General features: G+C 70.5%; 51 protein-coding genes (2 of these 51 only partly in view). 23 read left to right on the top strand and 28 right to left on the bottom strand.

Features of this window, described 5'->3' with window-relative positions:
- Positions 1–1529 carry the 5' end (the start) of an NAD-glutamate dehydrogenase gene (locus tag EOD42_RS05885; RefSeq protein ID WP_127786504.1) on the bottom strand. Its footprint begins 2980 nt before the window's first position, so the window shows 1529 of its 4509 coding nt (coding positions 1–1529); the start codon lies at positions 1527–1529; its stop codon lies off the left edge, out of view.
- Positions 1530–1872: 343 nt separating this feature from the next.
- Between EOD42_RS05885 and EOD42_RS05880 the strand changes: the two genes are divergently transcribed.
- The 5 genes from EOD42_RS05880 (at position 1873) to EOD42_RS05860 (ending at position 5718) form a co-directional block, all read left to right on the top strand.
- Entirely contained in the window at positions 1873–2205 is a 333-nt protein-coding gene (locus tag EOD42_RS05880) for a hypothetical protein (RefSeq protein ID WP_127786503.1), read from the top strand.
- 18 nt (positions 2206–2223) lie between these two features.
- On the top strand, positions 2224–3438 hold the full coding sequence (locus EOD42_RS05875) for a cupin domain-containing protein (protein ID WP_127786502.1): 1215 nt from the start codon (positions 2224–2226) through the stop codon (positions 3436–3438).
- Positions 3435–3854 carry an OmpA family protein gene (locus tag EOD42_RS05870; protein WP_127786501.1) on the top strand — a complete coding sequence of 140 codons (420 nt, stop codon included), beginning with the start codon at positions 3435–3437 and terminating at the stop codon, positions 3852–3854. Before EOD42_RS05875 ends, EOD42_RS05870 begins: the two co-directional genes overlap by 4 nt.
- Positions 3855–3949: 95 nt before the next feature.
- A complete protein-coding gene (locus EOD42_RS05865; protein WP_127786500.1) occupies positions 3950–5116 on the top strand; it encodes a hypothetical protein in 1167 nt (388 codons plus the stop codon).
- The gene (locus EOD42_RS05860) at positions 5113–5718 is read left to right on the top strand and encodes a TetR family transcriptional regulator (protein WP_127786499.1); all 606 of its coding nucleotides are present in this window, start codon (positions 5113–5115) and stop codon (positions 5716–5718) included. The genes EOD42_RS05865 and EOD42_RS05860 overlap by 4 nt, the downstream gene beginning before the upstream one ends.
- Before the next feature lie 125 nt (positions 5719–5843).
- On the opposite strand, the gene EOD42_RS05855 is transcribed toward EOD42_RS05860, so the two are convergent.
- Positions 5844–10946 carry an alpha-2-macroglobulin family protein gene (locus tag EOD42_RS05855; RefSeq protein WP_164867801.1) on the bottom strand — a complete coding sequence of 1701 codons (5103 nt, stop codon included), beginning with the start codon at positions 10944–10946 and terminating at the stop codon, positions 5844–5846.
- Positions 10947–11229: 283 nt separating this feature from the next.
- On the opposite strand from EOD42_RS05855, the gene EOD42_RS05850 reads away from it, so the two are divergent.
- Positions 11230–12306, top strand: a complete 1077-nt coding sequence (locus tag EOD42_RS05850) for an efflux RND transporter periplasmic adaptor subunit (RefSeq protein WP_164867800.1) — start codon at positions 11230–11232, stop codon at positions 12304–12306.
- A gap of 4 nt (positions 12307–12310) precedes the next feature.
- Entirely contained in the window at positions 12311–15442 is a 3132-nt protein-coding gene (locus tag EOD42_RS05845) for an efflux RND transporter permease subunit (protein ID WP_127786496.1), read from the top strand.
- Positions 15443–15678: 236 nt separating this feature from the next.
- Here the strand turns inward: EOD42_RS05845 and EOD42_RS05840 are convergent, their stop codons facing one another.
- Genes EOD42_RS05840 through EOD42_RS05825 form a run of 4 tightly spaced genes read right to left on the bottom strand, consistent with a single transcriptional unit; the run spans position 15679 to position 18395 of the window.
- A complete protein-coding gene (locus tag EOD42_RS05840; RefSeq protein WP_240654914.1) occupies positions 15679–16143 on the bottom strand; it encodes a 23S rRNA (pseudouridine(1915)-N(3))-methyltransferase RlmH in 465 nt (154 codons plus the stop codon).
- Complete coding sequence (rsfS, locus tag EOD42_RS05835; protein ID WP_127786494.1) at positions 16140–16916, bottom strand: ribosome silencing factor; 777 nt, start codon at positions 16914–16916, stop codon at positions 16140–16142. The genes EOD42_RS05840 and rsfS overlap by 4 nt, the downstream gene beginning before the upstream one ends.
- A 10-nt stretch (positions 16917–16926) precedes the next feature.
- The gene (locus EOD42_RS05830) at positions 16927–17547 is read right to left on the bottom strand and encodes a nicotinate-nucleotide adenylyltransferase (RefSeq protein ID WP_127786493.1); all 621 of its coding nucleotides are present in this window, start codon (positions 17545–17547) and stop codon (positions 16927–16929) included.
- Positions 17544–18395, bottom strand: a complete 852-nt coding sequence (locus EOD42_RS05825) for a 2-keto-4-pentenoate hydratase (RefSeq protein WP_127786492.1) — start codon at positions 18393–18395, stop codon at positions 17544–17546. The genes EOD42_RS05830 and EOD42_RS05825 overlap by 4 nt, the downstream gene beginning before the upstream one ends.
- A gap of 274 nt (positions 18396–18669) precedes the next feature.
- Between EOD42_RS05825 and EOD42_RS05820 the strand changes: the two genes are divergently transcribed.
- Positions 18670–19086: a hypothetical protein gene (locus tag EOD42_RS05820; protein ID WP_127786491.1), complete on the top strand. Its 417-nt coding sequence runs from the start codon at positions 18670–18672 to the stop codon at positions 19084–19086.
- Between the two features lie 16 nt (positions 19087–19102).
- On the opposite strand, the gene EOD42_RS05815 is transcribed toward EOD42_RS05820, so the two are convergent.
- The 3 genes from EOD42_RS05815 to EOD42_RS05805 are packed head-to-tail and all read right to left on the bottom strand — an operon-like array spanning position 19103 to position 21392.
- Complete coding sequence (locus tag EOD42_RS05815; protein ID WP_127786490.1) at positions 19103–20368, bottom strand: glutamate-5-semialdehyde dehydrogenase; 1266 nt, start codon at positions 20366–20368, stop codon at positions 19103–19105.
- A gap of 51 nt (positions 20369–20419) precedes the next feature.
- Entirely contained in the window at positions 20420–21184 is a 765-nt protein-coding gene (gene map / locus EOD42_RS05810) for a type I methionyl aminopeptidase (protein ID WP_127786489.1), read from the bottom strand.
- A 1-nt stretch (position 21185) separates the two neighbouring features.
- Positions 21186–21392, bottom strand: a complete 207-nt coding sequence (locus EOD42_RS05805; RefSeq protein WP_127786488.1) for a ParD-like family protein — start codon at positions 21390–21392, stop codon at positions 21186–21188.
- Between the two features lie 160 nt (positions 21393–21552).
- Between EOD42_RS05805 and aroQ the strand changes: the two genes are divergently transcribed.
- From aroQ to accC, 3 genes are read left to right on the top strand one after another with little or no spacing between them, the layout of a single operon-like run.
- Positions 21553–22008 carry a type II 3-dehydroquinate dehydratase gene (aroQ, locus tag EOD42_RS05800; protein WP_127786487.1) on the top strand — a complete coding sequence of 152 codons (456 nt, stop codon included), beginning with the start codon at positions 21553–21555 and terminating at the stop codon, positions 22006–22008.
- A complete protein-coding gene (gene accB, locus EOD42_RS05795; RefSeq protein ID WP_127786486.1) occupies positions 22005–22514 on the top strand; it encodes an acetyl-CoA carboxylase biotin carboxyl carrier protein in 510 nt (169 codons plus the stop codon). Before aroQ ends, accB begins: the two co-directional genes overlap by 4 nt.
- A 3-nt stretch (positions 22515–22517) precedes the next feature.
- Positions 22518–23867, top strand: a complete 1350-nt coding sequence (accC, locus tag EOD42_RS05790) for an acetyl-CoA carboxylase biotin carboxylase subunit (RefSeq protein ID WP_127786485.1) — start codon at positions 22518–22520, stop codon at positions 23865–23867.
- A 123-nt stretch (positions 23868–23990) separates the two neighbouring features.
- Here accC and EOD42_RS05785 read toward each other — a convergent pair whose 3' ends face one another.
- On the bottom strand, positions 23991–25919 hold the full coding sequence (locus EOD42_RS05785; protein ID WP_127786484.1) for an alpha/beta hydrolase domain-containing protein: 1929 nt from the start codon (positions 25917–25919) through the stop codon (positions 23991–23993).
- A 178-nt stretch (positions 25920–26097) separates the two neighbouring features.
- On the opposite strand from EOD42_RS05785, the gene EOD42_RS05780 reads away from it, so the two are divergent.
- The gene (locus EOD42_RS05780; RefSeq protein WP_127786483.1) at positions 26098–26934 is read left to right on the top strand and encodes a lipid-binding SYLF domain-containing protein; all 837 of its coding nucleotides are present in this window, start codon (positions 26098–26100) and stop codon (positions 26932–26934) included.
- 5 nt (positions 26935–26939) lie between these two features.
- The gene (locus EOD42_RS05775; RefSeq protein ID WP_127786482.1) at positions 26940–28130 is read left to right on the top strand and encodes an amidohydrolase; all 1191 of its coding nucleotides are present in this window, start codon (positions 26940–26942) and stop codon (positions 28128–28130) included.
- 9 nt (positions 28131–28139) lie between these two features.
- Here the strand turns inward: EOD42_RS05775 and EOD42_RS05770 are convergent, their stop codons facing one another.
- Positions 28140–28652 carry an SspB family protein gene (locus EOD42_RS05770; RefSeq protein WP_127786481.1) on the bottom strand — a complete coding sequence of 171 codons (513 nt, stop codon included), beginning with the start codon at positions 28650–28652 and terminating at the stop codon, positions 28140–28142.
- Between the two features lie 128 nt (positions 28653–28780).
- Between EOD42_RS05770 and EOD42_RS05765 the strand changes: the two genes are divergently transcribed.
- The 4 genes from EOD42_RS05765 to EOD42_RS26140 all read left to right on the top strand — a co-directional run bounded on the left by EOD42_RS05765 (position 28781) and on the right by EOD42_RS26140 (position 33486).
- Positions 28781–29260: a hypothetical protein gene (locus EOD42_RS05765; protein WP_127786480.1), complete on the top strand. Its 480-nt coding sequence runs from the start codon at positions 28781–28783 to the stop codon at positions 29258–29260.
- Positions 29257–30591: a glutamate--tRNA ligase gene (gene gltX / locus EOD42_RS05760; protein ID WP_127786479.1), complete on the top strand. Its 1335-nt coding sequence runs from the start codon at positions 29257–29259 to the stop codon at positions 30589–30591. The genes EOD42_RS05765 and gltX overlap by 4 nt, the downstream gene beginning before the upstream one ends.
- 120 nt (positions 30592–30711) lie before the next feature.
- Positions 30712–32130: a cysteine--tRNA ligase gene (gene cysS / locus EOD42_RS05755; protein WP_127786478.1), complete on the top strand. Its 1419-nt coding sequence runs from the start codon at positions 30712–30714 to the stop codon at positions 32128–32130.
- Positions 32131–32205: 75 nt separating this feature from the next.
- A complete protein-coding gene (locus EOD42_RS26140) occupies positions 32206–33486 on the top strand; it encodes a DUF429 domain-containing protein (protein ID WP_206020248.1) in 1281 nt (426 codons plus the stop codon).
- On the opposite strand, the gene mutS is transcribed toward EOD42_RS26140, so the two are convergent.
- Genes mutS through EOD42_RS05730 form a run of 3 tightly spaced genes read right to left on the bottom strand, consistent with a single transcriptional unit; the run spans position 33476 to position 39969 of the window.
- The gene (gene mutS / locus EOD42_RS05740) at positions 33476–36052 is read right to left on the bottom strand and encodes a DNA mismatch repair protein MutS (RefSeq protein WP_127786477.1); all 2577 of its coding nucleotides are present in this window, start codon (positions 36050–36052) and stop codon (positions 33476–33478) included. The genes EOD42_RS26140 and mutS overlap by 11 nt on opposite strands.
- Positions 36053–36084: 32 nt before the next feature.
- A complete protein-coding gene (ypfJ, locus tag EOD42_RS05735; protein WP_127786476.1) occupies positions 36085–36939 on the bottom strand; it encodes a KPN_02809 family neutral zinc metallopeptidase in 855 nt (284 codons plus the stop codon).
- A gap of 60 nt (positions 36940–36999) precedes the next feature.
- Positions 37000–39969 (bottom strand): helicase-related protein, encoded by a 2970-nt coding sequence (locus tag EOD42_RS05730; RefSeq protein ID WP_127786475.1) that lies wholly within the window; start codon positions 39967–39969, stop codon positions 37000–37002.
- Between the two features lie 108 nt (positions 39970–40077).
- On the opposite strand from EOD42_RS05730, the gene EOD42_RS05725 reads away from it, so the two are divergent.
- Both EOD42_RS05725 and EOD42_RS05720 read left to right on the top strand, forming a co-directional pair.
- The gene (locus EOD42_RS05725) at positions 40078–40632 is read left to right on the top strand and encodes a GNAT family N-acetyltransferase (protein ID WP_127786474.1); all 555 of its coding nucleotides are present in this window, start codon (positions 40078–40080) and stop codon (positions 40630–40632) included.
- A complete protein-coding gene (locus EOD42_RS05720; protein ID WP_164867799.1) occupies positions 40605–41717 on the top strand; it encodes an MFS transporter in 1113 nt (370 codons plus the stop codon). Before EOD42_RS05725 ends, EOD42_RS05720 begins: the two co-directional genes overlap by 28 nt.
- Here the strand turns inward: EOD42_RS05720 and EOD42_RS05715 are convergent.
- Entirely contained in the window at positions 41714–42631 is a 918-nt protein-coding gene (locus EOD42_RS05715; protein ID WP_127786472.1) for a LysR family transcriptional regulator, read from the bottom strand. The genes EOD42_RS05720 and EOD42_RS05715 overlap by 4 nt on opposite strands.
- Before the next feature lie 101 nt (positions 42632–42732).
- Here EOD42_RS05715 and EOD42_RS05710 point away from each other — a divergent pair, with 101 nt between their 5' ends.
- Positions 42733–43188 carry a cupin domain-containing protein gene (locus EOD42_RS05710; RefSeq protein WP_206020247.1) on the top strand — a complete coding sequence of 152 codons (456 nt, stop codon included), beginning with the start codon at positions 42733–42735 and terminating at the stop codon, positions 43186–43188.
- Between the two features lie 9 nt (positions 43189–43197).
- Here EOD42_RS05710 and EOD42_RS05705 read toward each other — a convergent pair whose 3' ends face one another.
- The 10 genes from EOD42_RS05705 to EOD42_RS05665 form a co-directional block, all read right to left on the bottom strand.
- Positions 43198–43614 carry a hypothetical protein gene (locus EOD42_RS05705; protein ID WP_127786471.1) on the bottom strand — a complete coding sequence of 139 codons (417 nt, stop codon included), beginning with the start codon at positions 43612–43614 and terminating at the stop codon, positions 43198–43200.
- The gene (locus EOD42_RS05700; protein WP_127786470.1) at positions 43611–44129 is read right to left on the bottom strand and encodes a hypothetical protein; all 519 of its coding nucleotides are present in this window, start codon (positions 44127–44129) and stop codon (positions 43611–43613) included. The genes EOD42_RS05705 and EOD42_RS05700 overlap by 4 nt, the downstream gene beginning before the upstream one ends.
- 38 nt (positions 44130–44167) lie before the next feature.
- Complete coding sequence (locus tag EOD42_RS05695) at positions 44168–44551, bottom strand: hypothetical protein (protein WP_127786469.1); 384 nt, start codon at positions 44549–44551, stop codon at positions 44168–44170.
- Complete coding sequence (locus tag EOD42_RS05690; protein ID WP_127786468.1) at positions 44548–45057, bottom strand: hypothetical protein; 510 nt, start codon at positions 45055–45057, stop codon at positions 44548–44550. Before EOD42_RS05690 ends, EOD42_RS05695 begins: the two co-directional genes overlap by 4 nt.
- On the bottom strand, positions 45054–45599 hold the full coding sequence (locus EOD42_RS05685) for a hypothetical protein (protein ID WP_127786467.1): 546 nt from the start codon (positions 45597–45599) through the stop codon (positions 45054–45056). The genes EOD42_RS05690 and EOD42_RS05685 overlap by 4 nt, the downstream gene beginning before the upstream one ends.
- Positions 45600–45741: 142 nt before the next feature.
- Complete coding sequence (locus tag EOD42_RS05680; RefSeq protein WP_127786466.1) at positions 45742–47973, bottom strand: FAD-dependent oxidoreductase; 2232 nt, start codon at positions 47971–47973, stop codon at positions 45742–45744.
- 7 nt (positions 47974–47980) lie between these two features.
- Positions 47981–48172: a hypothetical protein gene (locus tag EOD42_RS05675; RefSeq protein WP_127786465.1), complete on the bottom strand. Its 192-nt coding sequence runs from the start codon at positions 48170–48172 to the stop codon at positions 47981–47983.
- Positions 48172–48324, bottom strand: coding sequence for a hypothetical protein (locus EOD42_RS25825; protein ID WP_164867798.1), 153 nt, complete (start codon positions 48322–48324; stop codon positions 48172–48174). The genes EOD42_RS05675 and EOD42_RS25825 overlap by 1 nt, the downstream gene beginning before the upstream one ends.
- 27 nt (positions 48325–48351) lie before the next feature.
- The gene (locus tag EOD42_RS05670; protein WP_127786464.1) at positions 48352–48945 is read right to left on the bottom strand and encodes a cysteine peptidase family C39 domain-containing protein; all 594 of its coding nucleotides are present in this window, start codon (positions 48943–48945) and stop codon (positions 48352–48354) included.
- Positions 48942–49397 (bottom strand): GNAT family N-acetyltransferase, encoded by a 456-nt coding sequence (locus EOD42_RS05665; RefSeq protein WP_127786463.1) that lies wholly within the window; start codon positions 49395–49397, stop codon positions 48942–48944. The genes EOD42_RS05670 and EOD42_RS05665 overlap by 4 nt, the downstream gene beginning before the upstream one ends.
- Before the next feature lie 100 nt (positions 49398–49497).
- Between EOD42_RS05665 and EOD42_RS05660 the strand changes: the two genes are divergently transcribed.
- Together EOD42_RS05660 and EOD42_RS05655 are read left to right on the top strand one after the other, a co-directional pair.
- Positions 49498–50163 carry an orotate phosphoribosyltransferase gene (locus EOD42_RS05660; RefSeq protein ID WP_127786462.1) on the top strand — a complete coding sequence of 222 codons (666 nt, stop codon included), beginning with the start codon at positions 49498–49500 and terminating at the stop codon, positions 50161–50163.
- On the top strand, positions 50160–51422 hold the full coding sequence (locus tag EOD42_RS05655) for a hydantoinase/carbamoylase family amidase (RefSeq protein WP_127786461.1): 1263 nt from the start codon (positions 50160–50162) through the stop codon (positions 51420–51422). Before EOD42_RS05660 ends, EOD42_RS05655 begins: the two co-directional genes overlap by 4 nt.
- Here the strand turns inward: EOD42_RS05655 and EOD42_RS05650 are convergent.
- Entirely contained in the window at positions 51391–52011 is a 621-nt protein-coding gene (locus tag EOD42_RS05650) for an isochorismatase family protein (RefSeq protein WP_127786460.1), read from the bottom strand. The two genes, EOD42_RS05655 and EOD42_RS05650, sit on opposite strands and share 32 nt — an antisense overlap.
- A 45-nt stretch (positions 52012–52056) precedes the next feature.
- Between EOD42_RS05650 and EOD42_RS05645 the strand changes: the two genes are divergently transcribed.
- A complete protein-coding gene (locus tag EOD42_RS05645; protein WP_206020246.1) occupies positions 52057–53478 on the top strand; it encodes a M20 family metallopeptidase in 1422 nt (473 codons plus the stop codon).
- Between the two features lie 18 nt (positions 53479–53496).
- On the opposite strand, the gene EOD42_RS05640 is transcribed toward EOD42_RS05645, so the two are convergent.
- Together EOD42_RS05640 and EOD42_RS05635 are read right to left on the bottom strand one after the other, a co-directional pair.
- The gene (locus EOD42_RS05640) at positions 53497–53997 is read right to left on the bottom strand and encodes a hypothetical protein (RefSeq protein ID WP_127786458.1); all 501 of its coding nucleotides are present in this window, start codon (positions 53995–53997) and stop codon (positions 53497–53499) included.
- A gap of 20 nt (positions 53998–54017) precedes the next feature.
- Positions 54018–55596, bottom strand: partial view of a M48 family metalloprotease gene (locus EOD42_RS05635; protein ID WP_206020245.1) — the 3' portion only. Its footprint extends 554 nt past the window's final position; 1579 of the gene's 2133 nt are visible here — the last part of the coding sequence; the start codon falls outside the window, past its right edge — the gene reads right to left on this strand; the stop codon is at positions 54018–54020.

Here is a 55596-nt window from a genome sequence, read left to right as displayed (position 1 = left end):
GCCGCCGTCAGCGCGGTTTCCGTGTCGTCATAGGCGGGCGGGAAGGCGCGGCCCCAGCGGGCTAGCAGAGGTGTGGCCTGGGCCTCACCGTGCGTCGCGACCAGCGCGTCGGCCACCTTCTCATGGAAGCCGCGCGCCATCTCGGCGATCACCTTCTCCAGCGCCGCCGGGTCCGGATGGACGGGCTGCGCGGGGTCGGTGCCGATGATGTAGTGGACGCGCGCCAGCGGGCTGTCGCCCAGCGCGATGTAGAACACGGACAGCCGCCCGCCATGCGCGCGGGCCAGCATCTCACCCACGCGGCTGCGCAGCGTGGTGTCGAAATTCTCGCGCGGGAGCCAGACGATGGCCGAGACATAGCGGCCGAACGGGTCGGGGCGCAGCACCAGGGCGGGGCCCGGCGTCAATGTCAGGGACAGCGCGCGGCGCGCGGCGGACAGGATCTCGGCCTCGCTGGCCTGGAACAGCTCGTCGCGCGGCCAGGTGTCCAGGATGTTGCGCAGGGCGCGCTCGTCATGGCTGCCCGCGGTGGCGCCGGCGGCGGCGACGATGCGGGCCACCTTGCTGGACAGCAGGGGAATGCTGCGCGGGTTGCGGTTGTAGGCGGCCGCCGCGAACAGGCCCAGGAACAGCCGCACGCCCCCGCCCGGCAGCGGGGTGGCGATGACGTCCGCATGCTGGGGCCGGTGCACGGTGCTGCGCATGTTGGCCTTCAGCACCACCACCGGCTGGGGCGCGTGCAGGATGGCCGCGATGCCGGGCGGCACGGCGTTCAGGTCCGCCAGCACGTCGAAGACGGGGCGCGCGGTGTCGGCCAGCAGGCCCAGATTGGCCTCGGCGCGGAAGCCCTGCCCCTGGCTGACCAGGCGGCGATGGCCCAGCAGCACGAAGTTCTCGTCGGCTAGCCAGCGCAGGAACTCGGCGGCCTCGCCCTCGGCCTGGGCTTCGGCCAGGCGCAGCTCGGCCAGCATGGCCGGGAAGTCCTCGACCGTGCGGCGCACATCCGACAGCGTGGCCGCGATCATGGCCTCCGTGGCGGCGGGATTGGGCTCGCCGCCGGCCAGGGCGATGCGCATCACGCTCTCACGCAGGGGGCCGTCGCCGATCGCGGCCAGCGTGCCGTCCTGGTCGCGCGTGACGCCCAGGATGGGGTGCAGCACCTGGCGCACCACCCGGCCACCCCCTGCTCCCCCTGGACGTGTCAGCGCGCCCAGCACGCTGTCCACCAGGAAGGGCATGTCGTCGGTCACGACCTCCACCACCGGGGTGTGGAAGCGGCCGGCGGGCAGCACGCGGATGCGCGCCTGGCCGGGCAGGCGGCGTTCCATCAGCTGGAACAGGCTGGCGGCGGCGCCGGCGAGCGATCCGGGCGGGATGGCCGCGAGGTCGCCGGCGGCCAGCCCCTCGGTCAGCGCCGGCAGCAGCGCGGCCGCCATGGGCGGCAGGCCGGGCGGCAGCGCCTCCTCGGCAAGGCGCAGCACCTCCCGCCTCACGGTATCGGCGGAAGCCTGTGGCTGGATGTCGGGCATCTTCGGCCCTCCCTGCATTTCCTGATCCTCACTTTGGCAGGGTGACGGTGAAGAACAAGAAAAGGCTGGATGATTCATCGGGGATTCACCCTCGGCGGGCAGAGTGTGCCCAGCGGCGCAGGAAGCCCGCCCAGCCCGAGCAGGAACCGGGGCAATACGCCACCGCTTGCCGGAGATGGAGCGAGGCAAGCGTGCGGCGCACAGGACAACCAAGGCGCGCGGTCACACAACCGTGTCGTGCATTGTCGCGTCCGTCATGGGCAAATCCAGACGATTCTGGCTTTGAAACATGACCATGACCGGCTCAATAAATCCGACCACCGAGATGATGCGAGGTGGTCAGATGTTCGAACGGATGCAGCGGCGGCCGAATGGCGAGCGGTGGCGTTTCGTGCCCGGCCGCAATTTCCCGCCCGTGCGCCCCCATGGCGGCGCCCGCGCGGTGGAGGCCGAGCCCGAGCCCGGCATTCCGCTGGACCACGACGTGCTGGGCGCCCTGCTGGCGGAGGACGCGCGCAACACCCGCCGCGAATGGCGCCTGGGGCTGATCGCCGCCAGCTGCTGGATCGCGGCGCTGGTGACGGGCGTGGCCATCCCGGCCCTGGCCGCCGCCTTCGCCTTCGCCCCCGTGGTCGCGCTGGTGATGGAGCTGCTGGCGCGCGACGAGACGATGTGACGCTGCTATAAGCGCGGCATGGACCTTGCCGCGCTTCTCGCCCCGGTCACGCCGGAGCAGTTCTTCGCCGAATACTACGACAAGCAGCCCCTGCACGTGAAAGGCGGGGCGGCGAAATTCGCCTCCGTCCTGTCCTGGCGGCAGATCAACCGGCTGCTGGACATGACCCATATGTGGTCGTCCCATTCGCTGAAGATGTATGAGGACGGGGTGGCCGTGCCGCCCGAGCAGTACTGCGTCGGCGCGACATCGCGCGACAATGCCTCCGTCATGCAGCCCGTCGCCTCCAAGGTGGCGGAATGGATGAAGAAGGGCGCGAGCCTCGTGCTCAACGACATCGACAGCCTGACGCCGGGGCTCAACTCCGTCTCTCGCGCGCTGGAGGGTGCGGGGCTGGGGAAGGCGCAGGGCAATGCGTATATCTCCTGGCAGTCGCACAAGGCCTTCCCCTCCCATTACGACACCCATGACGTGTGGGCCGTGCAGGTGGAGGGCGAGAAGACCTGGAACGTGTGGGAAGGCCGGGCCGAATGGCCGATCAGCCACCCCATCTTCCGGGGCGAGGGCCAGGCGCACCACGACCAGGCCAAGGGCCGGCTGCGGGAAAAGGTGCTGCTGAAGGCGGGCGACCTGCTGTACCTGCCGCGCGGCTGGTATCACGACGCGCTGGCCGAGGCGCCGTCATCCGTCCACATCGCCTATGGCGTGCATGCGGCGCTCGGCATGGATGTGATGAACATCCTGCTGGAGCGCGTGCTGTATGAGCCGGTGTTCCGCCAGCCCCTGCCCCGGCAGGACGGCACGGCGGCCGCCAAATTCGCGCTGACCCAGCGCGTGGGCCAGCTCGGCGCCCGCCTGGCGGAGCTGGTGAAGGACCCGGGCGTGATCAACGTCATCGAGGGCTACGTCCACAACCACCGCTTCAACCGCGGCGACAACGACCTGCTGGGCTGGCGCGGGCTGGCCGCACCCGCCGCGGCCGGCGGTGCCGAGGAAGGGGCGAGCTTCCGCCCCGTGGCCGCCGGCGCCAAGCCCGTGCGGCGCGGTGCCGAATGGGTGCTGAAGGGGGCCGGCGCCCCCCTGCCCCTGACCCCGCCCGAGGCCGATGCCGCCGGATGGCTGCTGGGCCGGCCCGACGTGACCGAGGCAGAGCTGCGCGGCGCGCATCCGGGCGTGGATGCCGCTGACCTGCTGCAACGCTTGGCCGATGGGGGCATTCTGGTCAGGACATGATCGCGCTTCTCGCCCTGCCGCTGCTGCTGCTCGCGGCCACCCCCGTCGCGGCCCAGCCGCGTGACTTCAACTGCGTCGGCGCCGAGCAGCTGGACGACGACACCTATGCCGTCACCTTCCCCAGCCGCGCGGACCGGCTGGGCGAGGAAGCGCGCAGCGCGATCGCCGCCGCGGTGGAGCTGGCCAAGCGCGAGGAACGGCGCAACATCTGCGTGCTGGGCCACGCGCTGGCGACCGAGGGCGGCGCCCAGACCGGCCAGCGCCTGGCCGCGCGGCGGGCGCGGGCGGTGGCGGATGCGCTGTCCTCCGCGGGCATCGAGCGCGACCGCGTGCGGGCCGAGGCGCGCGTAGCGGGCTTCACCCGCAGCACGGCGGCACGGCGCGCGCGCGGGGCGACCATCATCATCCTGCCGTGAGATTTGCGGGGCTGATACACTCCGCGGCTTGCGCCCCGGCCCCCTGGCGCCCATCCTCCCGTGTAACGGAAAGCCAGAAGGAAAGCCGCGTAAGGATGCTGAAATCCCTCTCTCTGTCCGCCCTGATCACGGCCGGGCTGATCACCGGCGCCATGGCGCAAAGCGTCAAGCCGCCCAGCAATGGCGGCATGCGGGCACCCCAGCAGCAGCAGCGCGGCCTGACCGTGGTGAACCGCAGCGACACGGTGCTGTACCGGCTGTTCGTGTTCCGCCAGGGCGGCGCCGAGGGCCCCGACCGGCTGGGCCAGAACGTGGTGCCCTCGGGCCGCAGCTTCCAGCTGCAGCTGGGCCGCGTGCAGGATTGCCGGGTGATGGTGCGCTCCGTCTTCCAGGATGAGAGCGAGGAAACCCGTGCCGTCGACATCTGCGCCGAGCAGCAGCTGGTACTGACCGATGAAGGCCGGCGCGACGTCCAGCTGGACAATGCGACCGACGCGACCCTGATGCAGGTGTTCCTGATCCCGCGCGGGGAAAGCGACCCGGGGCCGGACCGGCTGGGCAGTTCCATGGTGGCGCCGGGCGAGCATTTCCGCATCCGCCTGCGCAATTTCGCCGCCTGCGACGTGACGGTGCGTGCCTCCTTCGCGGGGCTGCCGGCGGAGACGCGGGAGGTGAACATCTGCAACCAGCCGCAGGTGGCCTTCGGCGACCCGTCCATCCCGCTGCGGGAGGTTCCGATCGTCAACCGCAGCTCCATCGTGCTGTATGAGCTGTACGCCATCCCGATGGCCGAGGGCGCGGCACCGCAGCAGAACCCCAACTGGGGCCCGGACCGGCTGGGCGCCAACGTGATCGGCGCGGGGCGCGACTTCTCCATGCGGATCCGCAGCGGGGAATGCCGCGCGCGGGTGCGGGCCGTGTTCCAGAACCGGCGCGAGGAAATCCGCGACAACGTGAACATCTGCCAGCCGCAGCCGGTGGTGTTCCAGGGCGCGCGGCGCCTGGCGATCGGCAACCTGTATGAGCGCCCGATCACCGGCATGTACCTGTCGCCGGTCGAGGAGCGCGACTGGGGCAGCAACCAGATCAATGAGCCGCTGCGCCAGAACGGCACGGCGGAGCTGGGCACCGACGGCGGCTGCCGCGCGGACCTGCGCATCGTGTTCGACAATGAGTCGGCCGAGGAACTGCGCAACTTCGACATGTGCCGCAACGCCGCCATCACCCTGCGTCCGGGCTGGGTGACGGAGGCGCGGCAGTGACGGAGAAGCTGCCGGAGGCGCTGACCGGGCTGTGGGCCGCCGTGGCGGAACATGGCTGGCACGGCGCCACCCTGTCGCGCATCGCGCAGGCAGGCGGCGTCACGCTGGGTGAGCTGCGCAAGCTCGGGCGCGGGCCGCTCGACCTGCTGGCCCTGCACGGCGCGGCGGTGGACCAGGCGGTGCTGGACGGCACCGTGCCCACCGAGGGCGAAAGCACCCGCGACCGGCTGTTCGACGTGCTGATGCGCCGGCTGGACGCCATGCAGCCGCACCGCGAGGGCGTGCTGCGCCTGCTGAAGGACCTGCCGCTGAACCCGCCCCTGGCGCTGTGGCTGGGCTGCGAGGTGCAGCGGAGCATGGGCTGGATGCTGGAGGCGGCGGGCGTCGATTCGCGCGGCGCCTTCGGGCGGCTGCGGGCCAAGGCGCTGGCGGGCGTCTGGGCCTATACCGTGCGCGCCTGGGCCAAGGACGAGAGCGCCGACATGAGCGCAACCATGGCCGCGCTGGACAAGGCGCTGGACAAGCTGGAACAGGCGGCGAAAAGCCTGGATCCGTTCGCGAGGAAGAAGGCAGCGCCTGCCGAGGCTTCAGAAGCAGAGTAATCTTCTTTTTCTGTAGAAAAAGAAGCAAAAAGACTTTCGACAGTTAAGGGCGCGCACCTGGACGGTGCGCGCCCTTATTTAAGCAGAAGTTTTTTGGTTCTTTTTTCCAAAAAAGAACTTTCACCTTACTCCGCCACCGTCACCCTTCCGGCATTCTGCCGCGCGAAGAACTCCGGCCGGTACATGTCGCTGACATCCGCCCCCGGCAGTTCGTAGCGCCCCGGGGTGGTGCTGCGCACGCGCCATGCCATCCGCACCAGGCTCTCGCCCTGGCTGAAGGAAATGGCGGCGGCCAGCCGGTCATCCAGCGCGGGCGTCGCCACCGGCTCAGACAAGGTGCCCAGGAAGGCCATGCCCGGCGTGTCGCCGGCCGGATAGCGCGTGACCACTTCCCAGCCTGCCGGCAGGCCCTGCTGCAGCATGGCCTCATGCGCCTGGCCGGTCTCCGCGCGGGCTTCGATCTGGATGATGAAGTCCGTGCCGGACCGCAGCGTGTCCAGGTTCAGCGCGGAGCCGTCCATGGCGAAGAACCGGCGAGCGATGCGCATGCCGTTCCGCGCCGCGGGCTGCGCCGTGGCCGGGATGCCGGTGATGGACACCGCCGCCCACACCGGGGCGCTGGCCGTGTTGCGCGCCGTGGCGGCAGCCGTCATCGGCAGGGTCAGGATCGGGCCCGTGGCCGTCTGCGCCGCGCCGTTCAGGGTGATGGCGGGCGGCAGGCCGCCGCGCCCCAGCACCTGCGCAGTCAGCAGCGCCCAGCCGCGTTCCTGGGTGCTGGTCATGTCGGGGCGGAACTCAGCACCCGGCAGGCGGCTGCGCGCTTCGCTCAGGCGGGCGGGCAGCACGCCGCTTTCGGCCAGCAGCACCGTCACGGCCATCGCATCGCGCGCGGCCGTGCCGTAATCGGCCAGCCAGAAGCGGCGGGCCGGGGCGGCGAGCGCCGCGTTGAACGCCGTCTCGGCGCGGCCGACATCGCCGCCGCGCGCGAAGGTGGCGGCCAGCTGGGCCTTGGCCAGCGGGGTGGGCAGATCGTCCAGCCGCTCCAGCAGGCGCCGCGCCGCACCCAGCCGCACGCGCCCGCCCATGGCCAGGGCGTGCAGACGGTATGCCTGGGTGGCGAGGCCCTCCGGGTTGCTCTCGAAGGCGTCCTCCAGCCCTTCCTCCAGGTTCTGGAGCACGGCGTTCAGTGCGGCCTCGGGCACCGCGGCACCCGCCGTGCGGGCACGCAGCAGGGCTTCGGTGGCATAGGCGGTCAGCCAGCCCTTGCCGTCGCCCTGGGCGGACCACAGGGCGAAGGAACCGTCATAGCGCTGGCGGTTCAGGATGCTGTTCACAGCCGTCTGCAGCCGCGCGGCGCGGTCATCGCCGCCCCATTCGCCCACGGCCGCCAGGCCGAGCGCGCGGGAACTGGCCTGTTCCGTGCAGTCGAGCGGGAAGGCCTCCAGCGCGCGCAGCATGCCGGGCACGTCATAGCGCACGGGCCCGCCGAAGCGGACGGAGGCACGCCAGCCCGCCAGGTAGCGTTCCGCCGGCAGGGCCAGCGCGCGTTCCTGCCCGGCCGGGATCTCCTGCCCCGCCACCTCGGTCAGGATGGGGCGGGAGGAGCGGACGATGATCCGGGATTCCCGCGTGACGGAGAAACCCTGCGGCCCGGTCACGGCCAGGCGCAGCACGCCTTCGCCGGGTGCCGTGGCGCGCAGCGTGGCGGCGCCGCGATGGCGTGCCCCGTTGGCCAGGTTGGCCGAGACGCGCGTCTCGCCCGCCAGGGCGATGGCGCCCTCTGCGGTCAGGGTCGCGGTCACCTCGCCGGCCGGCAGGTCCAGATTGTGCAGCAGCACGGGCAGCCGCGCCTCGTCGCCCGGCGCCAGGAAGCGCGGCAGCACCGCCTCGGCCACCACCGGGTCGCGCACCGTCAGCGCGCGGCCGGCGGCACCCACCTTGTTGCCCGCCCAGGCGACCGCCATCAGCCGCAGCTCACCGGCGAAATCCGGCACGTCGAGCGTGACCTGCGCCACGCCGTTCGCATCGGTGGCCACCACCCCGCTGAACAGCACGACATTGCGCTGGGGAATGGGGATGGCGCCGATGTCGCCCATGTCGTCACCGCCCTGGCGGAGCGTGGCGAGGCCACCCTCCGGCGGCGGGATCAGCCGGCCGTAATCGTCGCGGATGTCCACGCCCAGCGCGCGGCGGCCGGTGTAGTGCGTCAGCGGGTCGGGCGTCGCGAAGCGCGTCAGGCGCAGGATGCCTTCGTCCACGGCGGCCAGCGTCAGATGCGCCACGCCGCCCGCGCCGCCCACCCGCACCGGGATGGTGACGCGCTGGCGGGGCGTGATGCGCTCGGGCCCTTCGATCGCCACCTGCAACGCGCGGCTGGCGGGGTCGATCTGCAACCACGCGAGGCCGAGGGCACGGGCCGGCTGGCCCTCCCGCGTCTCACCGGGGCGGAAGACGGTGACGGCGACATGCGCGCCGGCACCCCAGGCGGCATCCACCGGCACCGAGACCTGCGCGCCGCCGGCCGGCACCGCCACTTCCTGGATGGACAGCAGCCGGTCGGTCAGCACGGCCACGCTGGCCACGCCGGGGAAGGGAGAGGTGATGCGAAGCCGCGCGGTATCGCCGGGCGCATAGCCCTGGCGGTCGGACGCGACATCCACCTTGTCCGGTGCCTCGCCGGCATCGACGGAAATCGCCCAGCCGCTGCGGAAGCGGATGGAGGAAATGCCGAGGCCGCCGGGCTCCTGCACCTCAAGCCTGTAGCGGCCGAAGGGCAGGCTGCGCGCGAGGCGCACGGGCTGGGCGGCGGACTGGATCTGGCCGTTCTCGACCGGTTCGCTGCGCCAGAAGATGGCGTAGCGGGGCGTGCCGCCGCTGCTGGTCAGGCGCCATTCCGGGCGCTCACGCACCAGGCGCCAGGTCAGCGGCGTGGCGGTGGGTGCCAGGTCCGGGCTCAGTGCCAGGATCTCGAAGGCGGCTTCCGTGTTGGCATCGACCGCGTACTGGAACAGCGGCTTGATGCCGATCAGCCGCCCGCGCGGGCGCACCGGCACCGTGATGGATTGCCGCGAGGCACGGCCGCCCGGTTCCTCCAGCGCCACGTCGATGCGCGCGGTCAGCGGGCGGGTGGTGTCGGGCTGGCGGGCGAGGCTGACCTCCAGCGTGGTGCGGCCCTGGGCATCGGTGGGCGGCACCTGGAGCGAGTTCAAAGGCGGCTCGAAGATCTCATCCACCAGGCCGAACTCGAAGCCCGGCCATTGGGTGAAGGGGGAGCGCTGGGCGGTGAAGGTCACCTCCGCGCTGCCGCCCAGCCCCTCGGCCGGGGCGCCGTACAGGAAGCGCGCCGTGATGGGCACGTTCAGCGGCTGGTCCAGGCGCAGCATGCCGGGGTCGGGGATGTTCACCTCCAGCCGCTCCGGCACGAAGGCATCCACCCGCAGGTCCAGGCTGGCCAGGGCCGGCAGGTCGGGGTCGGTGATGGCCTCCAGCTTCCACAGCCCGGCGGGGGCGCCGGTGGGCAGCGGGGCGGACCACTGGATGGCGCCGCCCGGCTCACGCGCGGGCACGGCCTCGGCCGCCACCTGGCCGTTGGGGCGGCGCAGGCGCAGGCGCACCGGAATGTCCTGCGGCGCGCCCGAGGCATCGCGCAGAAGCGCCGTAGCCTGGATGGTCTCGCCGGGGCGGTAGATGCCGCGCTCGGTATAGAGGAAGACGTCGAGCGGGCCGGGATGGGCGATGCCGCTGGCGCCGCGATCGGTCAGGTCGAAGGCGGCCGCATCCAGCGACAGCGCCATCAGGTCGTCACCCAGCAGGGCATGGACGGCCACGGGGGCGGCCGCGCCCTCGCCGCGCAGCAGGGGGGCGGCGAAGCGCACCACGCCATCGGCGTCGCTTTCGGCCTCGGCCAATATGTCGTTGTTGCGGGCCAGCAGCGACAGCTTCACCCCCGCCAGCGGCCGGCCGGTCTGCAACCCGCGCGCCTGCACGGCCAGGCCCTGGGTGCTGCGCCAGGCGGTCAGGCCCAGGTCGGTCACGAAGATGGGCAGCCCGGCCGAGACCTCGCGGCCCGAGCCGTCGCCCGGACGGGCGCGCAGCAGGTACAGGCCGGGGCCGGCGCTACGCAGCGCCTCCGGCAGGGGCAGCACGACGCGCTGGCTGGTGTTGGGCACCAGGGCGGGCAGCTCCGCGCGGCCTTCCCAGATGGTGCGGCCATAGCTCTCGGCCATGGATTCGACCTCATAGCCGTCGAGGTCGGCCAGGCCGTTCTGATAGCGCTGGGCGGGCACCAGTGCGCGCTCACCCACGCGGATCAGCGTCAGGCTCAGGGCGGAAAGGTTGACCGTGCCGAGGCCCACCCGCGCCTGCTGGCCGCGCGGCAGGATGAAGCGGGAGCCGTCGAAGGCGATGCGCGCCGCGCGGTTCGGCATGGAGACCGGCACGGGCGTATCGCGCGACAGCCGCAGGTCCTGCGCGCCCGGCAGGCCGGACCGCAGGATGACGCGCGTCGTCTCGCCATGCGGCAGGCCGGCGATGCACAGCTGCTGCCCCTCTCGCGTCACGGCGATGTCGGGGCGGGCGGGCTCGGTGCGCACCCAGTCGGCGGGCTGCCAGTCCGTGCGCTCGGAAAGGGGGGCGGTGAAGCGGATGCAGGCGCTGGGCGGCTCGGCCTCGGCGTTCATGGTCACGCTGCGCACCAGCAGGCCGGCGGCGCGCACGGCATCGGCCAGCATGGTGCGGTACCGCTGCTCACGCGGGGCGCGCTGCACCACGGCGTTCAGCACGCGCAGCTGTTCGGGGATGCGGTCCAGCCGGCGCAGGGCATCGGCCATCAGCAGCAGGGACGGGATCTCGGGCGGGCCCGCGGGCACCATCATGAAGGCGAGCCAGGCGGCCTGCAGCGCGCGGGTGTTCTCGGGCGGCGTGCGGGCCAGCTGCGCGCGCGCCAGGGCCAGGGCCTGCTCGGGGCGATAGTCGCCCATGCCCAGGCGTTCCTCCCAGGCGGCGGCGGCGTTGGGCCAGTTGTTCGCGCGCTCGGCCGCGGCGGCGCGGTTCTCGGCGGCGGTGCGCTGCTGGGGGGTGCCGCCGGCGGGAAAGCGGCGGGACAGCTCGTTCTGGTATCGCTCCGCATCGTTGGACAGGCCCGGAAGCTCCGGGGCCTCCTGGGCGAAGACATGGGCGCCGGACAGCATGAAGCCGGCCAGCAGGATAGCCATGACGAAGCGCCGCATTTGCGCCCTCCCGTATCAGTCGGGCGGACTCTATCGGACGCGCCGGGGCTGCGCATCCCAAGAAAGGACGAAAGAGCCTGCGCGAGGGCGCGGCAGATTTCACCGCATATTGCGTCGCGGTGGTGCAATTCCGCTGCACTGCTGCGTGACGAAAGGAAACAGGGAAAGATTCGCCCTGTTCCCGGTTCCATGGCACGATACCGTGAGCTGTCAGACAATATGGGGCGTCTGGATGTTCCGTAAGCGACTCTTTCTTGGTGCCGCGGTTCCATTTCTGCTTGCCATGACGCCGCAGGGCGCGCTGGCCCAGGCGGCCGGGGGCGGCCAGGGAACACCCGTGACGACGGATGTCGTCACCCAGGGCGACGTGCCCATCAATGTCACGTCCAACGGCGTGGTGCAGAGCGAGAGCGTGGTCACGATCCGCACCCGCGTCGACGGCCAGATCACCCAGGTGCACGTGCAGGAAGGCCAGTTCGTCCGGCGCGGCCAGCCGCTGTTCACCCTGGATGCCCGGCTGACCCAGGCGCAGCTGGCCCAGCAGGAGGCACAGCTGCTGCGCGACCAGGCCGCTGCCGTGCGCACCCGCGCCGATGCCGTGCGCTATCAGTCGCTGCGCGGCGAGAGCTTCGCCAGCCAGCAGCGCTTCGAGCAGGCACAGGCCGATGCCGCCGGCGCCGCCGCCACCGTGCAGGCCACCCAGGCGCTGATCCAGCAGACGCGCCTCAGCATCGAATTCGCCCAGATCGTGGCCGAGGTGGACGGCCAGCTCGGCGCCCTGCCCCTGCGCGTCGGCAACTTCGTCCGCCAGGCGGAGAACGTGTCCCTCGGCACCATTACCCAGGTGAACCCCATCCTGGTGCAGTTCAACGTGCCGGAACGCTGGCTGCCCACCATCCGCGCCACCCAGGCCGCGGGCCGCGCCCCCACCGTGCGCGTGCAGGCCGAGGGCGACACCAACCCGCCCGTGGAGGGCGAGGTGGTGTTCGTGGACAGCCAGGTGGACACCAACACCGGCACGATCGGCCTGAAGGGCCGCTTCGACAACACGAACGGCCGGCTGTGGCCGGGTGCCTATGTTCAGGTGACGATGGCCGCCGGCACCGACCGCAACGCCATCTCCGTGCCCGTCGCCGCCATGCAGACCGGCCAGCAGGGCCGCTTCCTGTTCATCGCCGATGCCGGCACCGCCCGCCGCCGCGCGGTGGAGCTGGTGCGCGTGGCCGGCGACCGCGCCATCGTGACCGGCGAGCTGCGCCCGGGTGAGCGCGTGATCGTGGACGGCGCCCAGCGCGTGACCGACGGCGGCCGCATCAACGACCGCACCCCGCAACGGGTGTCCATGGTCATGGAGCGCTAGCCGCATGCATATCAGCGAGCTCTGCATCAAGCGGCCGGTGATGACCTGGCTGTTGTCCATCGCGGCCGTCATCGCGGGCATCGTGGCCTATACCCGCCTGCCCGTGGCCGCCGTGCCGCGTGTGGATTTCCCCGTCATCTCGGTCTTCGCGACCTTCCCCGGCGCCTCGCCCGAGACGATGGCGACATCGGTGGCCCTGCCGCTGGAGCGCGAGTTCTCGACCATCGCGGGGCTGGACAGCATGTCCAGCGTGTCCGGCCAGGACACGCTGAACCTGACGCTGCAGTTCCAGCTGGGCCGCAACATCGACAGCGCGGCGCAGGATGTGCAGGCCGCACTGACCCGCGCCCAGCGCCGCCTGCCGATCGAGATGACCACCCCGCCGAGCTACCGCAAGGTGAACCCGGCGGATGCGCCCGTGCTGCTGCTGACGCTGTCGGGCGGGGACACGCCGCTGTACCGCCTGCAGGACGTGGCCAGCACCATCATCGCCCCCGCGCTGTCGCGCGTGCAGGGCGTGGCGCAGGTGCAGACCTTCGGCGAGCAGATCTATTCCGTGCGCGTGCGGCTGGACCCGGACCGCATCGCGGCCATGGGGCTTGCCTTCGACACGGTGGGCCAGGCGATCAGCGCCGCCAACTCCAACGCGCCCGTCGGCCTGCTGACCGGCGCGCGCCAGCAGCTGACGCTGCGCGCCAACGACCAGCCGCAGAACGCCGAGGAATTCGGCAACCTGATCGTGGCCGGCCGCGCCAATGCGCCCGTGCGCCTGCGTGACATCGCGAATGTCGTGGACGGCGTGCAGAACGAACGCGTGGCCAGTTGGCGGGACGGCCGCAGGGCCCTGGTGCTGGCCGTGATGCGCCAGCCGGACGCAAACACGGTGGATGTGGTGGATGGCGTGCGCGCCAACCTGCCCGCCCTTCAGGCCGCCCTGCCGCCCGGCGCCGAGATCGGCGTGATGCTGGACCGCAGCCTGTCCATCCGCTCTGCCGTGCATGACGTGCAGGAAAGCCTGATCATCGCCATCGGGCTGGTGGTGCTGGTGTGCTTCCTGTTCCTGCGGCGGCTGTCGGCCACGCTGATCCCGACCATCGCGGTGCCCATCAGCCTCTGCATGACCTTCGGGCTGATGTACGCGCTGGGCTACGGCATCGACAACGTGACGCTGCTGGGCCTGACCATCGCCGTGGGCCTCGTGGTGGATGACGCGATCGTCGTGCTCGAAGCCATCATGCGCCATATCGAGGAAGGCATGGCACCCATGGCCGCCGCCGTGCGCGGCGCGAAGGAGGTGGGCTTCACCGTCGTCTCCATCACGCTGTCGCTCATTGCCGTCTTCATGCCCATCCTGCTGATGGGCGGCGTGGTGGGGCGCGTGTTCAATGCCTTCGCGGCCACGGTGGCGCTGTCCGTCATCGCCTCCTGCGTCGTTTCCCTCACGCTCACACCGCTGATGTCCAGCCGCATCAAGGCGCATCACGGCCCGCCAGGCATGGTGGACCGCGTGCTGGAAGGCGGCTTCGTCGCCATCGAGAAAGCCTATGCCTGGCTGCTCGACATCGCGCTGCGGTTCCGGCTGGCGGTGTGGGCGCTGTTCTTCGCCTCCCTCATCGCGGCGGGCTGGTTCGCCTATGTCATCCCGAAGGGCTTCTTCCCGATCGAGGATACCGGCCTGCTGCAGGTGAACACCGAAGGGCCGCGCGGCACCTCCATCGCCGCCATGGGCGAGATGCAGGGCCGCATCGCGGAGATCCTGGGCCGCAGCCCCTATGTGAACACCGTCGTGTCCAACCTCGGCGCCACGGGCGGCAGCATCTCGATCAACCAGGGCCGCATGTTCGTGGAGCTGAAGCCCACCGGCCAGCGCCCGCCCATCCAGCAGGTAATCCAGGAGCTGCGCCGCCAGACCGCGGGCGTGCCGGGCATGCGTGTGTTCATGCAGCCCATCCAGAACATCAATTTCGGCGCGCGCCAGTCGCGCACCCTCTATCTCTACACCCTCCAGGGCCTGCGGCTGGATGAGCTGTACGACTGGGCACCCCGGCTGGAGCAGGCGCTGTCCCGCGTGCCGGAACTGCAGGACGTGAACACCGACCTGCAGCTGGACAGCCCGGTGGTGGTGGTGAACGTCAACCGCGACCGCGCGACGGCGGCCGGCGTGTCGATCGACCAGGTGCGCCAGTCGCTCTACTACGCCTTCGGCGCGCGGCAGATCTCCACCATCTACGGCCAGGCCAACGCCTATCCGGTGATCCTGGAGGCCCTGCCCGAGGACCAGCGCGACGAGACGGGGCTGGCCAAGCTGTACCTGCGCGCGGCCAACACGCCGGGCAGCACCAGCATCGCGCCCGGCACGACGCGGCTGGTGCCGCTGTCCTCGCTGGCCAGCATCGAGCGTCGGTCGGGCCCGCTGTCGGTCGCGCACCAGGGGCAGCTGCCGGCGGTGACCATCGGCTTCAACACGCCGCCCGGCGTCGCGCTGGGTGACGCGGTGAACGCCATCCGCCGCGTGGAGCGCGAGATCGGGCTGCCGCCCACCATCGTCACGGGCTTCACGGGTTCGGCCCAGGTGTTCCAGCAGGCACTGGCCGGCCAGGGCACGCTGGTGATCGCGGCCGTGCTGATCATGTATGTGGTCCTGGGCGTGCTGTACGAGAGCCTGGTGCACCCGCTGACCATCCTGTCGGGCCTGCCGGCCGCAGGCCTCGGTGCCTTTGCCACGCTGTGGCTGTTCGGCATGGACCTGTCCGTCATCGCGGTGATCGGCACGCTGCTGCTGGTGGGCTTGGTGAAAAAGAACGCCATCATGATCGTGGACGTGGCGCTGCATCAGCAACGCGAGGGACACACGCCGCTCGACGCCGTGCGCCATGCCTGCATCGTGCGCTTCCGCCCCATCCTGATGACCACGCTGGCGGCCGCCGCCGGCGCCGTGCCCATCGCGGCCGGCTGGGGTGCGGCCGCCGAACTGCGCCAGCCGCTGGGCCTGGCGGTGGTGGGCGGCCTGGCGGTTTCCCAGGTGCTGACCCTGTTCGTGACGCCGGTGCTGTTCCTGGGCTTCGAAGGGCTGGCGCGCCGCTTCAGCCGCGGGCGCGGGGCCGTGCCGCATGCACCGACGGCGCCGGCGGAGTGAGAGGGCGCTGCGGGGGGTTCACCCCCGGGCCCCAGCCAGGGGCTTTGCCCCCGGCACCCCCACCAAAGGCCGAAAGGCCTTTGGAAACCGGGAGCTGAAAAAGCCGGAAGGGGACAGCGTCCCCTTCCGGCTTTTTCAGTTAACTCATGGGTTCGAAGGGTCGTTACGACCCTTCGCGGGTGTCCAGAGGGCGGAGCCCTTGGTCGGGGTCCGGGGCGAAGCCCCGCAACGCACCCTCACCCCGGCCGCCATGCCCGGTGGTACGGATGGTTCTCGCGGATGCACTGTGCCCGGAACAGCTGTTCGGCCAGCATGCCGCGCACCAGCATATGCGGCCAGGTCAGTGGGCCGAGGGAGAGCAGGTGCCCGGCGCGGGTCAGCACGGTTTCGTCCAGCCCCTCCGCGCCGCCGATCAGGAAGGCGATGGGGCGCGCGGCTTCCATCCAGCGCTGGGTCAGGGTGGAGAGTGCCTCTGAGGTCGGGGCCTTGCCGCCCAGGTCCATGGCCACCAGCAGGGTGTTGGGCGCCATGGCGGCCAGGATGGCGGTGGCCTCGCGCCGCCTGATCTCGGCGGCGGAGCCCTGGCCCTCCGGCAGTTCCTGCAGTTCCAGCGGCGGGCGCAGCCGCGCGTTGTAGTGGCGGAACAGCTCCGCCTCCGGCCCCGCCTTGGCGCGGCCGACGGCGATCAGCCTGGCCTTCACCCCGCAGAGGCAGGGCTGTCCTCGCCCCACATCTTCTCGAGGTTGAAGGTCTCGCGCGCTTCGGGCTTGAACAGATGGATGACGATGTCGCCGGCGTCGATCAGCACCCATTCGTCGCTGGTCTCGAAGGCGGACTTCTTCAGCTTCAGCCCGTTCTTGAACAGCGCTTCCTCGACATGCAGCGCCATCGCCTGGATCTGGCGGTCGGCCAGGCCGGTGGCAATGATCATGCGGTCGGTGAAGGTGGAGCGGGTGGAGACGTCGAGCACCACGACGTTCTCGGCCTTGTCGTCCTCCAGGCTCGCCTTCGCGGCCGCGACCAGCAGTTCCAGCCGGTCCGGGGAGAGCTTGGGCGGGCGCTTGCGGGCGCGGGGGGCCTTGGCGGGGGCTTCCTTGGCGGCGGGGGCCTTCTTGGCCGGGGCCGCCTTGGCGGTCGTCTTCTTCGCGGCCGCAGGCTTGGCGGCGGCGGTCTTGGTCGCGCTGGCCTTGGCGGGCGCCTTCGGCGCAGCGGCCTTGGGGGTGGCGGCCTTCGCAGGCGCGGCCTTCGCGGGCGCGGGCTTGGCGGCCGCCGTCTTCGCCGGCGCCTTCTTCGGCGCGGCGGCCTTGGGGGCCGCGGCCTTCACCGGCTTCTCGGCAGGCTTCGGCGCGGCCTTGCGCGCGGGCTTTTCAGCCACGGCTGCTGCCGCCTTGGGGGCCGGCTTGGCCGCGCGCTTGGTGGCGGGCTTCTTCGCGCTCTCGGTCGGCGCGGCATCGGAAACAGGCTTGCGGGCCATGGTCAGTCCTTCAACTCGCGGCGTTGCTGCCAGAAACCAACGCGGAATGCCACCGCGCGCTGCGAATGGCTGTTGCCGAAGCGGCGTGCAGCCGGGCGGGAACGAAGGCCCAGGGCTTGTGCGCGGGCCTGCCGGCCCACATCGCGCCCGGGGCCCGGCGGTGCCGGCGCAGCACGCTGGCGGCCCGCCCATGCAGGGCCGCGCGGGTGTAGCCGGGGCGCGGCAGCACCGCCAGCCGCGTGCCCGAGGCGATCTCTCGCCAGCGGTTCCAGCGCGGCAGCTGGGTCAGGTTGTCCGCGCCCACGATCAGCACGAATTCGGCGCGCGGGTATCGTCGGCGCAGCAGTTTCAATGTCTTCCAGGTCAGGCGAGTGCCCAGCCTCGCCTCGGCGTCGCTGGCCAGGATGCGCGGCGGCGCCGCCACCGCGCGCGCACTGGCCAGGCGCTCGGCGAAGGGCGCCATGCCGCGCGCGGGCTTGAGCGGGTTTCCGGGCGACACCATCAGCCACACCTGATCGAGCCTGAGGGCCGCCAGCGCCACGCGCGCCACATGGGCGTGCCCCGCATGCGCCGGATTGAAACTGCCGCCCAGAAGCCCGATCCGGACATGTCGCCCATCGCCTGCAATCACCTGGTCTGTACGCTCACCTCAACCGGGGCGGCCATCAGCCCCTCGTACCGGACGGTGTAGCGCCTGCCGGCCTCCGTGGGCAGGGCCGGCGAGAAGCCGCCGAGGCTGACGAGGTCCCCCGCGCGCAGGCGGGTGCCGCGGCTGGCCAAGTCCTGCACCAGCCAGGGCAGCACGTTCAGCGGGTGGCCCAGCAGGGCGGTGCCGGGCGCGCGGGCCAGCTCGCGCTGGTCGTTCACCATCACCACCGTCATGGAACCCAGCCGCGCCGCGAAATCCTCCGTCGCCTGCACGGGGATGGCGTCGCCCATCACGCCCAGCCGGGCGCCGACATTGATGGCCAGCAGGTTGGGGCCATCCATGCCCTGGGCCAGCACCAGGTCCGGCATCTCGATGAAGGGGATCACGGCATCCAGGTGCTGCAGGATCTCGACATGGCTGCGCGCGGTGTTGATGCCTTCGTCGCGCACGCGCACGATCAGGTCGGCCTCCACATTCGGCATCGCGCCGAAGCGGGCCTCCACCTCGCCGCCCGACATCAGCCGCACGGTGTTCTCGAAGATGATGCCGGTGACGGGGTGCGGCACGCCGAAACGCTGCTGGGCGGTGGCGTTGGTCAGCCCCACCTTGTAGCCCACGGGCCTGCCCCATTGCGCGGCCATCAGCGGCACCAGCCGGCCCTGGGCGCAGAGCCCGTCTGCCAGGCTGGTCATGCCGGCGACGGGCTGCTGGGGCTGGTTGGCCAGAATCCCGCGCGACAGCGCGGCCATCGTCGCCTCATCCGGGCAGGCGGCGCCGGCAGCCAACGGCAGGGCGGCCAGCACGGCCGCCAAGATCGTGGAACGCTTCATCTGATCCTCCCTGTGCGCCTGCGGCCTGCTTTGGGCCTGGGCGCTGCTTGATCGGCGATTTCACCACCGGCCGGGGTGCCGATCAATCTGTCCGTCAATCGTGATGAGTGTTTCGCTCGAAACTGTGTATGGTGTCGCGGTGGCTGAGACGCCGCACCGGGGGGGTACCCACTGAAGTGGGGATGAACACGCCGACTCTTCGATTGGCGCCGAGGGACCCGAAACCTTCGAGGACGCAGCCATAACGGCAACGCCTTCGATGATGGAGGCCGCGATGCGCGACAACCACAGCCACTACCGAAGTCTCAATATCATCGTCACCAACCCGTGTGCCGAGCGCACCCAGGCCTCCGCGCGGCAGATGGAGGTCAGCACCGACGACTATGTCGCGGCCCTGCTGCGCACGGGCGAATTCGGCCAGTCCGCGATGGCGCGCCCCGAAGTCCCGATGTCCGAAATGCAGCTGCTGCTGCCGAGCTATCTGATCACGGGCAACGCGATCGCCGGGCTGCCGGCGCACACGGCCACCAGCGTGGCCCATGTGCTGGAGGAAGCGCCGGACCTGACCGCGGGCGGGCCGGCGAAGGAAAGCACGAGGTCCGACTGGAAGACCTCGATCAGGCTGATGCTGGCCGTCATCGAGCGCGAGATGTCGCTGCGCGCGGCCTATGACGGCGCGAAGACCGCCTAGAGCTGCGGATCCTGCCTCAGGGCCGCAGCTGCCCCGTCCCGATCACCTGGTAGCGATAGGTGCACAGCTGCTCCAGGCCCACCGGGCCGCGGGCATGCATGCGGCCGGTGGCGATGCCGATCTCGGCGCCGAAGCCGAATTCGAAGCCGTCGCAGAACTGGGTGGAGGTGTTCCACATGCCCACCGCCGAACCCAGCAGGTTCAGGAACTCCGTCGCTGCCGCCGCATCCTCGGTGATGATCGCCTCGGTGTGCTCGGTGCCGTAGCGGCGGATATGGGCGAGCGCCGAGCCCACGCCGTCCACCACCGCCACGTTCAGCGTGGCGCCCAGCCATTCGGTGTGGAAATCCTCATCCGTGCCGGCGTCCAGCTCGGGGCAGATGGCGCGCGCGCGGGCATCGGCGCGGAAGCCGCAGCCCAGCGCCCGCAGGTCCTCCACCAGCAGCGGCAGCAGGCTGTCAGCGATGGCGGCGTCGATCAGCAGCGTCTCGGTGGAGCCGCAGATGCCGGTGCGGCGCATCTTCGCATTGGCCAGGATGGCGCGCGCCATCTCCGGGTTCGCGGCCGCGTGGATGTAGGTGTGGCAGAGCCCCTCGGCATGGGCCAGCACGGGCACACGGCTTTCGTCCTGCACGCGGTTCACCAGGGACTTGCCGCCGCGCGGCACGATCAGGTCGATCTGGCCCGAGGCCTTCAGCATGGCGCCGACGAAGGCGCGGTCGGCGTTGGGCGGGATCTGGATGCAGGCCTGGGGCAGGCCGGCCTCGGAAAGGCCCTCCATCAGGGCCGCATGGATGGCGGCCACCGAGTTCACGCTTTCCTTGCCGCCGCGCAGGATCACGGGGCTGCCCGCCTTCAGGCACAGCGCGCCGGCATCGGCCAGCACATTGGGGCGGCTTTCGAAGATCATGCCGATCACGCCGATGGGCTGCGCCACGCGGCGGATGAGCAGGCCGTTGGGGCGCGTCCATTCGGACAGCACGCGGCCCACGGGGTCCGGCAGGGCGGCCACTTCCTCCACGCCCTGGGCCATCGCCTCGATGCGGGCGGGGGTCAGCGTCAGGCGGTCCTTGAAGGAGGGGATGAGGTCGTCGGCCCCCATCAGGTCCTGCACATTGGCGGCCAGGATGCGCGGGGCATGCGCGCGGATGGCGCGCGCGGCGGCCAGCAGGGCGCGGTCCTTCACGTCACGCGGGGCCGGGGCCAGCGTCACGGCGGCTTCGCGCGCGGCGGTGGCCGCGGCGTGCAGGGCTTGGACGGAGGCTTCGGCGATGGCGTTCATGCGGGGAATATAGCGAGGACGCGACGCCGCGAAAGCGGCGCCTGCGGCATGTCAGAGCGGCGATTCATCCCGGCGCAACGTCAGCACCTCCACCCCCGTGGCCGTCACCGCCACCGTGTGCTCGAACTGGGCCGACAGCTTCCGGTCGCGGGTGATGACGGTCCAGCCGTCCTCGGCGGTCAGGGTGCGGCGGGTGCCCTGGTTCACCATGGGCTCGATGGTGAAGACCATGCCCTCTCGCAGCCGCATGCCGCCGCCGGGGCGGCCGGTGTTCAGCACCTGCGGTTCCTCGTGCATGTCCCGCCCGATGCCGTGGCCGCAATAGTCGCGGACCACGGAATAGCCGTTCAGCCGGGCGTGGCGCTCGATGGCGAAGCCGATATCGCCCAGATGGGCGCCGGGGCGCACCTGGGCGATGCCCTTCCACATCGCCTCCTGCGCCACGCGCACCAGGCGGCGCGCGGCGGGGGGCGCGTCGCCTACCATGTAGGTCTTGCTGGAATCGGCGATGAAGCCGTCCTTCTCCAGCGTGATGTCGAGGTTCACGATGTCCCCGTCGCGCAGGATTTCCGTGGCGCTGGGCACGCCGTGGCAGACGACGTGGTTGATCGAGCAGTTCAGCACGAAGCCGTAGCCGTACTGGCCCTTGCTGGCGGGGCGGGCGGCGAGGTCCTGGGTGATGAAGCGTTCCACCAGGTCGTTCACGGCCAGGGTGGACATGCCGGCCAGGGGCTGTTCGTCCAGCATCTCGAACACACGGGCCAGCAGGCGGCCGGACCGGCGCATCAGGGCCAGCTCGTCGGGCGACTTCACCATGTCAGGGCAGCGCCGGTTCCGGCACGCGCAGCTGGGCGGCGGCCAGCTGGCGGCGCACCAGCTCATTGAAGGAGAGCGTCGGATGGGCCTCGGCCAGCATGCCGATCTTCATCCAGAACTCGGCCTGGGCATTGATGGAGCGGCACATGACGGTGCTGGCCTTGCGCACTTCCTCATGCAGCGCGTCGTCGATCTTCACGATGCCCATGGCAGCCCCCGGCGGCGGTTCATATGCGAAGCGTATATGTTTCGTATATGCTCCGGTCAACCGGCCTGCTTGCCGCCCGCTGACCCCCGTGTTACCGCCATTGCTTCCCGCAATCGGCTGGGCGCGCCCACGCGCGCCCACGGCACATCCTGACCAGGCCATGAAGCTCATTACGGTCCTCAACGGGCCCAACCTGAACATGCTGGGCCTCCGGCAACCGGAGATCTACGGCGCAGCCACCCTGGACGACGTGGAGGCGCTGTGCGCCGAAACCGCCGACCGGCTGAACCTCGCCATCGATTTCCGCCAGTCCAACATCGAGGGTGAGCTGGTTTCCTGGATCCAGGAAGCACGCGGCCGGTCGCACGGCATCATCATCAACCCGGCGGGATACACCACCACCTCCATCGCCATCCTGGACGCCCTGCTGATCGCGGAGCAGCCGGTGATCGAGGTGCACATCACGAACATCCACCGCCGAGAAGAATTCCGCCAGCACAGCTATGTGTCCAAGGTGGCCACCGGCGTGATCTGCGGCCTTGGGGTCACGGGTTACGCGCTGGCGATCAGGGCAATGGCTGGCCTGCTGGCCGATCAACAGGACGAGGACGCATGAGCCACGGCATTACCTTCGACCCGGCCACCATCCGGGAACTGGCCAAGATCCTGCGCGAGACCGATCTGACCGAGATCGAGCTGGTCGAGAAGGAAAGCCGCATCCGCGTGGTGCGTGAGATCCCGGCCGCCCCCGCGCCCATCGTGCAGAGCTATGCCGCCGCCCTGCCGCCGATGCCGGTGGCCGCCGCCGCGCCCGCGCCGATGGCAGCCCCCGCCGCCATCGCGGCCGCCCCGGCGCCCGCCGCCCAGGCCGAGTTCGACCCGAAGAACCCCGGCGCCGTGACCAGCCCGATGGTGGGCGTGGCCTATCTCTCGCCCGAGCCCGGCTCCGCGCCCTTCGTCAATGTCGGCACCCAGGTGCAGGCCGGCCAGACGCTGCTGCTGATCGAGGCGATGAAGACCTTCAACCAGATCAAGGCGCCGAAGGCCGGCACCGTGACCCGCATCCTGGTGGAAAGCGGCATGCCGGTGGAATACGGCGAGCCCCTGATGCTGGTGGAGTAACCAGTGGCTCAGTTCAAGAAGGTCCTCATCGCGAACCGGGGCGAGATCGCGCTGCGCGTGCATCGCGCCTGCCAGGAGATGGGGATCCGCACGGTGGCGGTGCATTCCACCGCCGATGCCTCGGCCATGCATGTCCGCCTGGCGGATGAGAGCGTGTGCATCGGCCCGCCCGCCGCGCGCGACAGCTATCTGAACATGGCCGCGATCCTGTCCGCCGCCCACATCACGGGCGCCGAGGCGATCCATCCGGGCTATGGCTTCCTCTCCGAGAACGCGGATTTCGCCGAGATGGTGGAAGCGCACGGCCTGGCCTTCATCGGCCCCCGCGCGCCCCACATCCGCATGATGGGCGACAAGATCTCCGCCAAGGATGCCATGCGGCGCCTGGGCGTGCCCCTGGTGCCCGGCAGCCCCGGCGCGCTGGAGAGCCTGGAGGAAGCCCGCGAGGTCGCGGACCGCATCATGTACCCCGTGCTGATCAAGGCCGCCGCCGGCGGCGGTGGTCGCGGCATGAAGGTGGCCCACACGGCCGATGAGCTGGAGGAAGCCTGGCGCGTCGCCCGCACCGAGGCCAAGGCCGCCTTCGGCAATGACGCCGTGTACATGGAAAAGTACCTGGACCGGCCGCGCCATATCGAGCTGCAGGTCCTGGCCGACAGCTACGGCAACGTGGTGCATTTCGGTGAGCGCGACTGCTCCCTGCAGCGCCGCCACCAGAAGCTGGTCGAGGAAGCCGGCAGCCCCATCCTGTCCGCCGCCGAGCGTGACGCGCTGGGTGAGACGGTGACGACCGCGCTGAAGGAGCTGGGCTACCGCAACGCCGGAACGCTCGAGTTCCTGTGGCAGGACGGCCAGTTCGCCTTCATCGAGATGAACACCCGCCTGCAGGTGGAACATCCGGTGACGGAGATGGTGTCCAGCGTGGACCTGGTGCGCGAGCAGATCCGCATCGCGGCCGGCGAGGAGCTGGGCTACGACCAGTCCGCCGTCACCTTCACGGGTCATGCGATCGAATGCCGCATCACCGCCGAGGACCCCGAGACCTTCGCCCCCAGCCCCGGCCGCGTGAACACCTTCCATGCCCCGGGTGGCCTGGGCGTGCGCGTCGATAGCGCGCTGTATTCGGGCTACTCCGTGCCGCCGCATTACGACAGCCTGGTGGCCAAGCTGGTGGTGCACGGGGCCGACCGGCCGCAGGCCATCGCCCGCATGGCGCGCGCGCTGAACGAGATGGTGGTGGACGGTATCCGCACGACCATCCCGCTGCATCAGCGCATCATGGCCGATCCGGAATTCCAGTCGGGTGAGTATACCATCCACTGGCTGGAGCGGTTTGTGGGGATGACGAAGTAGACGTTCTTTTTTGTAAAAAAAACCAAAAAACTTCTATCTATATAAGGGCGCCCTGGGAAACCTCGGCGCCCTTAATCTTGTAAAAGTCTTTTTGCTTCTTTTTCTACAGAAAAAGAAGATGCTTCACTGAAGCCTCGCCAAACTCCCCGCCCGCGCTTCCTCCACCATTTCCGCCGCATCTTCCCGCAGCAGCAGCCGGTCGGCCACCAGCGCCTCCGCCGCCGCGCGCACGGCCGCGACATAGGCTTCGGCGGTCGGGTAGCGTTCCTCGATCGACCGGCGCGGGTCGTTGTTGGCCAGGCGTTCGGCGCGGGTGGCGGCGAAGGGGATGGCGCTGCCGATCTGGGTGCACAGTTCCTGCCCGTCCGGGCGCAGGTTCCAGCCGGTGTAGGTGGCGCGGGCGGCCTCGACGATCGGCAGGCGGATGCCGCCCAGCGCGTTGCCGTCACCATCGCCGCGCGGCAGGAACAGCGGGTATTGGCCCAGGATGCGGGGCTGGGCGTCCACATAGTCCAGCCGGTCGGCAGGCACGTATTGGCCGGCGTAGCGCAGGCCGGGGATGGCGGGGTACAGCGCCTCGGGGCCCGCCAGCGTGGCGGAGGCCCGGGTGGGGTATCGGCTGGCGGGCGGCTCGGTGCCGTCCGTGATCCAGCGGTCCAGCGCCACCATCAGCGCGCGCACGGGGGCGGCGGCACTGACGGGGCTGGTGGGCATCTGGCATGCCGGGCCCAGGCGCGAGGGCGCGCGCGGGTCAGCGAAATGCGGCGCGCCGGAGATCATGTAGCCGCGCACATCGGGGGGCAGGTCCAGGTGCCGCCCCTCCGCATCCGTCACCAGCAGGCTGCCGTGGGAGGCCCAGAGCTCGAACTCGGAATCCACCTGCATGATGCGCGGGCAGGTTCCGTTCAGGCGGCAACGCTGCATCAGCCCGTCGCGCCGGCCGGTCGCGGGGTCGGTGGTGGTGGCGTAGGTGAAGGGGAACTGGTCGATCGGATAGCCGCGGTCCTCGCTGGGGCCGGGGTTGCGGCCGGGCTGGCCGAAGCGGGTGTTGGTGAAGGAACGGCGGGCGCCCGGGATCTCGGCCAGCATGCCGTCGAACACCATCCGGCCGGCCTCATCCTCATTGAAGCCTAGGTAGAGGAAATCCCGCAGCACGCGGCCGGATTGGGAAATGCCGAAGCCGATGGCGCGGTCGGTGCCGCTGCGGCCGTTGGCGGCCAGCGGGTTGGCGGGCGAGGTGTCGCGCCGCAGGAAGGCCCCCACATCGCGCAGCGCCGCGAAGGCCATGCCCATCACGGCGGGGTCGCGGGCGGTATAGGTCAGCTCATAGATCGGGCGCGGGCCCTGGGGGGCGGCGGGGCGGGTGATCTCGATGGTGCTGTCGTCGATCAGCCGCACGGCCAGGCCATCGGGCGTGGCGCGGGGCGCCTCGGGGCGGCCGCGCACGGTCAGGCGCAGGCTGGCCGGGTCCGCCACCGGATAGGCCAGGCGCTGCCGCACCGGGCCGCTGCCGTCAGGGATGATCCATTCATCGCGTGAGGGGCCGGTGATGCCGGGCACGACCGGCACGCGCAGGCCAAGGCCCTGGGCCGGCGTCACATCGCCCTGCCAGCCCACCCAGACCAGCGTGTAGCCCTGGGAGAGCAGGAAGCCCCGCCCCATGTCGGCGGCCTGCTGCACGCGGGCGCTCTGCTCGGCCGAGGTTTCCTCCAGCAGGGTCAGGATCAGGCGGCGGCCGCGGTTCGGGATTTCCAGCACCAGCGTGCCGTTCGGGCGCTCGGGGCGCAGGATGGTGACGTCGGCCACCGCCTCCACCCTTCCCTGGGCGTTGCGCGGCGCGCGGTCGATATCGGCGATGATGGCGTTGCGCGGGTCCGCCGGGTCCACCGCCACGGTGGCGCGGGCGTCGATGCGTCGCGCGGTGCCGCGCGTGCCGAAGCTGCGGCCCTCCAGCGCGGTGGGGGTATCGGCCTGGATGTCGAAGCGCGTGACCTCGGCCCGTGCGGCGGGTGCCAGGGCGAGCAGCGCCGCCAGGGCGCAGATAGGGCGCATGGTGAACCTCCCGTGGATTTTTTTTCAGCCTGCCCCGGCCGCAATGCCGCCGTCAAACCGCCATGGGGCTTCGCGCATTGTTACCGGTGGGGGAGGCCCCGCCTGATCATCCTTGCTTCAATCCGAGGCCGGGATGGTTTAGAATCGCGGTGCCTCAAGTATTTGGCAGGGGGAACTCATGCGCCGTCTCATCATTCTGGGCCTCATGGCCTCGTCGCTCGCGGCCTGCGGCAACGGGCCGCCCGCAACCGGAGAGGCGCAGTCCCTGGTCGACCGCTCCACGCTGTCGGTGCAGGAATTGCTGGGCAACGACCATGACATTCTCAACGCGAGCAATCTGCTGCGCAACGCACGCGCGGTGATGGTCTGCCCGCAGCTGTTCCGCGCCGCCTTCTTCGGCGGCGGTGAGGGCGGCGGCTGCGTGCTGGTGGGCCGTGACGGCGCCGGCGGCTGGTCCTCGCCCGCCTTCTACACGATGGGGTCGGCCAATATCGGCTTCCAGTTCGGCGTGCAGGATGCGCAGACCCTGCTCATCATCCGCAGCGAGCGCGCGCTGAACGCCGTGCTGAACGGGCAGTTCAAGTTCGGCGCCGACGCGTCGATCGCGGTGGCCACGGTGGGCGGGACGGTCGAAGGGGCGACCACCAGCAACCTGGGCGCGGACATCGTGGCGGTCTCGCGCTCTCGCGGCCTGTTCGCGGGCATCGCGCTGGAAGGGTCCGTGCTGAACGCGCGTTCCGAATGGAACAGCAGCTATTACGGGCAGGAAATCGGGCCGCGCCAGATCGTGGTGAACATGCAGGCGCATAACCCGGGCGCCGACCCGCTGCGCGCGGTGCTCGGCCGTTATGGCAGCGGCAGCGCCGCCGCCGCCCCGCCGCCGCCGATGGCCAGCAGCGCGCCGGTGCAGGACACGGCGTCTCGCGCGCGTTCCGCCGGCAGCAGCGCCTATGGCCGGGCGACGACCGTGCCCGGCAGCGTGCAGCGGCAGACGCTGCAGGCACCGGGCCGGTAAGGCCGATGCAGGGCCTGCTGCTCCGGAACCTTCGCCTGGCGGATGGAGGGCCGGAGGGGCGGCGCCTGCTGATCCGCGACGGGCGCATCGCGGCCATCCTGGCCCCGGACGCGCCCGATCCGGACTGCCCCGCCATGGAGCTGGACGGGGAGCTGCTGCTGCCCGGCCTGGTCGAGGGGCACACGCATCTGGACAAGTCGCTGTTCGGCCTGCCTTGGATGCCGCACCGGGCAGAGCCCAACCGCATGAGCCGCATCGAGAATGACGAGCGCATGCTGCCCGGCCTGCCGCTGGACACGGCCGGGCGCGCGGGCGCGCTGCTACGGGAATGCGTGGTGCACGGCACCGCCCATATCCGCACCCATGCCGACATCACGCCGGCCTTCGGGCTTTCCGCGCTGGAGGGCACGCTGGCGGCGGCGCAGGCCCACGCCCATGCCGCCACGGTTCAGGTCGTGGCCTTTCCGCAGGCGGGCGTGATGCGCGCGGGCGGCAAGCCCGTGCTGGACCTGCTGGACGCCGCCATCGGCGCCGGCGCCGAGGTAGTGGGCGGCATCGACCCCTGCGAGGTGGACCGCGACCCGCGCGGGCAGCTGGACGGCATCTTCGCCATCGCCGACAGGCGCGGCGTGGGGGTGGACATCCATCTGCATGAGCCCGGCGAGATGGGCCTGTTCAGCCTGCAGGAGATCTGCGCGCGCACCCAGGCGCTGGGCATGGGCGGCACGGTGGTGGTCAGCCACGGCTTCTGCCTGGGCAGCATTTCCGAGAGCAAGCAGAAGGCCGCCGTGGCGATGATGGCCGAGGCCGGGGTGGCGCTGGCCACCCATGGCGCGGGCAGCGCGACCATTCCGCCCATCATGCAGCTGCGCAATGCCGGGGTGCGCGTGCATTTCGGCAACGACAACACCCGCGACAGCTGGGGCCCCTATGGCAACGCGGACATGCTGGAACGCGCGGCCATCATCGGCTGGCGGTCCGACATGCGGCATGACGAGCTGCTGGCCGAGGCCTTCGCCATGGCGTCCTCGGGCGACTGGCTGGGCATCGACAACACCATCGCCGAGGGCAATCCGGCCAATTTCTTCACCATCGCGGCGGAGAATGTGCAGGACGCGGTGGGGCGGCACCCGAAGCGGGGGCGGGTGTTCTTCCAGGGGCGGGTGGTGGCGCGGGGTGGGGAATGGGTGGGCTGAACGCCCGCCTCAATCCCGCTTCCGCCGGAACGCATCCAGGCTGACCACCTGGGCCGGGGCCTCCGGCGCGGGGGCGGGTTCTTCCTTGGCCGTCTCCGGTTCCGGCGCGGGCTCCGGGGCGGCGGGTTCTTCTTCCACCACCTCGCCCTCCTCCGGCTCGAACCGCAGGCCGAAGCGCACATGCGGGTCGTGGAAGGCTGTCAGCGCGTTCAGCGGCACCACCAGCTGCGCTGGAATGCCGCCGAAGCTGAGGCCGACGGAAAAGCCCGGCTTTTCCCGGTCCACCTTCAGGTCCCAGAAGCGGTGCTGCAGCACGATCGTGATCTCGTGCGGGTACTTCGCCTTCAGGTGCGGCGGGATCGACACGCCGGGCAGGTCGGTGCGGAAGCTCAGGTAGTAATGGTGCTCGCCCGGCAGCCCGTGTTCGGCCGCATAGTCCAGCGCGTCCAGCACGACGGCGCGCAGGGCGTTCTCGGTCCACCGCTCATAGGGCAGCAGGCTGTCGGGGGGCTGGTCGCTCATGCGGCGCAATCTAGGACCGCAGGCCGCGCCAGTGAAGGCGCCCCGCCCCCCCGGAATACGCAAAAATCCGCCCTGGCCTGCCCATGTGGCGGGTGTGTTGTGCCGCGCCAACGGTTACAAGCCGCCGGATGAGCAGTGACGACCCCATTTTCGCCCCGCCTCCGACGCAGGGCCTCGCCGTGCGGATCATGGACCTGTCGGGGGCCAACGGCAGCGATCCGCTGGAGGTCGTGACCGGCTTCGGCTCGCTGGGCCATGCCAACACCTTCGCCCGCCGCTATGTGCGGGACAGCCTGGAACGTTGCCGCACCCCGGGCATGAGCGCGGATGAGGTGCTGGCCGCCTGGTTCGCCTTCGGCGAGGACGCGCAGGTGGAAGCCGGCGCCGAGGGCGGCAGCCCCTGGCGGACAGAGAGCGAGCTGCATGATTTCGCCGGCCGCCCGCTGGAGGACGACGCCGAGCAGCGCGACTGGCGCATGATCGACCCCCGCCGCGACGGCGACCACGGCATTCCGATGCTGATGGACGGCCTGGACGACGACGAGGACGACGAGGAAGAAGAAGACGAGGATGAGGACGACGACGCCGATGAGGAGGACGAGGCATGAAGCTCCGCTTCGCGCCCTCTCCCACCGGCTGGCTGCATGTGGGCAATGCCCGCATCGCCATCGTCAACGCCCTGCTGGCCATCCAGCGCAAGGGCCAGCTGATCCTGCGGCTGGATGACACGGACACCGAGCGCTCGCGCCCCGAATTCGCGCAGGGCATCGAGGACGACCTGCGCTGGCTCGGCATTTCCTGGCACAGCATCCAGCGCCAGCAGGACCGCACGGAACGCTACGCTCTGGCCGCCGAGAAGCTGAAGAAGGCCGGGCTGCTGTATCCCTGCTTCGAGACGGAGGAGGAGCTGAAGTTCAAGCGCGAGCAGCGCCTGCGCCAGAACAAGCCCCCGATCTATGACCGTGGCTCGCTCAAGATGACGCAGGAGCAGTTCGACCGCGCCATCGAGAACGGCAAGACGCCGCATTGGCGCTTCAAGCTGGGCCAGCGCCCGCGCCGCTGGGATGACGGCGTGCTGGGCGAGCGCCAGGTGAAGCTGACCGCCATCAGCGACCCCGTACTGGTGCGCGCCGACGGCAGCTATCTGTATACCTTCTGCTCCGTCGTCGATGACCTGGAGATGGGCATCACCCACATCGTCCGCGGTGAGGACCATGTGACCAACACCGGCGTGCAGCTCGACATCTATGAGGCGCTGGGCGGCGACCCGGAGCGGATCGGCTTCGCCCATCTGCCCCTGCTGACCGAGGCCGATGGCGGGCCGCTGTCCAAGCGCATCGGCTCGCTTTCCCTGCGGCAGATGCGCAAGGACGGCGTGGAGCCGCAGGCGCTGGTGGGCTACCTCGCGGCCCTGGGCACATCGCAGGACCCGATGCCGGGCCTGCCGGTGGACCTGGCCAAGCGCTTCGACATTCTCGCCGTCTCCAAATCCAGCGCGCGGTTCGATGCGCGCCAGATGCTGATGATGAACAAGAAGCTGCTGCACGCCATGTCCTTCGAGGACGCGCGCGCGCGGCTGCCCGAGGGCGCCACGCCCGAGTTCTGGCACGCCGTGCGCGGCAACCTGGACATGCTGGCCGAGGCGCGCCTGTGGTGGGATGTGGTCGCCGGCCGCATCGCGCCGCCGCTCCTGGAAGGCGAGGGCGAGTTCCTGAAGATGGCGCTCGCCACCCTGCCCGCCGCCCCCTGGGACACCGCCACCTGGTCCGCCTGGACCGAGGCGCTGCGCGGCGCCACCGAGCGCAAGGGCAAGGCGCTGTTCCTGCCGCTGCGCCTGGCCCTGACCGGCGAGGAGCACGGCCCGGACATGAAGGAGCTGCTGCCCCTGATCGGCCGGGAACGCGTGGCCGAGCGCCTGAAACTCGCTGTTTCCGCTTGATCGCCGCCCGGTCCCGGCCCCATACAGGGCGCATGGACTGGGCCCTGCGCATCCGCTGCTGCTGATCCGCGCCACTTTCTGGCGCGCTCGCCCCATGTCGCCTTTCCCGGATACCGCCGCATGCAACTGCACTTCCACAACAGCCTGACGCGCCGCAAGGACGCCTTCACGCCGATCGACCCCGATCATGTGCGGCTCTATGTCTGCGGCCCCACGGTCTATGACCTGGCGCATCTGGGCAATGCGCGCCCGGTGGTGGTGTTCGACGTGCTGTCGCGGCTGCTGCGGCGCGTGTATCCGCGCGTGACCTACGCCCGCAACATCACGGACGTGGACGACAAGATCAACGCCCGCGCGCGTGAGAGCGGCGAGCCGATCGGCGCCATCACCGCCCGCACCACCGCCGATTTCCACGCCGATATGGCGGCCCTGAACGCCCTGCCGCCCGATGTGGAGCCGCGCGCGACCCAGTACATCCCGCAGATGGTGGGCATGTGCCAGCGGCTGATCTCACGCGGGCATGCCTATGCCGAGCAGGGCCATGTGCTGTTCAGCGTCGGCAGTTTTCCGGAGTACGGCAGCCTGTCGGGCCGCAGCCCTGACGAGCTGCTGGCCGGCGCCCGCGTCGAGGTCGCGCCCTATAAGCACGACGCCGGCGACTTCGTGCTGTGGAAGCCCTCCGATGCCGAGACCCCGGGCTGGGACAGCCCCTGGGGCCGTGGGCGTCCGGGCTGGCACATCGAATGCTCCGCCATGTCCGAGGACATCCTGGGCCCGGAATTCGACATCCATGGCGGCGGGCATGACCTGATCTTCCCGCACCATGAGAACGAGCTGGCCCAGAGCTGCTGCGCCAACAACACCAAGCGCATGGCCAATTACTGGGTGCACAACGGCATGCTTCTCGTGGACGGCGAGAAGATGTCCAAGTCGCTCGGCAATTTCCTGACCGTGCGGGACATCCTGGGCCGCGGCGCCTGGGCCGGCGAGGCGTTCCGCCTGCTGCTGCTGCGCACGCATTACCGCTCCGCGCTGGATTACAGCGTGGCGGCGCTGGAGGAGTGCAAGGCGGAGCTGGACGACTTCTACGCCATGCTGGCCCGCCAGGCGCCCGAGGCGCGGCCGCATCTGGGCATGGTGAACTGGGCGCTGGAACCGCTGGGCGACGACCTGAACACCCCCTTGGCGCTGGCCCGGCTGCGTGACCTGCGCACGCTGGAAAACGTGGCCAATGTGGGTGGCTCGGCAGCGGCCGTGCACGCCCGCACGCCCTTCCCCTGGGTGCCCGAACCCGGTGAGGCCCGCGCGGCCGTGCTGGAGGTGGCCAAGGTGCTGGGCCTGCTGTGGCACGACCCGGCCGAGTGGCGCCAGGGCGGCAGCAGCGACGACGCAGCGCAGATCGAGGCGGCCATCGCCGCCCGGCAGGCGGCACGCGTGGCGAAGAACTGGGCCGAGGCGGATCGCATTCGCGGCGAGCTGACGGCGATGGGCGTGGTGCTGGAAGATACCGGGGGCGTCACCACTTGGCGGCGCGGCTAAGCGAGAGGGCGCTGCCCTCTCGCGCTCTCCCGCCGGAGAGATAAGATCTCCCCGGACCCCTGCTGGGAGTTTGGGATGAGCGGCGCGTTGCGGAGGTCTGTTCTAGGCATAGATGCGGCATGGACAACCAAGAATCCCAGTGGCGTCGCGCTGATCGAGGAAACGGACACTGGCTGGCGACTGGTCAGTGTGGCGGCATCCTACGCGGCGTTTGTGGGTGGTGAGCAAAAGCAAAGCGTCGCCGTACGCAATCTGCTTTATGCTGCGAGCATTCAGATCGGAAAGCCGGTCGACCTCATTGCCGTCGACATGCCCCTTTCCCATAGACCTATCCTTGCACGACGCCGCTCGGACGATCTGATTTCGTCTTTATATAGCTCTAGGAAGGTCAGCACTCATTCTCCCATCCCAGAGCGTCCAGGTCCGCTGAGCGAGGCATTTCGGGTCGAGTGTGAGATGGCTGGTTATGGCCTTGAAGTGACGGGCTGTCCCGCCCGCGGACTGGTAGAAATTTACCCCCACCCAGCATTGCTCGAGCTGACCGGCGCCGCCATTCGGCTGCCCTATAAGGTTCACAAAGCGCGGGGCTCTCAACCCAGAAAAAGCTATTGGCCGCATCTGCCGTTATCGGAGCGGATGGCCAACCTTCTCACAGTCTGGTCTGGCATCGTTGCTGCACTCGAACAGCAGGTGCGTGGCGTTAAATCAGCATTGCCGCTTCCAACCAAGGACGCTTCACCAGCAGAATTGAAAGCATTCGAAGACAAGCTTGACGCTATCGTTTCTGCCTGGGCTGGCGGCTGCGTTCTGATGGGCACGGCTGTGGCTCATGGCGACGAACATTCCGCCATCTGGGTACCAAAGCCCGTGCATGGCGGACTCCCATTCAAACTCCCGGTTTCCAAAGACCCTTCGGCCTTTGGCGGGGTCCAGGGGCAGAGCCCCTGGTCGGCGAAGCCCACCATGCGTTTCAACCACATCGCCCAGCGCGTCGCCGCCGAGCATTTCGACCTCATCGCCGAGATGCTCATGACGCAGCTGGGCTTCACCCAGCTGCGCCGCACCGAGCGCGCCATCTGGTTGCGCCAGCCCGGCGCCAACATCGACCTGCAGCTCAGCCGCAGCCCCACCACCAACCGGGATGAGGACAAGCTGCGCTCCCAGGTCTCCTTCCTCAGCGACACGCCGCGCGCCGATCTGGAGAAGCTGGCCGAATGGCTCACCGCGCGCGGCCTGCCGGCCGGCGTCGGCAGCTATTCCCCGCGTGAGTTTTACCTCGACGCGCCGGACGCCCTGGTGGATTTCGTCATCGAGGCCATGCTGCCCGAACTGGCGGACTACCCGATCAAGGAGTGAGCAGCGCCTTCAGCCGGTACAGCGCTTCCTGCGCATCGCGCGGGGACATCGCGTCGGGGTCCAGCGTGGCCAACGCCGCCAGCACCGGGTGATCGGGGGCCGCCGCCGGCTTGGGGGCGAACAGCGGCAATTCCTCGCTCAGCACGCCGCCGCCCTGGCGGGCGCGGGATTCCAGCGCGTGCAGCACGGCCTCGGCGCGGCCCAGCACGGTGCGGGGCACGCCGGCCAGGCGGGCCACATGCAGGCCCCAGCTTTTCTCGGCCGCACCCGGGCCCACGCTGTGCAGGAACACCACCTCGTTCTTCCATTCGCGCACGCGCATGGTGGCCAGCCGCAGCTCCGGCAGTTTGCCCGCCAGGGCCGTCAGCTCATGGAAGTGGGTGGCGAAGATGGCGCGGCAGCGCAGGCGGTCGTGCAGCGCCTCCAGCACCGCCCAGGCGATGGCCAGCCCGTCCCAGGTGGCGGTGCCGCGCCCGACCTCGTCCAGGATGACGAAGCTGCGCGGGCCGGCCTGGTTCAGGATGGCCGCCGTCTCGGTCATTTCCACCATGAAGGTGGAGCGGCCGCCGGCCAGGTCGTCGCTGGCGCCGACGCGGCTGAACAGCCGGTCCACCACGCCCAGCCGCGCGGCCTCGGCGGGCACGAACAGGCCGGCCTGCGCCAACACCACCATCAGCGCGTTCTGCCGCAGGAAGGTGGATTTACCGGCCATGTTGGGGCCGGTCAGCAGGCACAGGCGCTGCCCGGCCGACAGCTCCGCGTCATTCGGCACGAAGGCCGGGCCCTTGGCGCGGGTCAGCGCGGCCTCGACCACCGGGTGGCGGCCGGACTGGATGTGGAAGTCGGCGCCGCCCGTCATCTCCGGTCGGCACCAATTGGCCAGGGCGAGTTCGGCGGCGGCGGCGTGCACATCGAATTCCGCGACCGCGCGCGCGGCCTCGGTGATGCCCTGCGCCGCCTGCGCGCACAGCCCCGCCAGGTGGCGCACGATGGCGCGCTCACGCCCCTGCGCCTGCTCGGCGGCCTGGGAAAGCTTGCGGTCCAGCTCCACCAGCGCACCGCAGGTGAAGCGCAGCGCGTTGGCCATGGTCTGGCGGTGCTGGGGCATCAGCTCGCCGGGCAGGCTGGGCGGGCTGCGCAGCAGCTTCTCACCGGGGGCGGCCTGCACCTCGGCCAGATAGCCCATCTGCTGGTGGTGCTTCACCTTCAGCGACGCCACGCCCCAGGCCTCGGCCAGCTGCATCTGCATGGCGGCGATCGCGCCCCGCGCATCGTCCCGCAGGCGGCGCATCGCATCCAGCTGGCCGTCATAGCCGGCGGCGATCACGCCCCCGTCCTCGAACCGCGCGGGCAGCTGCTCGGCCAGGGCGCGGGTCAGTTCCTCGCGCGGGGATTCAGGGGGCACCAGCGCGTCGGCGGCATCGGCCAGCAGGGGCGGCAGGGGGCGGGCCCCGGCGCAATGGCCGGCCATCGCCTCGGCGCGCGTCAGGCCGTCGCGCAGCGCCGCTAGGTCACGCGGCGCATAGCGTTCCAGGCTGATACGGGCGAGCGCGCGCGCCATGTCGGGCGCGCCCTTCATCGCGCCGCGCAGGCTGCCGCGCCATTCATGGTGGGCGCGCAGGGCCTCGACCGCCGCATGGCGGGCCTGGATGGCGGGCAGGCTGGCCAGCGGCGCGGCCAGGCGTGCGGCCAGTTCGCGCGCGCCGGCGCCCGTCAGCGTGCGGTCCACGGCGGCCAGCAGGGTGCTGCGGGCCTCGCCGCGCTCGCTGCGCAGGATCTCCAGGCTGCGGCGGGTGGCGGCATCCATCAGCAGCACGCCCTGGGTGCCCCGCGGCACCGGGCGCATCAGGAAGGGCAGCCGTCCGTTCTGGGTGGCGCGCACATAATCCACCGCCATGGCGGCGGCGCGCAGCTCCGCCTCGGTGAAGGTGCCGAAGCCCTCAAGGCTCGCGACATCGAAGGCGGCGGCGATGCGGCGGGCGGCGTCGCGCGGGGCCACGGCCTCGATGGCATCCGGCCACAGCCCGTCCTCGGCGATGATCTCCGACGGATCCAGCCGCGCCATCAGGGCGGGGATATCGGGGTTGTCCTCGGTCTCGAAGGCGCCGCTGGTCACGTCCAGCCAGGCGGCGCCGCCCTTGGCCAGCGCCAGCAGCCAGGCCGGGCGGGCGGCTTCCAGCAGCGCGTCCTCGGTGACGGTGCCGGGGGTGACGATGCGCACCACCTCCCGGCGGATGGTGGGCGCCTTGCGGGCCTTGGCTTCCTCCGGGCTTTCCATCTGGTCGCAGATGGCCACCCGGAAGCCGCGCCGGATCAGCCGGGCCAGATAGGCCTCATGGCTGTGATGCGGCACGCCGCACATGGAGATCGGCACGCCCTGGTGCTCACCGCGATAGGTCAGCGCGATGGACAGCGCCTCGGCCGCCGCTTCGGCGTCATCGAAGAACAGCTCGTAGAAATCGCCCATGCGGAAGAACAGCAGCGCGTCCGGGTGGGCGGCCTTGGCCGCGTACCATTGCGCCATCGCGGGGGTGGCGCCGTCGGCCGGGGGGCGGTTGGGGTGCATCGACCCCGGTTAGCGCAGCCCGGCCGGGGTGGCTAGCGCCCGGTATTGAAGGTGTCGCAGGCGTCGATCCGGCCGACTTCCATCCCCTGCTTGAACCAGCGCACGCGCTGGGCGGAGGTGCCGTGGGTGAAGCTTTCCGGCACCACCTGGCCCTGGCTGCGGCGCTGCAGCCGGTCATCGCCCACGGCGGCGGCGGCGTTCATGCCGGCCTCCACATCGCCGTTTTCCAGGATCTGGTGGCGGGCCTGGGTGCGGTTGGCCCAGACGCCGGCGAAGCAGTCGGCCTGCAGTTCCAGCCGCACGGACAGGGCGTTGGCGTCGCGCTCGCTCATGCGCTGGCGGGCGGCGTTCACGCGCTGGATGATGCCCAGCTGTTCCTGAACATGGTGGCCCACCTCATGCGCGATGACATAGGCGCGGGCGAAATCGCCGGGCGCGTTCAGTTCCCGCTGCATCGAGGACAGGAAGTCGAGGTCGATGTAGACCCGCTGGTCCTCCGGGCAATAGAACGGCCCGACGGAGGAGGGCGCGTTGCCGCAGCCGGTCTGCGTGCCGCGGCTGAACAGCACCAGGCGCGGGGGCGTGTAGTTGCGCCCTGCCTCACGGAACAGGGCGGTCCAGCTTTCCTCGGTGGTGGCCAGCACCTGGGCGACGAAACGGCGGGCGCCGTCATCGGGCGCGGGCTGGCGCGTCTGCTGTTCGCTGTAGCCGCCACCGCCGCCGCCACCCGGGTCCAGCTGCTGCAGCAGCACGCGCGGGTCCACGCCCAGCAGCAGGGAGATGACGACCAGCGCCACGGTTCCCAGCCCGCCGCCGACCACCAGCCCACCCCCGCGTGACCCGCGGCGGTCCTCGATGTTGTCGCTTTCCTGGCCTGGCAGACGCATGACGGTTCCTGGTGTGGCTGAAGCCGGAACGCCCGAAGGCGCCCCGGCGTTGCCGAACCGTTACTTTAGTTTGAGCGCGGCCAGCTTGGCGAAGGGATTGTCCTCGGCCGCCGCGGCCGGCTTGTCCTGGTGATAGACGCGGGTCTCGGGGCCACCGGCGCCGCCGCGCTTGTCACGGTCGTCACGGCGCGGGCGGTCGCCCTGGAAGCGCGGACGGTCGCCCTGGGGGCGGTCGCCCCTGCGATCACCCTGGGGGCGCTCACCCTGGGGACGGTCGCCCCTACGTTCACCATGGGGGCGCTCACCCTGGGGGCGATCGCCTTGCGGCCGGTCACCACGCGGGCGGTCGCCTTCGCGGCGCGGGCCACGGTTCTCGCCGTCGCGGCGGGGCGGGCGGGGGCCACGGTCGGGGCGCGGGGCCTGCTCGGCACCGGCCTCGGCCGGGGCGCCACCCTCGGCGGGGGCGGCCTGGTCGCGGCGCGGGCCGCGCGGGCCACGGTTCTCACCCTCACGGCGCGGGCCGCGCTGCTCGCCGTCCCGGCGGGGGCCACCTTCGCCGTCCCGGCGGGGGCCGCGATGGTGCTGCGGGCGCTCGGGGCGCGGCGGGCGGGCCCAGGCCACGCGCGCCGGCAGGGCCGGGCCGTACATGTCATCCGGCAGGGTCTCGGCCTCGATCAGGCGGAAGCCGAGGCCCGCCAGCACGATGCCCACCTGCTCCGGCTTGATGCCGTAGCGCGCCAGAACCTCGGTCGGCAGGGGCGCGGGGCCGCGGCGGGTGGCATAGGCCAGCTCGCCGCCCGCGCGTTCCGCCACATCGAGGCGCATCAGGATCGGGCCGGCATTCACCCAGCCGATGGCCTCGGCGAAGCCCTGCGGCCAGGTCAGCGCCAGCACGCCGTCGCTGGGGATGGTCACCAGCCCCGGCGCCGGCAGTTCCGGCGTGGGGATGTTGCGCGACAGCGACCACAGCAACGCGCGCAGGCCCATGGCGCGGGGCTTCAGGGCCTCCGGCACATACAGCGCATAGCGGCCGGCGCGGGCGCCGATGGCCTTCAGCTTGGCCGAGACTTCCTGGGCGATCGCCTGCTTGGTGCCGCCGGGCTTCAGGCCCAGGGTTTCGCGCAGCTCGAAGGCCGGGCCGCGCAGGGTGTTGTCGCTCTCGGCCTTGGCCTCGACGGCGGCGATGCTCGCCAGGTCCTTGGTCAGGATGCCGTCGATATAGGCCGCGAGGCGGACGCGCACGCGCTCACGCTGGGCGCCGTCCAGGAACTCGCTCGGCAGCACCTCGACCTGGGGCTTGGCCGCCTCGGAACCGGGGCGCAGGCGCGCCACCTCGGCGCCGTCCCAGGCGATCTTGTGGTCCTGGGTCAGGGAGAAGGCCTCGGCCTTCGCCAGTTCCAGAGAGGCCACGCGGCGGGGCATTTCCTCACGCAGGGCACGGCGCGCGGCGCGCAGCACCAGCTTGCGGGTCTCCTCGTCCTCGGCCGTCGTGTCGGGGTGGAACAGGAAGCCCGCCACCTTGCCGACATTGTGGCCCTCGACGATCACCTCGCCCTGGCGCGTGACGGCGGACAGCAATTCCTCCTCGCTGCCCGGGTCCAGGCGGCGGATCAGATGGGCCGCGCGGCGGTCCACGAAGCGCTGGGTCAGGCGCTCATGCAGCGCGTCGGACAGCGCGTCCTCCGCGATGCGGGCCTGGCCCTGGCATTCGATGGCGTTGCGCAGCCAGTCACCGCGCGCGGCCACATAGGACCAGGTGCGGATGGCGGACAGGCGCGCCATCAGCGTGTCGATGTCGCCCTCGGTGCTGCTGGTGGCGGCGATCTGGCTCAACACCCAATCGGCCGGCAGGGCGCCGTCCTCGACCAGGTGCTTGTAGATGGTGCCGCACAGGCGCGTGTGGCTGTCATCCGCCAGCTTGCGGAAATCGGGCACCGAGCACGCATCCCACAGCAGGCCCACGCGCGACCGGCCCTGGGCCATGCGGCGGATGTCCTGCTCACGCGACAGGGCGTTCAGCACGATGTGGTCGGTGGCGTCATGGCCCTTGGCCAGGCCGGGGGCCGGCGGGGGGGCCGCCAGGCTGTCCAGCAGCGCGTCGATGCTGGTGAAGTCGAGCTCGGGGTTGCGCCAGGCGACGGTCTTCAGCGTCTCGAACTGGTGGTTCTCGATCTTCTCGACCATGTCCTCGGGCAGGGGCTTGCAGTCGCCCGTGGTGCCGAAGGTGCCGTCGCGCATGCCGCGGCCGGCGCGGCCGGCGATCTGGGCGGCTTCCTGCGGCTGCAGCAGGCGGGGCGCGTGGCCGTCGAACTTCACGAGCGACGCGAAGGCCACATGGTCCACATCCATGTTCAGGCCCATGCCGATGGCGTCCGTCGCCACCAGGAAGTCCACCTCGCGGTTCTGGTACAGCGCCACCTGGGCGTTGCGGGTGCGCGGCGACAGGCGGCCCATCACCACCGCACAGCCGCCGCGGCGGGTGCGGATGGCTTCGGCGATCGCGTAGACCTCACCGGCCGAGAAGGCGACGACGGCGCTGCGCGGCGGCAGGCGGCCGAGCTTGGTGAAGCCCGAATGCGTCAGCTGCGACAGGCGCGGGCGGGTGTCGATCTCGACCTGCGGCACCAGGCGCTGCAGCAGCGGGCGGATGGTCTCCGCGCCCATGAACATGGTTTCCACCATGCCGCGCGCGTTCATCAGCCGGTCGGTGAAGACGTGGCCGCGATCCGGGTCGGCGCAGAGCTGGATCTCGTCCACCGCGACGAATTCGACGCGACGGTCGAGGGGCATGGCCTCCACCGTGCAGGCGAACCACTTCGCATCCGGCGGGACGATCTTTTCCTCGCCGGTGATGAGGGCCACGTTGCGCTCGCCCTTGGCGGCCACCATGCGGTCGTAATTCTCGCGCGCCAGCAGGCGCAGCGGAAAGCCGATGATGCCGGAGGAATGCGACAGCATCCGCTCCATGGCGAGGTGGGTCTTACCCGTGTTGGTCGGGCCGAGAATGGCGCGGACGCGTGCTTCGAACATGCCTACAGGAAACCTGGATGGACGTGCGGGACGTGATGGGCCGAAAGCGCGCGGATTGCAACCGCGCCACCCTTGGTGCCAGGGCGGAACGGGGTCTACCGTGCCCGAATGCTGCGCCGATTGACCGCCCCGGATGCCGAAGCCTTTCGCGATATCCGCCTGCGCGGCCTGCGGGAGGACCCTGGCTCCTTCGGCCGCGCCTGGGAGGAGGAGGCCGATCAGCCGCTCTCCTTCTTCGCTGACCGGCTGGCGCGGCACCCGGTTCTGGGCGCGGGCGACGGCCGGCTGGTGGCCACCGCCGCGCTGGTACGCGAGGCGGGGCTGCGCCAGTGCCACAAGGCGCAGTTGAGCGGCCTGTACGTGGCGCCCGAGGCGCGCGGCCAGGGGCTGGCGGCGCGGATGCTGCGCCAGCTGATCTGGCACGCGGCCGATTGCGGCGTGTTCGACATCCGCCTGACCACCCGCGCGGACGATACCCCGGCGGTGGCCCTGTACCGCAAGCTGGGCTTTGCCGTGTACGGGCAGGAACCGCGCGCGACCCTGCTGGGGGGTGAGTATCTCGGCACCTATCTGATGGCGCTGCATCTGGACGATGCGTGGTTCTCAAACCCGCGTCCGGAGGCCATACCGGGCCTGTGTCCCCCGCCTTCCGCTTCTCCCTGATCTTCGGCGCGCAGTTCGCCTCTCTGGGTGCCGCGCTGCCCTTCGTGCCGGCGGTGCTGACGGCGGGCGGGCTGTCGGCGCAGCAGGTGGGCCTCGTGCTGGCGCTGGGCACCGGCACGCGGCTGCTGGCCAACCCCTGGGCCGCGCGCATCGCGGACCGCACGGGGCTGCGCGGCACGCTGGCGCTGGCGGCCGTCGTCTCTGGCCTGTTGCTGCCGCTGCTGGGCTGGGGGCAGGGCATCGCGGTGCTGCTGGCCATCTATATCCTGCACAGCGCGGCGGTGGCGCCCATCGTGACGCTTTCGGATGCGGCGGCGATCGCGGAGATCAGGCGCCGCCCCTTCGACTATGGCCGGGTGCGGGCCTGGGGGTCCGTGACGTTCATCCTGGCGGCACTCGCGGCCGGGCAGTTCGTGGGGCTGTGGGGGGCCGGGTCGGCGCTCTACATCTCCTGCGCCGCGCTGCTGGCCACCGGCGCCATCGCCCTGACCCTGCCGCCGCATGAGGCCCTGCCGCCCGCGGCCCGCGGCAGCATGTGGGAGCCGCTGCGCCACCCGGCCTTCCGGCGCCTGCTGCCGGCCTCGGCGCTGATCCAGGGCAGCCATGCGATGTACAACGGCTTCTCGACCCTGCACTGGCAGGCGGCGGGGCTGTCGCCCGGTCTGGTGGGCGCGCTGTGGGGCGCGGGCGTGATCGCGGAGATCGCGCTGTTCGTGTTCGGGCGCCGGCTGGTCGAGAAGCTGGGCGCGCGCGGCCTGGCCATGGTGGCGGCCGGGTCCGGCGTGCTGCGCTGGTCCGTCACGGCGGTCACGGTGGACCCCTGGGTGCTGTTCCCCATCCAGCTGCTGCACGCCTGCACCTTCGGCGCCATGCACCTGGCCGCCATCCGCAGCCTGGGCGCGCTGCCGCCGGCGCTGGGCGCGCGGGCGCAGGCGCTGCACACCTCGCTGGGGGTGGGGCTGGCGACGGGGGTGATGATGGTGGTGGCAGGCCCGCTCTATGCCGCGCTGGAGGGGCATGCCTTCTGGGCCATGGCCGGGCTCTGCGCGATGGGCTTCGTCGCGGCGACGCGGCTGGGGCGCTAGTTTTCCGCATCCAGGTCCGGGTTGCCCCGGAAGCGCCGCGCCAGGAAATCCACGAAGCGCTTCACCTTGGCCGCGATGTGCCGGTTGGCCGGATACACCGCGTGCAGCGGCACGGGCGGCGGCGCCCATTCGGGCAGGATGGGCACCAGCCGCCCGGCCCGCACGTCATCCCCGATGATGAAGCCCGGCAGCAGCGTGACGCCCATGCCGTGCAGGGCCGCCATCCGCAGCGCCTCTCCGTCATTCACCGAGAAGCCGGGGGCGACGGGGATTTCCTCCTCCACGCCGTTGCGCTTCAGGTGCCAGGCGCGGCCCCAGCGCAGCAGGCTGAAATGCAGCAGCCGGTGGCCGGCCAGCTCGGCGGCCGTGCGCGGCGTGCCGTGGCGCTTCAGATAGGCGGGGGATGCCACCACCCGCACGGGCGATGACCCGATGCGCCGCGTGACCAGGCTCGGCTCCACCGCGAAGGTGCCGCGGATGGCCAGGTCGAAGCCCTGCCCCACCAGGTCCACCGCGCGGTGGGACAGGTCCAGCTCGATGCTGATGGCAGGCAGGCGGGCGGTGAACTCCGCGATCATCGGCACCAGGAAGCGCTGGCCGAGATCGGGCGGGGCCGAAAGCTTCAGCCGGCCGCTGGCCTCGCCCTGCAGGGCGGCGACGGCGCGCTCCGCTTCCCGCGCGCGGGCCAGCACGCCGGTCAGCGCCTCGCGATAGGCGGCGCCCGCCTCGGTCAGGTGCACCTGGCGGGTGCTGCGGTTGAACAGCCGCGCGCCCAGCCGTGCCTCCAGCGCCGAAAGCTGGGCGCTGACGGTGGCGCGCGAGAGGCCGAGCGCGGTGGCGGCGGAGGTGAAGCTGAGATGGTCGGCGATGGCCAGGAACACGGCCACGCCTTCCAGCGGGTCGCGGTCGGTCATGGGCGATTAGTGCAGGATTCCGAACGAAGCTGCCAGAACTTTGCGCTGCTCAGCATGGCGTGAGCGCGCTACCTGCGGTGCGGATGCAAGGGAGATTCCCGATGAACGCGATGACCCGCCGCACGGGCAGCTTCACCCGCGCCGCCGCCTCCCCTGCCGGGCAGGGACAGGTCGCGCTGGGCTTCGGCCCGCATCTGATCCGCATCACCGCCGCCGACACGGGCGGCGCGCTGGGCCTGTTCGAGGCGCATATCCCGCCCGGCGGCGGCCCGCCGCTGCATATCCATGAGCGCGAGGACGAACTGCTGCAGGTGGTGGCCGGGCGATTCGGCTTCTGGTGCGGCGAGGATTACGTCGAGATGGATGCGGGCGGCTGCATCGCCCTGCCGCGCGGCATCGCGCACCGCTTCCAGAATGTGGGCGAGACGGACGGCACGCTGCTGTGCACGGTCACGCCCGGCGGCTTCGAGGCGTTCTTCGGCGCGGTGGGCGCGGCCGGCGAGGCGCGTGCGCTGGAGATCGCGGAGCAGTTCGGGGTGCGGTTTATCCTGGGCTAGTTTTCTCTCTCACTCCACATTGTTTGCCGCCAGGAAGAGGGACTGCGAGAGCGCGTCGTAAAAGCGCTGGAATGGGAGAGGGTCGGTCAAAGCTTCCAGGTTGTGTTGCCCTGACGCCCGCACGATGGTGCGGCGGTCACCCGCCTCTCTGACAATCACAGTGAACCGTACGATCGTCCCGGCAGCACGCGTCGCGGTGACAGTGCCCAGCGCGTCATCCGCGCGATCAATCACAAACCCAAGATCCTGGAGGGTAGAAAGGACGGCTCGAAACACAGCGTTTCGATCTGATGTATCAAAGGCTCGTGTCGATATCGCACGCTGCGCGACTTGAGTATGGCTCGTAGCCAATACCTGCTGGCGGCTGTCGGTCTGACAAGCGGCAAGCGACATTGCCAGCGCCACCGAGAGGAGAACGACCCTCATATCTCGTGGCCCGTCAAGAAAACCGATTGCGACAGCATATTAAAAAATTCCTGATAAAGCCGAGGATCATCAAGTGTCTCAATACGGCTTAGACGATTCTCTGTATTGACGACGACACGCTGCATAGTAACGCGCGCAACTACTGCTTCCTGCTGGGGAACACGGCGAACCACCACAAGAATGCGTATACGTTGATCGCGGTCGATCACGACCCGCTGCTGCGGCGCGCCCGCAGCGGCAGCGAGCAGGATTAGTAGAGTCGCCGCCGCAACCTGGCCGGCCTCGACTGCACTCCGTTCCTTTGAACCCATGATGAGGCCAATTTGGGGGCGGCTTTCATCGATCTGGAAGCCCAGATCCTGGAAAACGCCGGCAACTGCCTGGAGGAGCATCCGTTCGTCAGCAGTGTCATAGCGACGCGACTGCAATTGCCGTTGCTGGACCACTGAACTACCCAGCGTGAAATGGCTGGCATGGGTTTCCGCTTCAGGTACGCAACCCGCAGCCATCAGCATGGGCAGCGATCGCAATACCCCTCGACGCCTCTGCACGATCAGAAGCTCGTCGAGCGATACGAATAGTCGCGCACAGCGCCCCGCTCATCAAACCGAATGATAATCGTGAGAGTCCGTTGCTGGGTTGAGCGGCTTCCGCTGGTCTGGCCTGCCCCGAGCAGTATCAGGCTGCCGCCGACACCAGACTGGGTGTAAGCGCTTGTGCTGGAAATGCGATCGTAAACCCAGGTCTCGCGGCGCTGGCCGTCGGACGTCACCATATTTGGCGCGCCCAGAACTGCCACGACATCCGCCCCGCTCATGCCTTGGCGGATTTCACGCTGAACGGTCCCTACTGTCAGACGATCCGCCTGGTCAGGCGCTGGCGGCGGCGCACAAGCCATGAGCATCGCGAGAATGCCCAGAGATGCAATTTTCCTCATCTGGCTGCTCCGGTCGGAAGATTGTTCGTCGTGGGTCTGTCGGATTCCGGCCGTACGGCATCGGGAACGGCATCCGTCGCAGAGATGGCGAATGCCTCTCTCCCCATCAGCTGGGTCATCGGCACGAAAAAATTCGCCTGGTAAAATTCGGGGGCGTCGACCTCGTACATCTTGCCGTCCGGCATGAGCACGGCCGCATTGACCCGCACCGCAGATCTGCCGGCCGCCTGGGATCGGACAACCGCCGACATCCGCAGGCGCCCCATCCGGGCGGCCGACACGGTGCCTGAGGCAGAATCGACGCGGATGATCCGATAGCCCAGATCGTGGAATGTCGAAACGACGCCACGCGCGACCTGGTCTGAAGAGCCGTCGAAAAGGCGGGATTGCATCGCCCGCATTTCGACCGCAGAGCGGTTTGAAGAAACGAAATTGTCCGCGGGATTCGGCGCGCAGGCAACCATCAGACCGCATGCTGCGAACGCAGCAAGGAGGGAGTTCCTCATGCCCCCACTCCCCGCGCCAGGCCCTGGCGCAACTGGTTGAAGAACTCCTGGTAGAGTTGAGGATCATTCAGCTGTTCGTATCGGCTGCCACCTTGGTTCGTCTCCACGCGGCGCTCGAAGGAGACGCGAAGATTCATTTGGTTTGAGCCCGGGATAGGCTGAGTCGTAAGGGTCACATAGATGGTCTGCCGCTCGTCCCAGGTCGGCACAACGGCAACCAGGAACATGGCAGCAACAATCGTCACCGCGACTGCGGCTGCCACTTGGCCGGCTTCCCGTGCATCGCGTGATTTGCTGCCGGCCAGCACACCCAGTGGGACAGAACTTTCGTCCAGCGCAAAACCGAGATCGAGGAGCACCTGCGTCGCCTCACGCAGCAGTACTTCGTCAGAGATGCGATCTATCGGCATCGTCTGAGCCTGCCGCAGGACTGCAGCGTCGCTACGAGGTTCGCCCAGCAGCAGTGCGGCTTGATTGTAGTTCTGGCAACCGGCCAGTGACACAGCAATAGCTACCGCTAGGGCGGCCCTGCCAATCCTCATCAAAAATCCCTCCCCGGCACCAGCAACTAAATATCACGCATTCGTGAGTCATAATGACAACATGTGTGATGATTCAGCTAGTGGGGGAATTCGGTAGAAATTTGAGTTCCCTAAAGGCGTGATTAAGCTCCGGCGGGCTCCGTTAGCGCCCCAGCGCCCGCCCCACCTCCGCATAGCCCTGCGCCAGGTGGAACCGCACCGAGGGCGCGGAGAAGTCATAGTCGCGCGAGGATGCCTCGCCCTCCCGCCCCTCGCGCAGGAAATGGGTGATTTCCATCGGCGCGCCGTCACCCATCAACTGGATATAGAGCGGCCACTGCCGCACCCGGCTTTTCATCTCGGGCGGCGCCAGTTCCAGCAGCGACCGCACCAGCTCCCGATAGGCGCCGGTGCTTTCCTTCAGCCGCACATCGCTGCGGATGCGCTCGGCATAGAGGATCTCGTCCCGCCGGGCCTGCACCTCCATCATGTTGCGCGGCAGGGGGCGTTCGCCCGCGAACAGGTGCACGGTGAACACGCGCTTGCCGTCAGGCCCGCAGCGGTCGATCACCATGTCCAGCGGCGAATTGCTGACGATGCCGCCATCCCAATAGGGCTGGCCGTTCACCTCGGTCCAGGAGAAGCCGGGCGGCAGGCTGCCGCTGGCCAGGATATGGTCGGGCGTCAGCGCCTGGGCATAGCTGTCGAAGACCTCGAACCGCGCGTTGGTCACGTTCACCGCGCCCACCAGCAGGCGCACCGGGCTCTGCCGGAGCTTGGAGAAATCGACGTAGCGCGCCAGCGTCTCGCGCATCGGGGCGGTGTCGTAGAAGCTGGTCCAGCCGGCAGGCGGGCTCAGCGGGTCCACCATCCAGCGCGGGCGGAAGAAGGCCGGCACCCCGCAGGACAGGATCTGCCCCGCCGCCCAGCTGCCGGCGGCGTCGGCCGGCATCCAGCCCGGCACCTGCACCGACAGTTCCTCCCAGAAGCACTCCAGCGCGCGGGTGGCGTCGCGCGGGTTGCCGGCCACGATGGCGCCGTTCAACGCGCCGATGGAAATGCCGGCCACGATATCGGGGAAGATCTCGCGCTCCTCCAGCGCCTTCACCACCCCGGCCTCAAAGGCGCCGAGCGCGCCGCCGCCCTGCAGCACCAGCACGGTCTGGGTGGGCACGCGGTTCAGCACGAAGGCGGGGTCGGCCAGCTTCGCCGCCGCGTCCTCCAGCCGCACGCGATAACGGATCAGCCCCTCGGCCGCGCGGGTTTCCTCGGGCGGGCGGCCCATGGAGAACAGGGCGCGCGGCACCCCTTCCTCCAGGTAGAACAGCGCGACCGAGGCATCGGCCCATGACCCGCGCCGGACCTGGCCTGCCGCCCCCTCGGGCATGCCGAGCATGCTGAAGCTGAAACGGCCGAAGTCGCAGTAGAAATAGGAGACCTCGTCATAGCGCCGGCCCTGGCCCAGCATGTTGCGGGCGGCCAGCCGCCCCTGCTTCACCGCATTGTCCCAGTGTTCGATGTGGCGGCGGCGGGCGAAGACGGGGTCGTCGAACAGGGTCACGTCGCCGGCGGCGAAGACATCCGCCGCGCTGCTGCGCAGCTGGTCGTCCACCACCACCAGCCCCTTTTCCAGCGTGATCCCGCTGCCGGCCAGGAAGACGGTGGCGGGTGCCACGCCCACGCTGACCATCAGGATGTCGCAGGGCAGGGTGCGGCCGGCGGCGGTCACGACCTGCGTCACGCGGTCCTCGCCGCGGATCTCGCTGACCTGGTCGCCCAGCAGGATGGTCACGCCGGCTTCCTCGGCGCCACGGCGCGCCTCGGCCGAGACCTCGGGCGATTCCGTGTGGCGCAGCAGCAGCAGCCCCAGCTCCACCACCGTGACGGACAGGCCCAGCGCGTTCAGGGTCATGGCGATTTCCATGCCCAGGAAGCTGCCGCCCAGCACCACGGCGTGTTTCGCGCCGGCGCGGATGTCGTCGCGCACGGCCTCACGGTCCGCCCAGCGCCGCAGGTGGTGCACGCCGGGCAGCCGTTCCCCCGGGCAGCCCAGGGCGCGGGGCTGGGCGCCGGTCGCGATCAGCAGCTTGTCGTAGTGAAGGGTTTCACCGGCATCGGTGGTGACCAGGTGCTGGTCCGTGTCCACCGACACGGCGCGGGTGTTGAGCGCGAGCTCGATCTGCTGGGCGCGGTACCAGGCATCGTCGTGCAGCAGGGCCGGGGCGTCGCCCAGCAGCCCCTGCTTGGACAGCATGGGGCGGCGATAGGGCGGAATGTCCTCCGCCGAGAGCATCAGGATGGATTTCCCGGTGCTTTCGAGGCTCAGCGTCTCTGCCGCGCTGGCCGCGGCCGCGCCGCCGCCCAGCAGCAGGAAATCCACATGGCGCGGGGGCATGGCGGCCTCAGTTGCCGCCGGGATCCCAGGCGGGCGCGCGGCCCCAGCGCGGCGCGTAGTAGGGCTGGCGCGGCGGCGGCGGCTGATAGTGGCGCGGGGCATCGCGATAGCCGCCCCCGCGCCCGTAATAGCCCGGGCCCGGCGGGGGAACGCAGCCCGCGAGCAGGGCGGTGGCGGCGAGAAGCAGGAAGGCGCGCATCAGCGGCTGACCCCATAGAAGCTGCTGATTCCGCCGCCGATGCTGACTGTCGGGCCATAGGCACCGGTGCGGGCCACGCGCCCGTCCTCCGATGGCGGGGGCGCGGCGCAGGCAGCGAGGGTCAGCAGCAAGGGCAGCAGCAGATATCGCATGGCCCATGATATGCGCCCGCCCCCCGGTCAGGGCAAGGCAATCCCCCGCCCGGCGTAGAAGCGGTTGAAATCGGCCAGGGTCAGCCGTGCATCGCGCCGCGTGGCGGCCGTATGGCCGGAGGGATTGTGGAAGCGCAGCCGCCCCTGCCGGTCCTGCCCGAAGACCAGCACCAGATGGCCGCCGCGCCGGGGCGGCTCCCGTTCCGGCCAGCGCAGCCAGGGATGGACGGAGGCGATGAACATCCCGCCCCCGCCCAGCAGGGCCGGAATATCCTCGACCGGCACATCCACCAGCACGCGCGCCGGGATGGATTGCGTCGCGAGCCATTCCACCGCCCCGGCATAGATCAGGCCCTTGATGTCGCCGTCCGGGGTTTCGACGTAGCCGCCATGGGCCTGCACGCCGCGGCGCAGGCTGTGGATGGTCTCGGCCCGGCCGCGCGCGGCCAGCACCATGCGCAGGCAGGCCATGCCGCACAGGTGTTCGGCCCAGCGGGCGTATTCCGCCAGGGATTCGGCGCCGGAACCGGCCCAGCCGGGATCGGTGGCGGCGGGACGGCCGGCCAGGAAGGCGCCGACCAGCCGGGGGGTTTCCCACTGGGCGAAATAGGGCGGCTTCACAGCAGCTTGCGATAGACGATGAAGCCCGAATTCTCCGCCACCCGGTCATAGAGCAGACGGGCCGTCGCGTTGCCTTCCTGCGTCTGCCAATAGACGCGCGGGCAGCCGGCGGCACGGGCGCGGTCATAGACACCCTCGATCAGCGCACGGCCCACGCCCTTGCCGCGCGCGGCCTCGCTGGTGAACAGGTCCTGCAGGTAGCAGTTGGGCGCGATGGCCGTGGTGCTGCGGTGGAACAGGTAATGCGTCAGCCCCAGCAATTGTCCGTCCTGCTCGGCCACCAGCGCGTGCACGGGCTCATACGCATCAAAGAAGCGCTGCCAGGTCACGCGGGTGATCTCCGGGTCCAGCGCGGTGTCGCCGGATCGGCCATAGAAGGCGTTGTAGCCGAGCCACAGGGGCAGCCACTGGTCGTGGTCGGCGGGGGCGATCGGGCGGATGGTCAGCGTCATGCCGCCAGATTGCGCCGGCGCGGGCGGATGGCCAAGCGCGGGGCTTCCCTCACCCGCGCGATGATGCCAGAGCGATGGCTTACGTTCCGGGAACAGAGCCATGTCTCCTTCCGTCTCGGGGTCCGCCGCGCGCGTCGCCCAGGTGCTGGCCCGCATCGGCGCCGTGCGCGTCACCACCGGCCAGCCCTTCGTCTACACCTCCGGCTGGGCCAGCCCCGTCTATGTCGATACCCGGCTGCTGATGTCCGAAGTGGCGCTGCGGGAGGAGCTGATGGAGCTGGCGGCGGAGCATCTGCGCCCCATCATCGCCGCGCGCGGCATCAACGCCATCGTGGGCGCCGAGAGCACCGGCATCGCCTTCGCCGCCTGGATCGCGGCGCGGCTGTCGCTGCCGATGCTGTATCTGCGCAAGAAGGCGCTGGGCTGGGGCAGCGCCGCCCGGCTGGAAGGCCGCCTGCCCGACGCGCCCCGCCTGCTGTTCGTGGATGACGTGACGACCGACGCGCGCTCCAAGCTGGCCGCCGTCCAGGCGCTGCGGGAAACCGGCGCCAGCGCCGAGGATGTGCTCGTGCTGATGGACTACGCGATCTATCCGCGCATCCCCGCGATGCAGGCCCAGGGCGCGCTGACCGTGCATGCGCTGACCACCTGGCGCGAGGTGTTCGCCGCGCTGGAAGGCCTGCCGCCCGAGGCCCAGGCCGTGCTGCAGGCCTATACCGCCGACCCCGTGGCCTGGTCGGTCGAACATGGCGGGGTGGGCGCGTGAGCAGCCAGGAAGCCCTGGCGCTCGGTATCCTGGAGGAGATCGCCGCCCTGTCCCGCGACGTGGCGGGTGTGACGCGTGAGGCCTATGGCGAGGGCGAGGAACGCGCAATGCAGGCCATCGAGCGCCGGGCTGCCGCGATGGGCTTCGCGGCGGAGCGCGACCGCTATCAGAACCTGTGGCTGCGCCTGCCCGAGGATGCCCGCACCGAGCCCCCGGTGGTGCTGGGCTCGCATCTCGATTCCGTGCCGCAGGGCGGCAATTACGACGGGCTGGCCGGGGTGCTGGCGGGCATGCTGGTGCTGGACCGCTTCCGGGGCCGCGCCGCCGCCGCGCCGCCGCTGCGCGTGCTGGCCCTGCGCGCCGAGGAAAGCGCCTGGTACGGCAAGGCCTATACCGGCTCCCTGGCGCTGACGGGGCGGCTGCCGGCCGGCGCGCTGGCGCTGCGGCATCGTTCCGGCACCGGCACGCTGGGTGAGGCGATGGCCCGCAGCGGGGTGGATGTGGACGCGGTGGCGCGCGGCGAGGCGCTGGTCGGCGCCCACGACATCGCCGCCTGGCTGGAACTGCACATCGAGCAGGGGCCGGTGATGATCGCGCGCGGCTGGCCGGCGGCGGTCGTCACCGGCATCCGCGGCAACCTGCGGCACAACCGCGTGGTCTGCCACGGAGAGGCCGGCCATTCCGGCGCCGTGCCGCGCTGGCTGCGCCACGACGCGGTGCTGGCGGTGGCGGAGCTGCTGTCGCGCATGGACGAGCATTGGCGCGTGCTGCTGCAGATGGGCATGGACCTGGTGATGACGGCGGGTATCTGCACCACCAACGCCGCCTCTCACGCCGTCTCGGTCATTCCGGGAGAGGTGCAGTTCAGCTTCGAGGTGCGCAGCCAGGACCAGGCGACGCTCGACCGCTTCTTCGATCTGTTCCGCCAGGAATGCGACGCGATCGGCGGTGCCCGCAAGGTGCGCTTCAGCTTCGATGAGCGCCTGGCCTCCGCACCCGCCACCATGGATGCGGGCTGGATCGCGCGGCTGGAGGCAGCGGGTGCCGCGCTGGGCACGCCGGTGGAGCGCATCCCGAGCGGTGCCGGGCATGACGCGGCGGTGTTCGCCGGCAGCGGCGTGCCCTCGGCCATGGTGTTCGTGCGCAACGCCCATGGCTCCCACAACCCGGAGGAAGCGATGGAGATCGCGGATTTCCTCGCGGGGGTGGATCTGCTGGAGCGCGCGCTCAGTGATTACGCTGGGTCAGCGCCGCGATGACGCCGTCGGTGTCCATGATGTCGGCATAGCGCCGGCCGACATCGGCCAGGTTCTGGTCATGCGCGGCCTGGGTGTGGTCCCCCACGGCATCATGCGGGACGATGACGCGGTAGCCGTGGCTGAAGGCGTCGATCACGCTGGCGCGGATGCAGCCGGAGGTGATGCAGCCGGTCACGATGGTGGTGTCGATGCCGTGCCGCGCCAGGATGGAGGCGCAGGGGGTTGCGAAGAAGATCGACGGCGCGCCCTTCATCAGCACCACGTCGGGCTCCTCGGCCGCGATGCGCGGGTCCAGCGCCACGGCCTCCGTGCCCTCCAGCAGGTCATAGACGGGGGCGGCCTTCCAGCGCGGCACGGCGGCGCGGGAGTGGTAGCCGTTGACGCAGGCGATGGTCAGCGCGCCCGCCGCGCGGGCCGCCCGCATCAGCCGCACGGTGTTCTCCACCGCCGCGTCCACCATGGGGGCACCCCCCATCGGCATGGACGGGTCGGTGAAGCCCCGCTGGAAATCGACGACCAGAAGGGCGGGCTTATCCCCAAACCCAACGGCCTGGGAGCCGTAGCCCCGGCTTGCATAGATGTCGCTCATGGCGGAAGCATTGTCTGACAAGCTGTGTGGGTGAAGACCATGTCGATGAACACCGAAGAGATCTGGCGCCTGGCGGATGCCGCCAAGGGCCCGATGATTGAGCTTTCTGACCGCATCTGGGGCATGCCCGAGCTGTGCTACAACGAGCACCGCAGCTGCGCCGAGCACACCCAGGCCCTGCATGCCGCCGGTTTCCGCGTGACGGAGAACCTGACCGGCATCCCGACCGCCGTGATGGGCGAGGCCGGCGAGGGCGGGCCCGTCATCGCCATCCTGGGCGAATACGATGCGCTGCCGGGCCTGTCCCAGGAAGCGGGGGTGGCCGAGCCGAAGCCCCTGCCGGGCGACGGCACCGGCCATGGCTGCGGCCATAACCTGCTGGGCTCCGCCTCCATGCTCGCCGCCATCGCGGTGAAGGACTGGCTGAAGGCCAACGGCATCGCCGGCCGTGTGCGCTACTATGGCTGCCCGGCCGAAGAGGGCGGCGCCGCCAAGGGCTTCCTGGTGCGCGACGGCGCCTTCGACGACGTGGACATGGCGATCTGCTGGCACCCCAGCGCCTTCCATGGCCTGAATGAGCCGCTGTCGCTGGCCAACACCCGCATCGACTTCACCTTCACCGGCCGCGCCAGCCATGCCGCCGCCGCCCCGCATCTGGGCCGTTCGGCGCTGGATGCCGTGGAGCTGATGAGCGTCGGCGTGAACTACATGCGCGAGCACATGCCGTCTGACGCGCGCATCCACTACGCCTATCTGGATGCCGGCGGCGTGGCGCCCAACGTGGTGCAGCCCAAGGCCACCGTGCGCTACCTGATCCGCGCGCGTGACGTGACCGAGCTGAACCAGCTGGTCGCGCGCGTGCGCAAGATCTCGGACGGCGCGGCCCTGATGACCGAGACCAAGGTGGAGACGCGGGTGATTTCCGCCGTGTCCAACCTGCTCGGCAACAAGGTGCTGGAGGAGGTGATGCAGCGGAACCTGGAGCGTCTGGGCCCCGTGCCCTTCGACGACCTGGACCGCGCGCGCGCCGCCGAGTTCCAGGCGACGCTCTCGGCCGAGGACATCAGCAGCGCCTGGCGCCGCGCCGGCGTGCAGGAACGCAAGGGCGTGACCCTGTGCGACATCGTGGTGCCGCGCGACGCGAAGCCCGAGAAGATGATCGGCAGCACCGATGTGGGCGACGTGTCCTGGAAGGTGCCGACCGTGCAGGCGCGCGGCGCGACCTATGCCATCGGCACGCCGGGCCATTCCTGGCAGCTGACCGGCCAGGGCAAGCTGCCGGCCGCCCACAAGGGCATGGTGCATGTGGCCAAGGCGATGGCGGGCGTGGCCGTTGATGCCTTCAAGGACCCCGCGACCCTGCAGGCCGCGAAGGACGAGCACGCGGCCCGCATGGCGGTGCAGCCCTATGTCTGCCCGCTGCCCGAAGGTGCCAAGCCCGCCCTGGGGATGAGCCTGGCGGTGTGAGGCGGATGCGACGGGGCGTCAGGCCTCGTCGCGCTTCCGCAGGCGCCGGATCACCGCGATGACCGGCGCCACGGTCAGCACCAGCAGGATGGCCGCGGCCACCGCCATCGTGATGGTGCGGTTCCACAGCTTCTCGATCGCGAGGCTGGTGGTGGCCAGTTCCGGCCGCGCCGGGTCCGCCATGACCTGCACCGAGTAGCTGCCGCTGTGCACATCCACGAACACGTAGTTCACGCTGCGCGTCACCTGGCGCGGCTTGCCCTGCACCATCAGCGTCGCGTCGCAGGTGTGCAGGAACAGGCGGGAGCTGCAGGAGCCCTCCGTCACGCGGCCGTTCACCGGCACCGCCGTGTCGCGCACGCGCCAGTCGTCGATCAGGTTGGGCAGGGTGAAATAGCCCATGGCGCCCAGCATGGCGCCGAACATCACCGTGCCCAGCAGCCCCAGCAGCGTCTGCCGCCAGCTGGTTTCCTGCGGCGGCAGGGCTAGCGGGCGGGACGGTTCGGCCTGGGTTTGCATGGTGGCATTCTCCTCTCTGGTTACTGGGCCAGGGAACGCCGTGCGGCGTCCGCCTGGCGGTAGCGGGCGATGATCTCGGCATAGCCCTGGACCTTCATCCGGCGCGGCGGGGCGGCGGCGAAGGTGATGATGCGGCGCTTCGCGTCCAGCCTGACGCGGCGCCCGCCCTTGCGGCGCTCCGGGAAGGGCGCCTCCGGTGGCAGCAGGATGCGGGTCACGACGCGGCCCTGATGCGCCGTCATGTCCAGGTCGGCGACATGGGCCCAGGCTATCGGCCGGTCCAGCCCGTCGATCAGCAGCGTGTCGGGCCGCAGCTCCAGGAAGGGCCGCCGGCCCCGGCGCAGATAGGGAATGCCGCAGACAACGAAGAACAGGCCGAGCCCGCCGCCCGCCGCCGCGATGATCCAGCCGTTCACCGTTTCCATGCCCGGCGGCTTCAGCGCCACCACGGCCAGAGAGGCCGCGATGAGCAGCCCGCCGAAGCAGAACAGGAAGATGGCGCCGCCGCGCGTGTTCTCGTGCAGCAGGACCGGGGCCTCCTCCACGCCTGCCGCGGCCTCGGTCAGTGCCTCGTGCAGTTGCCGGGCGCTGTCATGCGCCATGCCCAGGAACTCCGCGGTGGCGGCGCGGTTCAGCCCTTCCGGGTCGGCGAAATAGGCAGCGAGGCGCTCGGTGGCCTCGGGCGGCGGGGCGGCGGCGGCCTCGGCCAGCAGGGCCGGCCCGGGCTCGCGGCCGAGGGCCACCAGGCGCTGGCGCGTGGGCGGATGGGTATCGGTCGGGTGGGGCTGGATATCCTCCAGATGCGGGGCCGGGTCAGCCAGTCCGCCCGCCTGGGATTCCCACAGGATGGCCGCGACCAGATCGGCCGGCGCATCGCCGGGTGCCGCGAAGGCGGCGTTCAATGCGCCCTCGATGCGCGGCGTGGCGGCGGCATGGCGCAGCAGGGCACGCGCCGCGGCGCCGGCGGAGGTGACGGAGGCGCCCGCCGCATCGGCCGCGAATTCGCGCCGGCGGCTCCAGTGCCGCACCGCGTGGTGGAACTGGTCCATCACGAACATTCCCAGCCGCATGGCCGGGCGCAGCAGCGGCGACAGGCTGCCGTCGCCCGCCGTGCCGGCCTCCGCCACCGCATCCAGCGATCGGCCGACGCCGGCATAGATCGGCATGAAGCGCAGGCTGTATTCGGTGTCGCCGCCGGAGAAATGCGCCAGCTCATGACCGATGATCGCGGCCACCTCGTCCTCGGCCAGCAGCGGCAGGTAGGGCAGCGGCAGATACAGGGTGCGCCCGGCCAGGGCCGTGCCGCCGGGCCGCAGGATCTTGGGGCCGGAGCTGACGAAGAAGCCGCCCGTCAGCCCCACCACCACATTATCCGGCAGCAGGGCGCCCAGCTTCCCCGCCAGCGCGTCCAGCTTGCGCCACAGCCCCGGGGCCTCGGCGCGGGAAAGCTGGCGGCCGTTGATGATCAGCGGGTCGGGGGTGAACAGGTCCAGCGCGCGGCGCAGCTGCATCACGGCCTTCGCGGCGGTCCAGAGCGCGGCGCCGATGCCCACGGCGGCGAAGCCCAGCACCTTCACGCCCGCGCCCGAGACATCGCCG

It is taken from the genome of Rhodovarius crocodyli, from assembly GCF_004005855.1.
In the GTDB taxonomy this organism is placed as follows: domain Bacteria; phylum Pseudomonadota; class Alphaproteobacteria; order Acetobacterales; family Acetobacteraceae; genus Rhodovarius; species Rhodovarius crocodyli.
The sequence above is the reverse complement of the archived record's forward strand: the minus strand, read 5'-3'. Positions and strand labels throughout refer to the sequence as shown.

Excerpts from the sequence above, each read along its gene's own strand:
- EOD42_RS05640 (WP_127786458.1), bottom strand. The coding sequence starts at position 53,997 with ATGCAAACCCAGGCCGAACCGTCCCGCCCGCTAGCCCTGCCGCCGCAG.
- EOD42_RS05700 (WP_127786470.1), bottom strand. The coding sequence starts at position 44,129 with ATGCTGATGGCTGCGGGTTGCGTACCTGAAGCGGAAACCCATGCCAGC.
- EOD42_RS05845 (WP_127786496.1), top strand. The coding sequence starts at position 12,311 with ATGCATATCAGCGAGCTCTGCATCAAGCGGCCGGTGATGACCTGGCTG.
- EOD42_RS25825 (WP_164867798.1), bottom strand. The coding sequence starts at position 48,324 with ATGCGATATCTGCTGCTGCCCTTGCTGCTGACCCTCGCTGCCTGCGCC.
- EOD42_RS05785 (WP_127786484.1), bottom strand. The coding sequence starts at position 25,919 with ATGCGCCCTATCTGCGCCCTGGCGGCGCTGCTCGCCCTGGCACCCGCC.
- EOD42_RS05775 (WP_127786482.1), top strand. The coding sequence starts at position 26,940 with ATGCAGGGCCTGCTGCTCCGGAACCTTCGCCTGGCGGATGGAGGGCCG.
- EOD42_RS05725 (WP_127786474.1), top strand. The coding sequence starts at position 40,078 with ATGCTGCGCCGATTGACCGCCCCGGATGCCGAAGCCTTTCGCGATATC.
- EOD42_RS05695 (WP_127786469.1), bottom strand. The coding sequence starts at position 44,551 with ATGAGGAAAATTGCATCTCTGGGCATTCTCGCGATGCTCATGGCTTGT.
- EOD42_RS05770 (WP_127786481.1), bottom strand. The coding sequence starts at position 28,652 with ATGAGCGACCAGCCCCCCGACAGCCTGCTGCCCTATGAGCGGTGGACC.
- EOD42_RS05645 (WP_206020246.1), top strand. The coding sequence starts at position 52,057 with ATGAACACCGAAGAGATCTGGCGCCTGGCGGATGCCGCCAAGGGCCCG.
- EOD42_RS05880 (WP_127786503.1), top strand. The coding sequence starts at position 1,873 with ATGTTCGAACGGATGCAGCGGCGGCCGAATGGCGAGCGGTGGCGTTTC.
- EOD42_RS05870 (WP_127786501.1), top strand. The coding sequence starts at position 3,435 with ATGATCGCGCTTCTCGCCCTGCCGCTGCTGCTGCTCGCGGCCACCCCC.
- gltX (WP_127786479.1), top strand. The coding sequence starts at position 29,257 with ATGAAGCTCCGCTTCGCGCCCTCTCCCACCGGCTGGCTGCATGTGGGC.
- EOD42_RS05665 (WP_127786463.1), bottom strand. The coding sequence starts at position 49,397 with ATGACGCTGACCATCCGCCCGATCGCCCCCGCCGACCACGACCAGTGG.
- EOD42_RS05650 (WP_127786460.1), bottom strand. The coding sequence starts at position 52,011 with ATGAGCGACATCTATGCAAGCCGGGGCTACGGCTCCCAGGCCGTTGGG.
- EOD42_RS05730 (WP_127786475.1), bottom strand. The coding sequence starts at position 39,969 with ATGTTCGAAGCACGCGTCCGCGCCATTCTCGGCCCGACCAACACGGGT.
- EOD42_RS26140 (WP_206020248.1), top strand. The coding sequence starts at position 32,206 with ATGAGCGGCGCGTTGCGGAGGTCTGTTCTAGGCATAGATGCGGCATGG.
- EOD42_RS05705 (WP_127786471.1), bottom strand. The coding sequence starts at position 43,614 with ATGAGGGTCGTTCTCCTCTCGGTGGCGCTGGCAATGTCGCTTGCCGCT.
- EOD42_RS05690 (WP_127786468.1), bottom strand. The coding sequence starts at position 45,057 with ATGAGGAACTCCCTCCTTGCTGCGTTCGCAGCATGCGGTCTGATGGTT.
- rsfS (WP_127786494.1), bottom strand. The coding sequence starts at position 16,916 with ATGGCCCGCAAGCCTGTTTCCGATGCCGCGCCGACCGAGAGCGCGAAG.
- map (WP_127786489.1), bottom strand. The coding sequence starts at position 21,184 with ATGGTGAAGTCGCCCGACGAGCTGGCCCTGATGCGCCGGTCCGGCCGC.
- EOD42_RS05680 (WP_127786466.1), bottom strand. The coding sequence starts at position 47,973 with ATGCCCCCGCGCCATGTGGATTTCCTGCTGCTGGGCGGCGGCGCGGCC.
- aroQ (WP_127786487.1), top strand. The coding sequence starts at position 21,553 with ATGAAGCTCATTACGGTCCTCAACGGGCCCAACCTGAACATGCTGGGC.
- EOD42_RS05780 (WP_127786483.1), top strand. The coding sequence starts at position 26,098 with ATGCGCCGTCTCATCATTCTGGGCCTCATGGCCTCGTCGCTCGCGGCC.
- EOD42_RS05765 (WP_127786480.1), top strand. The coding sequence starts at position 28,781 with ATGAGCAGTGACGACCCCATTTTCGCCCCGCCTCCGACGCAGGGCCTC.
- EOD42_RS05850 (WP_164867800.1), top strand. The coding sequence starts at position 11,230 with ATGACGCCGCAGGGCGCGCTGGCCCAGGCGGCCGGGGGCGGCCAGGGA.
- EOD42_RS05685 (WP_127786467.1), bottom strand. The coding sequence starts at position 45,599 with ATGAGGATTGGCAGGGCCGCCCTAGCGGTAGCTATTGCTGTGTCACTG.
- mutS (WP_127786477.1), bottom strand. The coding sequence starts at position 36,052 with ATGCACCCCAACCGCCCCCCGGCCGACGGCGCCACCCCCGCGATGGCG.
- EOD42_RS05815 (WP_127786490.1), bottom strand. The coding sequence starts at position 20,368 with ATGAACGCCATCGCCGAAGCCTCCGTCCAAGCCCTGCACGCCGCGGCC.
- EOD42_RS05820 (WP_127786491.1), top strand. The coding sequence starts at position 18,670 with ATGCGCGACAACCACAGCCACTACCGAAGTCTCAATATCATCGTCACC.
- accB (WP_127786486.1), top strand. The coding sequence starts at position 22,005 with ATGAGCCACGGCATTACCTTCGACCCGGCCACCATCCGGGAACTGGCC.
- EOD42_RS05855 (WP_164867801.1), bottom strand. The coding sequence starts at position 10,946 with ATGCGGCGCTTCGTCATGGCTATCCTGCTGGCCGGCTTCATGCTGTCC.
- EOD42_RS05805 (WP_127786488.1), bottom strand. The coding sequence starts at position 21,392 with ATGGGCATCGTGAAGATCGACGACGCGCTGCATGAGGAAGTGCGCAAG.
- EOD42_RS05825 (WP_127786492.1), bottom strand. The coding sequence starts at position 18,395 with ATGAAGCGTTCCACGATCTTGGCGGCCGTGCTGGCCGCCCTGCCGTTG.
- EOD42_RS05675 (WP_127786465.1), bottom strand. The coding sequence starts at position 48,172 with ATGCGCGCCTTCCTGCTTCTCGCCGCCACCGCCCTGCTCGCGGGCTGC.
- EOD42_RS05660 (WP_127786462.1), top strand. The coding sequence starts at position 49,498 with ATGTCTCCTTCCGTCTCGGGGTCCGCCGCGCGCGTCGCCCAGGTGCTG.
- ypfJ (WP_127786476.1), bottom strand. The coding sequence starts at position 36,939 with ATGCGTCTGCCAGGCCAGGAAAGCGACAACATCGAGGACCGCCGCGGG.
- cysS (WP_127786478.1), top strand. The coding sequence starts at position 30,712 with ATGCAACTGCACTTCCACAACAGCCTGACGCGCCGCAAGGACGCCTTC.
- EOD42_RS05865 (WP_127786500.1), top strand. The coding sequence starts at position 3,950 with ATGCTGAAATCCCTCTCTCTGTCCGCCCTGATCACGGCCGGGCTGATC.
- EOD42_RS05875 (WP_127786502.1), top strand. The coding sequence starts at position 2,224 with ATGGACCTTGCCGCGCTTCTCGCCCCGGTCACGCCGGAGCAGTTCTTC.
- EOD42_RS05710 (WP_206020247.1), top strand. The coding sequence starts at position 42,733 with ATGAACGCGATGACCCGCCGCACGGGCAGCTTCACCCGCGCCGCCGCC.
- EOD42_RS05715 (WP_127786472.1), bottom strand. The coding sequence starts at position 42,631 with ATGACCGACCGCGACCCGCTGGAAGGCGTGGCCGTGTTCCTGGCCATC.